Genomic DNA, 56,888 nt, shown 5'->3' with positions numbered 1-56,888 from the left:
GCTCGGCGACGTTCTGGATGGCGTAGTCGTCGGTGACGAGGACGCCGTCGAGCTCGAACGCCGCCGCCAGCAGTCGGAGATCGGTCTCGGAGAGTTCCTCGGCGTCGCCCGTTTCGCGGGCGGCCCGCTTGATCTTCTCGACGGTGTCGCCCGCGGGGATGTGGACGTGCATCCCGGAGCCCTCGTCGGCGTCGTAGCGGTACGACGCCTCCCCCTCAAGTTCCTCGCGGACCATCGGGATCGACGCGATGTCGTCTGTGGTGTGGTACTCGTTGATGAACGCCGAGGAGTCGAGAACTTGCATCGGCTCGTCAGGGGGGGTTATTTGAGCACGACCGCGTCGTCGACGTCGCGGACGTCCGAGACGGGGATCGAGAAGGCGGTTTCCCCCTCGTCGGTGGTGGTTTCGAACCGGTGTTGCTCCGGGACGACGTCGTCGAACGGAGAGACCAACAGGTCGTTGATCGTCCCCGTTTTGGTGTTCATCTGGATGTTGCGAAGGACGCCGATGTACGTCCCGCTCGACGTCATTACCTCCTTCCCGGAGAGGTTCTCCGCGAGTTCGTCTGCCATACCCCGCACTACTGCGTACTGTTACATAAACGCCACGGGCAACGCGGTCGACGCGCGTCTGACGGGCGGTGTGGCGGGGATGTAGGGGTCGGCACGTCGGGTCGGGGATCGACACGCGGGTTCCGAGCAAAGCGAGGATCCGAGCAGCCGATCCTGCGGGGGATGCGGCCGGTCGGTGGCGGAGTCACGCCCCCTGCACCGACACGACGGGTGATTCGCCCGTGGACGCCCCGGAACCGTCGTCTCGGAATGACGATGGACTTAACTACAGCCCAGAACTGTAATACACCCAAGGAACTTCTCCGGGGTGATTCTCTATGTCTGATACCGACGCCGACGCCGGCCCGACGGTCGAACCGGACTCGCTGCGGACGCCGATCGTGGCGGTGTTAGGCCACGTCGATCACGGGAAGACCACGTTACTCGATACGATCCGCGGGTCGGCCGTCAGCGAGGGCGAGGCCGGCGCGATCACCCAGCACATCGGGGCGACCGCGGTCCCGCTTGAGACCGTCTCGGAGATGGCGGGCGACCTCGTCGACCCCACGGACTTCGACCTCCCCGGACTGCTGTTCATCGACACGCCGGGGCACCACTCGTTTACGACGCTGCGCTCCCGCGGGGGCGCCCTCGCGGACATCGCGGTCGTGGTAGTCGACGTCAACGACGGCTTCCAGCCGCAGACGATCGAGGCGCTCGAAATCCTGGAACGCACCGGCACCCCGTTCGTCGTCGCCGCCAACAAGGTCGACACCACGCCGGGGTGGAACCCCAAGCAAGGGTCGCCGATCCAGGCGTCCTACGAGTCCCAATCGGAGGCTGCCCGCGGGCGACTCGACGAGAACCTCTACGAGATCATCGGCGACCTCTCCGACGAGGGCTTCTCGGCGGACCTCTACTGGCGGGTCCAGAACTTCGCGAAGAACGTCGGGGTCGTGCCGATCTCCGCGATCACCAGCGAGGGCGTCCCGGACCTGCTCGCCGTCCTGATGGGGCTCTCCCAGCGGTATATGAAAGAGCAGATGGCGGTCGACACGACCGGGCCCGGCGCGGGGACGGTGCTCGAAGTGAAGGACGAGCGCGGGTTCGGCGCCACCGTCGACATCGTGCTCTACGACGGCAGCGTCCGCGCCGGCGACGAGATCGTCGTCGGGGGGACCGACGGCCCGATCGTGACCGAGGTCCGGGCGCTGCTCCAGCCGCGCCCCAACGCCGAGATCCGTGTGGAAAAGCGGTTCGACAAGGTCGAGGAGGTCCGCGCCGCCGCGGGGATCAAGGTCGCCGCCCCCGACCTCGACGACGCGATGGCGGGCGCACCCATCCGAGTCGTCCGCGACCGGGATCAAGAGAGCGTGATCGAGGAGGTCGAGTCCGAGCTCGCGGAGATCCAGGTCTCCACCGAGGAGGAGGGGGTCGTGGTCAAGGCCGACACCCTCGGGAGCCTGGAGGCGATGGCCAACGCCCTCCGCGAAGCGGAGGTCCCGATCCTCCGGGCGGAGGTCGGCGACATCGCGCCGCGGGACATCGCAGTCGCCTCGACGGCGAACGAGGAGAAACACCGCGTCGTGCTCGGCTTCAACGTCGAGGTCCTGTCGAACGCCGAGGCCGAACTCGACGAGAGCGAGGTCCGGCTGTTCGACGACGACGTGATCTACCAACTCGTCGACGAATACGAGGAGTACGTCGGCGAACTCGAACGCGCCCAACAGGAGACGGTGCTCGACAAGATCGTGCGGCCGTGTCGGTTCCGGATCCTAGAGGACCACGTCTTCCGGCAGTCCGATCCCGCCGTCGTCGGCGTCGAGGTCCTCTCGGGCACGCTGAAGAACAACCAGCGGGTCGTGAAGTGGGAGGGGTCGGCCCCGACCCGGATCGGGCAACTGTCGGGGATCCAAGAGCAGGGCGAGGACGTCTCGGAGGCGCGGTCCGGAACCAGGGTGTCGGTCGCGATCGACGGCCCCACCGTGGGCCGGCAGATCGAGGAGGGCGACGAACTGTGGGTCGAACTCCCCGAGAAACACGCGAAGATCCTCGAACAGGAGCTCGCAGACGACATCCCCACCGACGAACTGGAGGCGCTGACGGGGTATCTCGACAAACACCGGAGTCGGGACCCCTTCTGGGGGGAGTAGACCCAGACGACAACGCGATCAGGTTGGTCGACGACGACCTCCCGTTCCGAACGTGTGGGAACTCCAGCCGATATTTATTACCGATCCGCCCGGATACGAGGTATGGATTCGGAACTTCGACCACTGCTGGGGATGGAACTCGACGACTCGGAGATCGACGAGATGTTGCGGGAGACCGGCGCCGGCGTCCTCTCGATGAGCGCCGACGGGGTACCGTACGGCGTCCCGCTGTCGTTCGGCTACGACGGCGACCGCCTCTACTTCCTCTTTGTGGGCGCGACCGCCGACTTCCGGAAGGAGACGTACGCCGAGCAGTCCGACGAGGTGAGTTTCACCGCCGTCGACGTCGGCCCCGACGGCGCGTGGCGGAGCGTGATCGTGTCGGGGCCGCTCGACCGGATCAGCCCCGAGGAATGGGACGCAGCCAGGGAGGCGATGCTCGACAACGCCTACCGGTCGGACCTGCTCGCCGACCACGAACTCCGGGAGAACCCCAACGTGTGGGCGCTCGACGTCGAGGAGCGGTCCGGCCGCGCGGTCGGCCAGTAACGGGTGCGGACCGATCGGTGCCGACGCCGCCAGGTGTTTTGGCCCATATCCCCGTAGTCGGCGGTATGGTCTCCCGCGAGAACGCGGTCGTGCTGGCGTCCGGCACCCTCGCGCTCCTCCTCGGGTACGGCGGACTGTGGCTGACCGACCTCGGTACCGAGGTGCTGATCGGTACAATCCTGTTCGTCGGCGTCGTAACGCCACAGCTGGTCAACGGGTATATCGACCGGAAACAGGAGGACTGAGGCTTACCGCGCGGTCGGCGTCAGCCCGTCGCCGACGGTGTTCATCACCTGCAGGGCGGCGGAGGCGGCCAGCCCGCGGGCCACCTCGTCGCGGTCCTCGTCGGTCAGCCCGGATTCGAGGTCCTCCTCGTCCGGCGCGAAGCCCGCGCTGACCGGGCGGCCTGCGGGGGGTCGGACCGCGACCGTGGCCTGCGGGCCGTTGCTGCCGTAGGAGAGTTCCGACCCGACGGCGTACCCCTCGGGGAGGTACGTCTGGGTCCGGGAGACGATGCCGGCGACGGCGGTCCGGAGCGCCCGTACCTGCGCCGCCGAGAGGTCGACGTCCTCCGGGCGGCCCGCGTCGACGACGCCCGGAGCACCCGCGTATGGGTTGTTTCCGTTCATTGAATAAAGACACGTGTTCTACGTGGACAGCCCAAATAAAGCCGTCGGCGGGGGCAAGGGAGTTTCGGGACCGCGGGGCGGTCGACGCGACCGTCAGTACTGGTACGGCGTGTGCCCCGGGATCGTGGTCTGTTCCTCGGCGTCCTCGATCTTCTCGTAGGCGTCGTCGAAGTCCCGGCGGCGAACCTCGGCGCGGCCGTCGCGGATCGCGAACATCCCGGCCTCGGTGGCGAGGGCCGCGATGTCGGCGCCGGAGTACTCCTCGAGTTCCGCCGCCAGATCGGCGAAGTCGACGTCGTCGGAGACGTTCATATCGCGGGTGTGGATCTCCAGGATCCGCTCGCGGCCCTCGATGCTCGGTTTCGGGACCTTGATGAGCCGGTCGAAGCGGCCGGGGCGGAGGATCGCCTCGTCGAGCATATCGAAGCGGTTCGTCGCGGCCATGATCCGGACCTCGCCGCGGTCGTCGAAGCCGTCCATCTCCGAGAGGAGTTGCATCATCGTCCGCTGGACCTCGGCGTCGCCGGAGGTCTTCGAGTCCGTCCGCTTGGAGGCGACGGCGTCGATCTCGTCGATGAAGATGACCGCAGGCTCGCGCTCGGCGGCGAGCTCGAAGAGGTCACGCACGAGCCGGGAGCCCTCGCCGATGAACTTTCGGACGAGTTCCGAGCCCGCCATCTTGATGAACGTCGCGTCGGTCTCGTTTGCGACCGCCTTCGCCAGCATCGTTTTCCCCGTCCCCGGCGGGCCGTAGAGCAACACACCCGAGGGGGGGTCGACCCCGACCGTCTCGAAGAGTTCGGGGTTGGTGAGCGGCTCCTCGACGGCCTCCCGGACCTCCCGGACCTGGTCGTCGATCCCGCCGATGTCACCGTAGGAGACCGTCGGCGACGCGTCGATCTCCATCGCCTGCGCCCGGGAGTCGGTCTCGTCGTCGAGCAGCTGCTGAATGGCGAAGGAGTCGTTGATCGCGACCCGGTCGCCCGCCTCGAGCTCGTCGTCGAGATGCGGCGAGATGTCGGTCAGCACCTCCTGGTTGTTGCCGTGCTGTTTGATTACGACACCGTCGTCGGTCAGCTCCTCGACGGTCGCGAGGTACAGCGAGGAGGTCTTCAGCGTCTCGTTGCGCCGCTTCAACCGTTCGAGTTCCTCCTGGAGCTCGTTGCGGCGGTCGGTGGCCTCCGAGAGGCGTTCGTCGAGTTCGTCGTTGACGGCGACGAGCCGCTCGTAGTGCTGGCGGATCGCCGACAGGCGTTCGGCGTCGGACATCTCCGGATCGAGGTCTAAACGCGGACGATCCGGGATCGACGGGCTCCGGGACATCAGTTGATTCGGGTAAGAGTCGGGTGTAAATGTGCCTTTGGGTAACCCCAGTCGCTTGTGAGGATCGACCCGCCGGTTCGGGGCCTGTCGCGCGCGACGATGGTTACCCGGTCCGCTCGCCCTGGTAGGAGCCGTCGTAGACGTCGTCGTGGGAGGCGGCCGCGAGGACGAACTGCGCCACCCGCGCCCCGCGCTCGATCCGGACCGGGTGGTGGACCTGAAGCAGTCCCTCGCCGCGACCCTCGTAGCCGGCGTCCCAGACGGCGGTGTTCAGCATACACGAGTTCCGCAGCAGGGTCGACCGGGGGTAGAGGAAGCCGACGTGGTCTTCGGGGACCGCGATCGTCTCGGCGTACTGGAGGATGTAGCCGCCCGGTTCCAGGTGGAAGACGTCGTCGTCGGGCGCGACCGGCTCCCGGTCGCCGACGGTCTTGCCGTCGGTGTCGATCCGTCCGGGCGTCACCTGTCGGCGCACGTCCGCGACGGTGAGATCGACGCCGTTGGGCTGTACCTGCTCGTCGGTGACCTCGGAGAGACACGATGCGACGTACGCGCCCGACCGGAACATACACCCACGGCGTGAGCGGCCGTCCAAAGCCGTTCCGGACTGCGATGACGTGGGCGGGCGTCGGAAACCCCTCCGGACTGCGATGACGTGGGCGGGCGTGCAAAGCCGTTCCGAACCGCGACGGCGGGGCCGCGAGTGGGTTCGGCTCGGCGGCGGCCGACGAAACAGCCGCTGAGACGGCTCTCACGGCCGGATAGCTTAGGAATTGGTACGTATATAATGCACATACCATCGGCCTCCAACACGCGGGATTTATAGTTGTCGGCCGTCGATCTTTCGGCGCTATGGGACAAACGCTCACCGAAAAGATTCTGGACGATCACCTGGTGGAGGGTGACCTCGAACCCGGCGAGGAGATCGGGATCGAGATCGACCAGGTCCTCACGCAGGACACCACCGGAACGATGGTCTGGCTCCAGTTCGAGGCGCTTGACCTCGACGAGGTCCAGACCGAACTCGCGGCGCAGTACTGCGACCACCAGACCTACCAGTTCGACTTCAAGAACACCGACGACCACCGCTTCCTCCGCTCGGCGGCGGGGACGTACGGCGCGTACTTCTCCCGTCCGGGTAACGGCATCTGCCACAACGTCCACAAGGAGAACTTCGCGGCGCCCGGCAAGACGCTGCTCGGGTCGGACTCCCACACCCCGACGCCCGGCGGCCTCGGCCAGTTCGCGATCGGCGCGGGCGGACTCGACATCTCCGTCGCGATGGGCGGCGGCGCCTACTACGTCGAGATGCCGGAGGTCGTCAACGTCCGTCTCGAGGGCGAACTCCCCGAGTGGAGTACGGCGAAGGACGTCATCCTCGAGATGCTGCGACGGCTCTCCGTGAAGGGCGGCGTCGGCAAGGTCTTCGAGTACACCGGCCCCGGCGTCGAGACCCTCTCGGTGCCCGAGCGGACCACGATCACGAACATGGGCACGGAACTCGGCGCGACCTCCTCGATCTTCCCGACCGACGAGCGGACCCGCGAGTACCTCGCCCGCCAGGGCCGTCAAGAGGAGTACGTCGAGCTCTCGCCCGACGAGGACGCCGAGTACGCCGACGAGATCGTTCTCGACCTCTCGGAGATCGAGCCGCTCGTGGCCGCGCCGTCGATGCCGGACAACGTCGTCCCGGTTCGGGAGGTCGCCGGCGAGTCCGTCGACCAGGTCATCGTCGGGTCGTGTACCAACGGCGGCTACGAGGACATCCTCCCGGCCGCGAAGATGCTGGAGGGCCGCGAGATCGATCTCAAGACCGAGATGATCGTCGCGCCCGGCTCGAAGCAGGCCTCTGAGCTCCTGGCCCGCGACGGTTGGACCGCCGAGCTGATGGCGGCCGGCGTCAACTTCTCGGAGGCGACCTGCGGCGCGTGCATCGGGATCGGCCACGTCCCCGCCTCGGACTCCGTCTCGGTGCGGACGTTCAACCGCAACTTCGAGGGTCGCTCCGGGATCGAGGACGACTCCGTGTTCCTCTCCTCGCCGGAGGTCGCCGCGGCCGCGGCGCTCAAGGGCGAACTCGTCGATCCGCGCGACCTCGCCGACGAACTCGACGACCTGGAGGCGCCGGGCGTCGAACTGCCCGACCAGTACGACGGCTCGAAGACCGACATCATCGAGCCCGAGGAGTCCGTCGACGACGGGCTCGTGAAGGGGCCGAACATCGGCGAGGCGCCGATCGGCGAGCCGCTCGACGCCGAGATCGAGGGTGAGGTGCTCCTGAAGATGGCGGACAACATCACCACGGACCACATCATCCCCGCCACCTCCGACATCCTGATGTACCGCTCGAACATCGAGAAGCTCTCGGAGTTCACCCTCTCCCGCGTCGACGACACGTTCGCCCAGCGCGCGCTCGACGCCGACGGCGGCGTCCTCGTCGCCGGCGAGAACTACGGCCAGGGCTCCTCCCGGGAGCACGCCGCGATGTGCCCGCAGTTCCTCGGCATCGAGGCGGTGCTGGCGCAATCGTTCGCCCGCATCCACAAGGCGAACCTGTTCAACTTCGGGATCCTCCCGCTCGCGATCGACGACGACACCTACGAGCGGATCGAGCAGGGCGACGACGTGGAGGTCGTGACCGACGTCGCGCCAGCGATCGCGTCCGGCGAGACCGAGTTCACGATCCGCGTCAACGACGACTGGGAGGCCACCGCCGAACTCGACGCCTCCGAGCGCGAACGCCGGATCCTCGAGGCCGGCGGCAAGCTCCGGCTCACCAAGGAGCAGTACAGCCAGGGCGGCAGCGGCGCCGCCCCCGCCGACGACTGATCGGCGGCCCACCGCGCGGCAGTTGAGTTTTTTTACGCCACGCCGGAGCGACGGCGCCGCCGTCCGAGCGGCTGTGGACACCCCCCCACGCCGGCCGGCGGGTTTTTTGTCGCACACCGCCGAACTCGGGGGTGAGATGGATCCGTCCGGCGGCGAGCGGCGCGGAGCGGACGGCGGGGGACCCGCCGGGCCGGCGGTTACCGTCCGGCCGGCGGGGCGGGCGGACCTGCTGGACGTCCTCCGGATCGAGCGGGAGTCCTTCGCGGAGCCGTGGCCCTACGCCGCCTTCGAGTCGCTGCTGGACGCCCCGGCGTTCCTCGTCGCGGTCGACGACGGGGCCGACGGGCGGTCGCTTCTCGGCTACGTCGTCGGCGACGTGACCCCGAACCACGGCCGCGACATCGGCCACATCAAGGACCTCGCGGTCCGTCCCGACGCCCGCGGCGCGGGCATCGGCCGCCGGCTCCTCCGGGAGGCGCTCGCGGAACTCTCCCTGTCGGGGGCGGTGGTCGCGAAGCTCGAAGTCCGGGAGGGCAACGACGCCGCGCGATCGCTGTACCGCGACGAGGGGTTCGAGCCGACCCGACAGGTGCCGCGGTACTACGGCGACGGCGAGGACGCGCTGTTGCTCGTGACAGAGCTGTGACCGTCGCCGCCGGGATCCACACGCCCTTGTGTCGGGGCACCGTAGTCAAGGTATGGGCTTTGCGTGTCCCGTCTGTGAGATTCCCCACCAGGACGCGACCCACCTCGCGAACCACCTGGCGTTCACCGCGATGACCCACGGCGACGACCACGAGGCGTGGCTCGACGACCACGTCCCGGAGTGGGCCGGGTACGGGGAGGCCGAACTCGCCGCGGCGGTCGAGGACCTCGCCCCCGAAGCCGAGTACGAGCAGGTGTTCGAGGACACCGTCCGCGCTCGCGGCGGCGTCGGCGGGGACCACGGTCACGCGCACAGCCACGACGGATCACCCGCAGGCATCGACCCCGGGGCGGCGGCCGCGACGGGGCGGGGCGACCTGGACGAGGCGGCCCGCGCGGTGCTCGAGGAGGCCCGCGAGTTGACTGCGGAGATGCTGACGGAAGACGACGACAGGGACGCGTCCGGGACCGACGCGGACGAGGGACGCACCGACCCGGAGGGGGATGGTCGCGACGGCGCGCCCGATACCGACGCGGACGACGGCGACGGCTGACCCCCGGTCGGACGGTGCGATCGGGAGACCGCGTCAGCCACTTTGTGCCCGAAGCCGTCAGTGATAGTATGCCTAGTTGCCCGGACTGCGGCGACGACACCACGAAACGGATGGCCGTGATCGACCCCTCGGAGCTCAGGGAGGAACGCGACTACTGTCTCACCTGCGAGAAGTACGTCGACGACGACGCCCGGCCGCCGGCGGCGGAGTGACCTCGCGACCCCGCTGTGGGGCACGGAAGCCGAAGGCGTTTGTGCGTGACCCGCCGAGACGTGCGTATGGACACCGAAGGGAGCCTCTCGCCCGAGTCGGTCGACGACGCACGGGCGGCGTTCGACGCCGCCGGCCCGACCGCGAAACAGGTGATTCGCGAGGCCGCAAAGGCGATGGAGTTCGACCGCGAGGAGTACCGCGAGCGGGTGACGGGGCCGGTGATCGAGCGCGCCAGGAACGTACTGTTCGCCGACCGGCTGGCCGTCACCGTCGGCACTCGCGAGGAGTTCGACGCGTGGGTCGACGATCGCCCCGAGTACGAGGTCACGCTGTTCGGAAGCGACGACGTCGACCGCGTGGTCTGGCACGCCGCGCCGTTTGCCGGTGAAGTCGTCGCCGCGACCTTCCAGAACGAACGCGACGCGGCCGTCGGAACGCTCAGACGACAGGCGTTCAGCCGGCTCTACCGGCCACGGTTCGAGGCGGACGGCGGGGCGGCCGACGCGGCGGGGTCGGTCGACGCTCCGGGTGAGGACGACGCGACCGAAAGCGAGCAGTGACCACGGTTAAGCCCTGCCGACCCGGAGTCCGACCCGATGAGCGACGACGGACACAGACACGACGCCCTGGCGGAGCCGGAGTGGCCCGTCATCGAGTCGGAGACCGAGTACGAGACCGGGTGGTTCACCGGCGGGTACGACCTAGTCGAACAGCCCAACGGGACGACAAAGCGCTACTACTGGGCGGAGTTGGCGACGGCGGTGGTCGTCGTCGCGGTCCAGGACGACTCGGTCGTGTTCGTCGAACAGTACCGGCCCACGGTCCGGGAGACGCAGTTCGAGCTCCCGGCCGGGATCGTCGAACGCGGGGAGTCGTTCACCGCGGCCGGGGAACGAGAACTCCGGGAGGAAACCGGGTTCGCGGCGGGCAGCACCGCGCTCCTGCAGGACTTCTGGGTCGCAACCGGGCTGCTTCGACACCGTCGCGGGTTCGTCTTTGCCACCGACTTGGAGCCGGTCGACCCCGACCTCGACGACAACGAGTTCCTGTCGGTCCGGTCGGTGCCGGTGAGCGAGGTGCTCGACGTGGCGCGCTCGCAACCCACCAACGACGCGACGCTCGAAGGGATCCTGCTCGCACGCGAGGAGGATCTGCTCTGAGGGCCGACCCGCCCGAACGCCAACGTTAACCGACGCGATAGCCTCCGGCCGGATATGTTCGAAGGGCGTCCGGACCGCGAGGAGGTGGTGCTCGTCGGCCGGTCGAACGTCGGGAAATCCACGATAATGCGGGAGCTGACGGGCCACTCGAAGATCACCACCGGCCGAAAACCGGGCGTCACGCGGTCGCCGAACCACTTCGATTGGGCCGCTGAGAACTTTATGTTCACCGACCTCCCCGGGTTCGGGTTTATGTCCGGCGTCGAGGAGGACCGACGCGAGCGGATTAAAACCGACGTGGTCCGGTACATCGAAGCGAACGCCGAGGACATCCTCGCGGGCGTGCTCGTGGTCGACGGCAAAGCCGCAGTTGACATCATCGACCGCCACTCCGGCCCCGACGAGATCCCCCACGACGTGGAACTGTTCGGGTTCCTGTGGGACCTCGACATCCCGACGGTCGTCGCGGTCAACAAGATGGACAAGGTCGACGACCGCGACGAGCGGCTGGACGCGCTCTGCGACCGTCTCGGGCTCTACCCGCCGTGGCAACAGTGGCGCGAGACCATCGCCCCCGTCAGCGCGAAGCGCGGCGACATCGAGGCGTTAAACGAGGCGCTCGGGGCCGCGTTCACCGACCAGAAGCGCGATGACCTCCTGAAGTTCGTGAGTTGAGCCGTCGGACCCGGACGGCGTCGAAACGGTGGCTCGGTGAGAAGGTGTCATCACACGGGGCTGAGTGGGGGTAACCCTCGTCATCGCCACCGGGTACGGGTGGTCGCCCGGGCGTCAAGAATCCCCCGTTCGGTCGTCGTCGGGGAGCGTCACTCCGACACCTGTTCGGTCCACGCCGCGTTGTCGGCGTGAGCCTCCGCCGCCGCTCGGATCCCGTCGGCATCGAGTACCCCTTCCTCGGTTGCGACGCCGTCGACGAGCGCTCCGGGGACGGTCTCGAACGTCGGCGCGTGGACCGACACGTCGGCGTCGCCGTCGTAGACCGCCTCGGGAGGCGACGGTTGCTCCGGTACCGACTCCCCGCCGTCGGCCGGCCGGATCTTGAGCGTCGACGCGACGACGTACGTCGGGACCCCGGCGTCGCGTGCGGCGAGCGCGAGGATCCGGGTGCCGGTTTTGTTCACGACGTCGCCCGCTGGCGTGACCGCGTCCGCGCCGACGAGAGCGGCATCGACGTCTACCTCGGTAAGGGCGGTCGGGAGCCCCGCCTCCGTGGTCAGGGTGACGGCGGCGTCGGTGTCGGTTGCGGCCCGCTCCGCGACGCCGACACCCTCCCGCTCCGGCCGGGATTCGGCCACGACGAGCCGGTCCGGCGACAGCGACGCCAGCGCCGTCCGGACTGTCCCCGACCGCGAGAGGGTCGCCACCGCGGTCGCGTCGGCGTCGCCGAGCCGACCGACGGCCGCCTGCGCTGCCCCGTCTCCGGCCGCGAGGACCGCATCGAGGACGGTGACCGCGCAGTCGACGACGGCGTCCGGCTCCGCGGGGACCGGCTCGGCGGCTGCGACCGCCCGGTCGACCGCGTTCGCGACCGCGGCCATCTCCGGGCGGGCGGTCCGGAGGTCGCGGGCGACCGCGGCGACAGTCTCCCACGTTTCGGCCTCAGTGGCGGCGTCGCGGAGGACTTCCAGCGCCCGAGCGGCGATCCACGCCGAGCCGTGCGTCCGGTCCTGGCGGACCGTCTCGACGGTCGGAGCGACCCGGCGCCACGCCGTCCACAGCCCCGGGGCGGTCTCCCGGGTCCGGATCGCGGTCGGATCGACCCACTCGACGTCGTCGAACGCGCCCTCGGCAGTTCCCGGCCGCGTGTCGGTCTCGAAAAGCACCGGCAGGACGGCGTCCGCCGCCCCGTCGCCCTCGGGGAGCGGTCGCCCCGCACGGACGAACTCGAAGTCCCCGGTCTCCGAGCCGAACGCCTCGCGGAGCAACCGCCGGCCGGCGGTCCCGACGGACGGATCCGTGCCGTCGACGCGGCCGGAGGGTACGTCCCGGTATCCGGAATCGGGGGACGCCGCGTCGCTCCGGCGGCCGAGCAGTACCCGCCGGCGGTTCCTGAGGAAACACCGGACCACGCGCGTCATCGCCACGGGCTTGGCCGGCCGTCCGAAACGGTCTTTCGGTGCGGTGGGGCGCGTGGCGACCGGCCACCCGCCGGACGCGCCGACTTCGATACCGGACACGATGGCCAACACCTGTCCGCTTTTTTGTCGGCGTCGCAACCCGTAGGTATGGAACTGTTCGCTGTCCCGAATCTGCCCGAGGTGCGACCGGGCGACGACGTCGGCGCGCTACTGCGCGACCGCGCCGATCTCCGCAACGACGACGTGGTGTGTGTCGCCTCGACCGTCGTCTCGAAGGCCGAGGGGCGAAGCGTCGATCTGGCGTCGTTCCCGGCCGGCCCGCGGGCGCGGGAGTTGGCCGACACGCTCGCCGAGCACGCCGCCGGCGATCCCGACCCACGGTTCGTGCAGGCGGTACTGGAGGAGAGCGTAGAGGTGCTGATGGAGACGCCGTTCCTGCTGACGGAGACCCGGTTCGGGCACGTCGGCGTCAACGCCGGCATCGACCGGTCGAACGTGCCCGAGGGCGACGTTCTACTCCTGCCGGAGCGACCCGGAGACAGCGCCGCGCGGATCCGCGAGTCCCTGCCCGCCGACCGCGTCGTGGTCACCGACACCTGCGGGCGGCCGTTCCGGCACGGCCAGCGGGGCGTCGCGATCGGGTGGGACGGCCTCCAGCCGAGCCGGGACTGGCGCGGCGAGACCGACCGCGACGGCCGCGAACTCGGCGTCACCGTCGAGAACGTCGTCGACGAACTCGCCGCCGCGGCCAACCTCGTCGCCGGGGAGGGTGACGGCGGCACCCCCGCGGTCGTGGTTCGGGGCTTCGAGTGGGGCGACCACGCCGGCAGCGACGAGCACTTCCGGGAGATCGGGACCGACTACGTCCGACAGGCCATCAGGGGGTGGTCGTATGCGTGAGGACGCGTCGGCGACTCTGGGTGTCGAACTGACGCCGGAGGAGCCGATTCCGACGGTCGTCGACCGCGGGGTCGCCGCCGAGGCGGCGGGCTACGACGTCGCGTTCGTGTCGTGTCACTACAACAACCGCGACCCGTTCGCGACCCTCGCGCGGCTGGCGGGCGAGACCGACGGGATCCGGCTGGGGCCGGGCGTGGCGAACCCCTACGAACTGCATCCCGTGACGCTCGCGAGCAAGACCGCGACGGTCGCGGAGCTGTCCGGGGGTCGAGCCGCCTTCGGGATCGGCCCGGGCGACCCCTCGACGCTCCGGAACCTCGGACTCGACGACGAGCGGGGGCTCCGGTCGGTGCTCGAGGCGTTCAAAGTCGCGGAGGACCTCTGGGCCGGCGAGCGGGTGACCCACGACGGGACGTTCGAGGCCGACGACGCCGGGCTGAACTTCGAGGTTCCCGGGGAGATCCCGGTGTACGTCGGCGGCGAGGGGCCGCACATGTGCCGGATGGCCGGGAAGCACGCCGACGGCCTGCTGTTCAACGGCTCCCACCCCGAGGACCTGTCGTGGGCGCGTGACCGCGTCGAGGAGGGGACTGAGGACCGGCCGGACGAGCGGGACCCGTTCGACCTGCTGGCGTACGCGAGCGTCAGCGTCGGCCGCGACGCCGAGGCCGCCCGCGAGGCCGCCCGGCCACCCGTGGCGTTCATCGTCGCCGGCGCGGCCCCGCCGGTGCTCGATCGACACGGGATCGACGCCGACGACGCGGCGGCGATCGGCGACCACATCGCCGCGGGGGAGTTCACCGAGGCGTTCGGCCTGGTCACCGGGGGGATGATCGATGCGTTCTCCGTGGCCGGGACGCCCGAATCCGTGACCGAGCGGATGGCCGCGCTCCGCGAGCACACCGAGGGGATCGTGATCGGGTCGCCGCTGGGGCCGGACCCCGAGGCGGCGGTCGAACTCGCGGCCGAGGCGTGGCGGGCAAGCGCGCCGGAGTAGCCGGCTGTCGGGACGGCAGGGGGCCTGGCGCTCGGGGAGTTCCTACCGTGCCGTCTCCCCGGAGTCGGCGTCGGGGGCGCTCGCGCCCGACCCGGTGAGCGCGTTCCGGAGCGCCCCGACGACGAGGTAGCCGAAGACCCCGATCGCGGCGGTCGTGAGTCCGCCGCCGATCAGAAAGGAGACCGCGGTGAGCGGGTCGACCCCGAGGAAGACGTCGAGCAGGAAGATCCGAACGAGATCGAAGACGCTGACGACCAGTTGGACGATGAAGTCAACGACGGTGACCATACCCGTTCTTTGTCGCCATCGTATTAGTGTGTACGGAACGGACGGTCGAGCCGCTACGCATTTGTCCCGCCCGCCGCTCCGTTCCGGTATGGGCCGGGATCGGTCGCTCGACGAGTTCCTCGGCGGCGAGTCTCCGGATCCTGGGTCGTCAGCGACGGATCCGGCCGCCGACGAGGATGAAAAGGCTGAGCCAGGGACGGACGTCGACGGGGAGGACGCGGCGGCCGACGACGGAGGGGCGGATGTCGACGACGAAGGGGCGGACGTGGGTAGCGCGGGAACGGACGCCGAGAGCGCGGATGTCGGCGGCGAGGGGGCGGAGGCCGACACTGCGGTGGGAGAGCCTGACGGCGGGGGAGTGGACGCGGAGCCGGCACCCGGCGGGGCGGGCGACCACGGCGACGAGCGCGACGGGGAGACGGATCACGCCGCGACGGGTCCAGCGGACGCCGAACCCGCGTCCGTCACCTACCGCTGGGAGCCCGACGGCGTCCCGTGTGCGGAGTGCGGGGCGACCGTCGACCTGCTCTGGGCCGGGGGATCGGGGCAGGTGTGTGCCGACTGCAAGGAGTGGTAGCCGACGGCGGGGCCACAGCGGTCGCGGCCGGTCACTCCAGCCGCGTATTCCGCCGGTCGAACCCGCGGACGAGCGTCTCCTCCGCGACGGTCAGGACTGTCGGTCGACCGTGCGGGCAGTTGTAGGGGTTCTCACACGCCCCAAGCCGGTCGAGGAGCGCGTCGGCTTCCGCGTCGGTCAGGTCGTCGCCGGCCTTCAGTGACGGGTGACACGCGAGGTCCTTCAGGGAGTCGTCGCGGCCGTCGTCCGGCGTCTCACCCCGTTGAAGGGCGTCGATCGCGTCCCGGACGCTCTCGGGGTCGGCGGGTCGGGACAGCGGCGCCGGTACCGACCGGACCCGCACCGCCGACCCGTCGAACGGGTCGACGTCGTACCCCAGATCCGCGAGCGCGTCGCGGTGGGAGTCCGCCGCGGCGTACTGTGCAGGCGTCACCGACACGGTCGCCGGCGGGTCGATCGGTGCCGTCGGTGGGTCGTCGCCGACCGCCTCGCGCAGTCGCTCGTAGTTGATCCGCTCGTGGGCGGCGTGTTGGTCGACCACCAGCAGGTCGCCCTCGAACGCACACAGCAGGTAGAGCCCGCGGAACTGCCCGACGAAATCGGCCTCGGCGAAGGCCGTGTCGCCGGGATCGAACGGTTCGACCGCCCCATCGAGGTCCATCGAGAGGTCCTCGCTCCGCCGGCGGTCCGCGGTCGACAGCGCGTCGGCGACGGCGGATTCGACCGCGTCGGCGACGGCGTCGGGCGCGCGGAGTCGGACCTCCCGCTTCCGCGGGTGGACGTTGTGGTCGGCCCAGCCGTCGGGAACGGACACCGACGCGGCGGCGACCGGCGCGCGGCCGTCGGGTAGGCGGTCGCCGTAGCCGTCGACGACGGCCCGCCGGAGCCGGCCGTTGCGGACCGGGCGGCCGCCGACGTCGACGTAGATGTGGTCCCGCCGGGCCCGGGTGATCGACGGCTGGACGAGCGTCCCGCGGAGCCGGACGTCCGCCGGTCCGTCGCCGTTCCCGGGTGCGTCGGTCCCGAGCCCGGCGGTCGCGTCGAACGCCGTCGTCCGCGACGCCACCTTGCGATCGTAGACGCCGAGCAGAGCGTCGGCGTACTCGCCCGTTCCCGGCGTGGAGAACACCCCACTTCCGTCGTGTGCCAGCGAGAACCCCACGTCGGGGCGGGCCACGGCGTACCGCGAGACCGCGTCGCTGACCCGTGCGAACTCGGTCCGGGCGGTCGACAGCGACGCCCGACGGGCGGGGGTGTCGGCGAAGAGATCGCGGACGGTGACGGTCGTCCCCCGGCCCCGACCCGCGGCCTCGACGCGGTCGGCGCCCGGGCCGCCGGTCGCGACGACCCGGGTGCCGCGCGGCCCGCCGTCGTTGGTCACGAGTTCGAGGTCGGCGACGGTGGCGACGCTGGCGAGCGCCTCCCCGCGGAACCCCAGCGTCTCGGCCGTTTCGACCGACCCGCCGGGGTCGAGTTTGCTGGTCGTGTGTCGCTCGACTGCGAGTTCCGCGTCCGAGCGGTCCATCCCGCGGCCGTCGTCGCGCACGCTGATCCGCTCGGTACCGTCGCCCGCGATGTCGATGTCGATCCGGGAGGCCCCGGCGTCGAGGGCGTTCTCGACGAGTTCGACGACCACGTCCGCGGGGCGGGTGACGACCTCGCCGGCGGCGACGCTCGCGACGGTGGCCTCGTCTAACCGTCGCACGGGGCGGTCGGCCGCGGGGGCGGGATGCTCGTCACTCATCCAGTCGTCGCTGTAGGTCCTCCAGCGTGTTGAGGGCTTCGAGCGGCGTCGTCCGGGCGATCTCGACGTCGCGGAGCGCCTCGATGACGTCGCCGTCGGCGCCCGTCGGGGCGGCCGCCTCGTCGCCGCCGCGGTCGCCGTTCTCCAGCCCCTCGACGTACGCGGCGAGGGTGTCGCCGCGGTCCGATTGCGGGGTTGCGGGCGTGCCGGGGTCGGATCCCGTCGACTCCTGTCGGTCGGGTCCGGACTCTGCCGTCTCCCCGGGATCGGAGCCGGCATCCTCGCCTTCCACGCCGTCGCCGGACGCGTCCTCGGCCGCGGTCGACGCCGCCGAGCCCGCGGCCCCGCGGACGTACTCGCGGGCGCGCTCGACGACCCGATCCGGGACCCCTGCGAGCTTCGCGACCTCGACGCCGTACGACGACGAGGCGGGGCCCTCGGCGACGCGGTGGAGGAAGGTGACCTCCGTTTCGTCGGCGTCCGGCGCATCGGGGTCGCCGCCCTGCTTGCTCACGGTGAAGTGGCGGTTGAACGCGTTCGGGAGGTCGGCCGCCAGGTCCGTGAGGTCGTGGTAGTGGGTCGCAAACAGCGTGGTGGCGCCGACCTCGTCGTGGACGAACTCCGTGGTGGCGCGGGCGATCGCCAGCCCGTCGGCCGTGGAGGTGCCGCGGCCGACCTCGTCGAGCAGCACCAACGAGTCGGCGGTTGCGTCGTGGAGGATGTCGGTGAGTTCCGACATCTCGCGCATGAACGTCGACTGGCCGCCCGCGATGTCGTCGGAGGCGCCCACCCGCGTGAAGATGCGGTCCAGGATCGGCAACTCGGCCGCGTCGGCGGGCACGAAACTCCCGGCCTGCGCCAGCAGACAGATCAGCGCGACCTGGCGCATGTACGTCGACTTCCCGCTCATGTTCGGCCCGGTGATGACCGCGACGTGGCCCTCTGTGAAGTCGATCCCGTTGGGGACGAACTCGTCTTGCGTCCGCTCGACCACCGGGTGCCGGCCGGCGTCGATCCGGAGGGGCTCTACGCCCATTTCGGGGCGGACGTAGCCAGCGTCGGCGGCGACGGTCGCGAAGGTTGCGAGAGCGTCGAGGCGGGCCAGCGCGTCCGCGAGCGTTTGGAGCCGCTCGGTCTCGGCGGCGACCCGCGAGCGGACCTCACAGAACAGTTCGTATTCCATCGAATCGGCGCGCTCCGAGGCCGAGAGGATCTCCTCCTCGCGGCGTTTCAGTTCCGGGGTGTAGAACCGTTCGGCGTTCTTCAACGTCTGTCTGCGGGTGTAGTCGTCGGGCACCCGGTCGAGGTTGGGGTTCGTGACCTCGATGTAGTAGCCGTGGACCTGCGTGTAGCCGACTTCGAGGGAGTCGATCCCGGTGCGCTCCCGCTCGCGCTCCTCCAGCGACGACACCCACTCGCGGCCCTCGCGTTCGGCGGCCCGGACCTCGTCGAGGTCGTCGTCGAACCCGTCGCGGATAACCCCGCCCTCCGTGATCTCCTGCGGCGGGTCGGGGACGATCGCGCGGTCGATCAGGTCGCGGACGTCGGCGAGTTCGTCGAGGGCGTCACGGAGGTCCGCGAGCGCGGCCGAGTCCACGTCGTCGAGGGCGGTCTTCAACTCCGGGACCACCGCGAGGGTCGTCCGCAGCGACCGGAGGTCGCGGGCGTCGGCGCGCTCCTGTGAGATCCGCGCCGCCAGGCGTTCGAGGTCGTACACCTTCGAGAGGTGCTCCCTGACGGCCTCGCGGGCGATCGGTCGGTCGAGCAGCTCCGCGACCGCGTCGTGGCGGCGCCGGATCCGTTCTGCGTCGACCAGCGGGCGGCGGAGCCACGCCTCCAGCCGGCGACGCCCGAGCGCCGAGACCGTCCGGTCGACGGTCCCGACGAGCGTCCCGCCGCCGCCCGGCTGCCGCGACTCGAACAGTTCGAGGCTCCGCATCGCGGTCGCGTCCAGGCGGAGCGACCGCCGGAGGTCGTAGCGCTGCACCCGCGAGACGTACGGGAGCGCCCCGTCGTCGCCCTGGGTGTACTCGGCGTACGACAGCAGCCCGCCGACCGCCCGGCGCTCGACCGGTGCGTCGAGGACGGCCGCCGGCTCCGCGACGTAGCCCGACAGCGTCGCGTCGGCGGCGTCGAGGCCGAAGACCGCCGGGTCGCGCTCGGTCACCATCGTCTCGAACCCCAGCGCCGACGCGTCGAGGTCGGTGTCGGGACCGACGACCACCTCCGCGGGCGCGAGGCGTTCGAGCTCCGTCCGGATCCGATCGGTCGGCCCCGCCGTGACCCGGCACTCGCCGGTGGAGACGTCGAGCGTCGCCAGCGCCGCGGGCGGGTCGTCGGGGTCGTCTGTACCCCCCTCGGCACTACCCGAATCACGCGCCACCAGCGCGGCCAGATACGTCGCGCTCGCCCGATCCAGCAGGTCGTCGTCGACCACCGTCCCGGGGCTGACGACGTTCGTCACCGCGCGGTCGACCAGTCCGGTGGCCTCCTCGGCGTCCTCGACCTGGTCGGCGATCGCGACCCGGAAATCCGCGTCGAGCAGCGCCTCCAGGTACGACGCGGCGTTGTCGATCGGGATCCCCGCCATCGGGTAGGTGCCGGTCGAGTCCTCCCGCTGGGTGAGCGTCACCTCACACACCCGAGCGACAGTTTCGGCGGCCTCACAGAACGCCTCGTAGAAGTCGCCGACCTGGAAGAGCACGATCGCGTCGGGGTGGGCCCGACAGAGGTCGAGATACTGCGAGAGCATCGGCGTGAGCTCCTCGGCGCGATCGAGCATCTTCTCGGGCGGGCCCTCCGGCCGCGTGTCGTCGGCGCCCGTCGTTGCCGGTTCGCCGCCGGGTGGCGCCGGTCCGCTCCCGTCGCCGTCGTCGGCGCGGTCGCCGTCTCTCCCGACTGCGTCAGCGTCCGCCCCGTCCATACCTACGGGACCGCGGCCGAGGCGTAAAAACCCAACTGGAGCCAGCAGCGGGGGAGTCGGGGCGAGCGCGGGGGGGGGGCGGTCGACGCGCTGGGCCGGGGTGGGCGGGGCTCAGGGTCGGGCCCTCGGGAACGGCCGGCCGGCTCCAGCGCCCGGCACACGTCCCCAGCAGAGTTACGTACACGCGGGGGTTATAGTGGTACGATACCACGGACCGATGACAGCCACACTATCCCCGCCGGTCCAACCGACGCCGTTCAACACATGACCGACGCAGACGCCGTTCCGGACACCGAACCGAGGGAAGAGGAGCCAACCCCGCTCGACCTCGACGAGGCGGCGGAACTGACATCCCGGATCATCGACAACGTCGAACGCGTCATCGTCGGCCAGCCCGACGCGATCGAACACATCCTCGTGACGTTATTCGCGCGCGGGAACCTCCTCCTCGAGGACGTTCCCGGCGTCGGCAAGACGATGCTCGCGCGGGCGGTGGCGACCTCGTTGGACTGCTCGTTCAACCGGGTGCAGTTCACGCCCGATCTCCTGCCCTCTGACGTGACCGGGGTGAGCGTGTTCAACGAGAAGACCCGGGAGTTCGAGTTCCAGCCCGGGCCGGTGTTCGGGAACGTCGTTCTCGGCGACGAGATCAACCGCGCGCCGCCGAAGACGCAGGCCGCCCTCCTGGAGGTGATGTCCGAACAGCAGGTCACCGTCGACGGCGAGACCTACCCGGTCCCGGATCCCTTCATCGTGATCGCGACGCAGAACGACGTCGAGCCGGGCCGCACGTACGAACTGCCGGTTGCTGAGGTCGACCGCTTCACCAAGAAGATCCGGCTGGGCTATCCCGACGAGGCCGAGGAGACCGAACTGCTCGGCCGTCTCACCGGCAAACACCCGATCGAGTCGCTCGATCCCGTCGCCTCCGTCGAGGACGTCCGCCGGGCCAGGGAGACCGTCGCCGGCGTGACCGTCAGGGAACCGGTGCGGTCGTACATCACCCGGCTGGCGGGGTACACGCGCGATCACGCACGGCTCGGGGTCAGCCCGCGGGGCGCGATCGCGCTGGTCCGGACCTCGCAGGTCCGGGCGGTGTTCGAGGGTCGGGATTACGTCATCCCCGACGACGTCCAGACGGAGGCGCCGACGGTGTGGGGCCACCGGGTGCGGACCGACACGGACGTCGACGGGACGGCGATCGTCGAACGCGCCCTCGAGGAGGTCGCCGTCGAGTGAGATGCGGCCCACACGACGCGGATACGCGGTCGTCGGCGTGATCGTCGCCGCCGTCGCCGCCGGCGCGGTGTTCGGTGCACGCGCCCTCGACGCGGTCGTCCTGCCCGGCTTGGTCGCGCTCGTCGCCGCCGCGATACAGCTCCGAGGAGCCCCGCAGGTCGATGTGGATCGGACGCTCCCCCCGGCGGACGTCGCCGGGTCGAGCGGGACCGTCACCCTCGAACTCGACGGCGACCGGACGTACCCGGTCACGGTCCGGGACCGGCTACCGGAGGGGGTCGACCCCGAGACCCCCCCACGAGGGCGCGGCGCAGGCGGCGACGAGACGGTCGTCGACGCCGCGGTCGACGGCGACCCGGTGACGTACGGGATCGTCCCGCAGCGACGCGGGGAACACGTCGTCGGCCCCGCGACCGTCGTCGCGACCGACGTGCTCGGCCTGCTCGAACGGTCCACGGTGATCGACCGCCGCGACACGCTCGTGACCTTCCCCCGCGTGGGAACCCTCCCGGGGACGCTCGGCGCGGAACTGCAGGCGGCCTACCAGTCCCGGGCGACGACGCAGCGCGACGAGTTCGACGACCTCCGGGAGTACGTCCGGGGGGATTCGCTCCGCGACATCCACTGGAAGTCGTCGGCGCGTCACGACGAGCTGATGGTCCAGGAGTTCACCGACAGGGCCGACCCCGAGCGGGTGACGGTCGCAATCGGCGTCGACGAGGGGGCGGGACAGGTCGGTGACGACGGCACCGGCGACACCCCGGCCGACAGGATGGCGGCGGCGGCCGCGACGGTGTCGGTCGCCCTCGTCCGCGGCGGGGCGTCGGTGACGCTCACCACGCCCTCGGGCACCGTCGACGCGTCGCCGGGGCGGATCCGGCCGGCGCTGCGTCACCTCGCGGTCGCGGCGGGCGGACGGGTGCCGGCCGCCGAGGCCGACGTCCGCGTTGTCGCGGACGGCGAGGCCGTGTCGATCAGGTTCGACGGCCGCGAGCACCGCTTCGAGGGGCGGGTCGGCGACGCCGTCTCGCTCCGGGAAGTCACCGAGTACGTCGACGCCCCGCCGGAGCAAGCGGGAAGCGGGCCCGATGACCCCGCCGACGCGGTCGCGGGGAGCGCGGCGACGGACCGCGGTGTCGCTTCCGACGGATCGGGGGGAAGCGCGAGCGGACCCGAACGGAGGGGTGTCGAGTGAGTTCGCGAGGGCGTCAGCGTGCGGGACCGTCGGGGGACACACGGTCGCTTGGAACGGTCGGTCGGATTGACGGGAGCCGCGCGCTCGCAGTCGTCGGGCTCGCGGCGTTGACTTGGGCGTACGTGAGCGTGCTGTGGCGCGTGACCGACGTGGTCGGCGGGAGCGTCCGGTTCGCCGCCGCGGTCGCGGTGGCGCTCGGGCTCGCCGTCGTCGTCGGCCGGGTCGTCGGCGTGCGAGTCGCGGTCGGGGTGACCGCCCTGCTCGTGGCGGCGGGCTTTGCGGGCTACCTCCTGACGCTGCCTGCGAGCCAGCTCCAGCTTCTGACCCCCGACCGGATCATCAACGACACCATCGCGCTCCTGACGGGGCTGTCGATCCTCCGGCTGGTCGGCGCGGGGACGTGGGCGACCGCCATCGTGCCCGCCCCGGTGTTCCTCTCGTGGTACCTCGCGGTCCGGCGGCGCTACGGCCTCGCGGCGGCGGCCGGCGGCGCCGCCCTGGCGCTCGTCGTGCTCACGGGCGACGCCGACGGGGCCGTGACGCTCGTGGGCGTGGTCGGCGCGGCCCTCTCCGGCGCGGCATCGACCGCCGAACGGCACGGGACCGGACTGCGGCAGGTCGACGTCGTGACCGTGGTGGTAGCGGCGATGATCGTCGCTGCGGCGACGCTGTCGGTGGTTCCGGGCGCAGCGACGTCGCCGGTGCTGCCCGACCGCGACTCCCCGACCGCCGAGGCCAGCCTGGTCGAGGCCGACGACAGCGTCGAGGTCGTCGGGAGCATCCGGCTGTCGCCGTCGGTCCGGTTCAGGGTCGAAAGCGAGCGGGCGTCCTACTGGCAGACCGCGTCGTACGACAGATACACCGGCGACGGATGGGTCCGGACCGGCGAAGCCAGCGCGTACGAGGGGCAGCTCGCGGGACCGCCGGGCGAGACGCGGGCGCTCCGGCAGCTCGTCACCGCCGAGGACACCATCTCCGTTCTCCCGGCGGCGTGGAAGCCCGTCGAGGTCAGCGGGGACGTGGCGACCGACGCGTCGGTGACCCCGCAGGGTAACCTCCGTCCCGGCCGCTCGCTCCGGCCGGGCGAGACCTACGGGGTTCGGAGCCGCGTCCCGACAGCCGACCCCGGGGACCTCCGCCGGGCGGGCACCGACTACCCCGAGCGGGTGACCGACGCCTACCTCCAGCTCCCGGGGAGCACGACCGATCGGGTGCGCGAACTTTCCGCGGAGGTCGCCGGCGACGCCGAGACGCCGTACGACAAGGCAGTCGCGATCGAGCGGTACCTGGAGAGCGAAAAGCAGTACTCCCTGAGCGTGCCGGCGCCCTCCGGCGACGTCGCGGACACCTTCCTCTTCGAGCGGGAGGCGGGCTACTGCACCTACTACGCCACGACGATGGTGGTGATGCTCCGCTCGCAAGGGGTGCCCGCGCGGTTCGCCACCGGCTACACGCCGGGGGAGGCAGTCGGCGACGACGAGCGGGTGGTCCGCGGGCTCGACTCCCACGCGTGGGTGGAGGTGTACTTCCCCGACGTGGGGTGGATCCGGTTCGATCCGACGCCGTCGGGGCCGCGTGAGACCGCCGAGACCGCCCGGCTGACGGAAGCGCGACAGGGTGGCGCCACGGACGTCGACGTCGCGGGCACCAACGGATCGGAAACGACGCCGTCGATCCAGGGGGGCAACCCCGGCGAGATCGACGTCAGCGAGGGCGTGACGCCGGTCGGCGTGAACGTCTCCAGCAACGAAAACCCGAACACCACGGGGACCGAGGAGTCCAGACAGGGCGGCGGCCCCGGCCCCGGCAGCGGGAGTGACGGCGGCCCGTCGCTGCCGTCGCTGCCGTCGACGCGGACGCTACTCGTCGGCGTCGCCGCCCTGCTGGGCGTTACAGCGGGCGCGTACCGGACCGGCACCGTCGAGCGGACCGCGGGGCTGCTCGCCGCGCAGTTCCAGCGACGGCGCGACCCCGACACCGACGCGGTCCGCGCGTACCGACGGCTTGCGGTCCTGCTCGAACGCCGGTACCGACCCCGTCGCTCCGGGGAGACGCCGCGGGGCTACGTCGAGTCGGTCGCAACCGGGATGTTCGGCGGGGACGACGTGGAGCAGGTGGTGGAGCTGTACGAACGGGCGGAGTACGGCCACGGCGTCAGTGCCGCGGAGGCCGACGAGGCGGTGGCGACGGTCGACCGGCTGGTGCGGTCCGCGACGCCGATCCGCCGCCGGTTCCGGTAGCGAACCCGGAGCTGGACGATCACCCCGGGCGACCGTTCGGGCTCCCGATACTGTTTAATATCCCCATCCTGTACTTTCGGGCTGTAATGTCGGAAGTCTGCTCGACGTGCGGACTCCCTGAGGAGCTCTGCGTCTGCGAGGACGTCGCCAAAGAGTCCCAGGAGATCACCATCCGCATCGACGAGCGCCGCTACGGAAAGGAGGTAACGGTCATCGAAGGGTTCGATCCCAAGGACGTGGATATGGACAGCCTCTCCTCGGACCTCAAATCGAAGTTCGCCTGCGGCGGCACCGTCGAGGACGGCGCCATCGAGCTCCAGGGGAACCACACCGGTCGCGTCGAGGACTTCCTCCGCGACAAGGGTTTCAACGTCGCGTGACCGTCACCTGACCGCCCTGCGCCGGGCAACCCCCCGCCGTCGCTCGCGGGGGTAGCCGCCCAGTTCCCGCCCAAACACTTCTTGCCGAGTAGCCCCTGCAATCGGCTATGGACCGGCGCCCGGCGGCCCTCCTCGGACGCGTCCGCGACGCCGTCGAGCCGCCGCCGCGACTCGTCGACTGGTCGCTGTTTGCAATCGTCGGCTTCGAGGTCGTCACCGGGCTGGTCTCGTTCACCGTCGGGTCGGCGTCGTGGTGGCCGCTGTTTTGGGCCCACCGGATCGCGGGGCTGACCTTCGTCGCGCTTCTGGGCTTCAAACTCGCCCGGGTGCGACACCGGGTGACCGACCGGCGGCTGTGGCGGCGGTCGACCGGGCTGTCGGTGCTGACCGCGGTCGCGGCAATCGGCGCGCTCGCAACGGCCGTTGTGTGGGTGTTCGGGCTCGACATCAGGCTCTCGTACTGGACGCTCCTGAGCGTCCACGTCGGGTTCGGACTCGTCCTGCTTCCGCTCGTGGTGGCGCACCTCTCGACCCGGTTCCGGCTGCCCCGCCGCGAGGACTTCGACCGGCGGCGGACCACCCTGAAGTACGCGGGGTTGTTGCTCTCCGGGGCGGTGGTCTACCGGACGCAGGAACTCACAAACCGGGTGCTCGACACTCCGGGCGCCGACCGGCGGTTCACCGGCTCGCAGCCACGTGAGGGCGAGGGCAACGGCGCGTTCCCGGTGACCTCGTGGGTCGCCGACGACCCCGAGCCGGTCGACCGCGGGGCGTGGACCCTGGAAGTGGCCGGCGCGGTCGACACGGACCTGGAGTTCGGCTACGACGAGGTCGATCCCGACGCCGAACGCGAGGCGCTTTTGGACTGTACCAGCGGGTGGTACACCGTCCAGCGGTGGGGGGGGCTCCGGGTCGGCGACCTGCTGGAATCGGCCGGCGCCGACGCGGACGCCCGATACGTCCGGTTCGTGTCGGTTACGGGCTACCGGTGGTCGCTGCCGATCGCGGAGGCACGCGACGCGCTGCTCGCGACCCACGTCGGCGACGCGCGGCTGAGTCACGGCCACGGCGCGCCGGCGCGGCTCGTCGCGCCCGGGCGGCGGGGGTTCCAGTGGGTGAAGTGGGTCACCCGGATCGAGGTCCGGCGGCGGGGCGATCCGGCACAGTGGGTGGTCACCCTGATCAGCGGGTTCGATTAGGGGCCGGCGAGGGTGGCGTTCGGGCGAGCCCGGCGCCGGCCGTGTGAGACCGGGGCATACTCCGTCAGAACCCGCCGTATCCGTCGATTTCGCCGTCGGCAAAGCACTACCCTTTTGACCCTCCTGCCGGTACAGGTGGGTATAATGGGCCGACGAAAGAAGATCGTACAAGAGTGCGAGCAGCTGATGGAGGATCCGGAGCAGATCCGGAACATCGCCATCGCGGCTCACGTCGACCACGGGAAGACCACGCTGACCGACAACCTTCTCGCCGGGGCGGGGATGATCGCCGACGAGGGCGAGGCGACCCGGCTGATGATGGACACAGAGGAGGACGAACAGGAGCGTGGGATCACCATCGACGCGGCGAACGTGTCGATGACCCACGAGTACCAAGACGAGAATCACCTGATCAACCTGATCGACACGCCCGGCCACGTCGACTTCGGCGGCGACGTGACGCGGGCGATGCGCGCGGTCGACGGCGCACTCGTCGTCGTCGACGCCGTCGAGGGCGCGATGCCGCAGACCGAGACGGTCGTCCGGCAGGCGCTGCGGGAGGGCGTCAAGCCCGCGCTGTTCATCAACAAGGTCGACCGTCTCATCTCGGAGCTCCAGGAGGGGCCCCAGGAGATGCAGGAGCGGCTCCAGAGCGTCATCGCCGACGTCAACGAGCTGATCCGCGGGATGACCGAGAACCGCGACGACATCGACGACTGGACCGTCTCCGTCCAGGACGGCACCGTGGCGTTCGGGTCGGCGCTGTACAAGTGGGGCGTCTCCGCGCCGTCGATGCAGCGCACCGGGATCGGGTTCCCGGAGATCATCGAGATGGAGCGCAACGACCAGCGGCTGGAGCTCCACGAGCAGACGCCGCTGTCGGACGTCGTGCTCGATATGGTCGCCGAGCACTTCCCGAACCCGCTGGACGCCCAGCCGCGGCGGATCCCGCGGGTCTGGCGTGGCGACGCCGACTCCGACCTCGCCCGCCAGATGGAGGAGGTCGACGACGACGGCGAGGTGGTCTTCATGGTGACCGACATCTCGATGGACCCCCACGCCGGCGAGATCGCCACCGGCCGGCTGTTCAGCGGGACCATCAAGCAGGGCCAGGAGCTGTACGTCTCCGGGACAGTAGGGAAAAACCGCGTCCAGTCGGTCGGAATCTTCATGGGCGGCGAGCGGGAGGAGCTCGACCGCGGGGTCCCCGCCGGCAACATCGCGGCGGTGACAGGCTTGCGTGACGCGATCGCGGGCTCGACGGTCTCCTCCGTGGAGATGACGCCGTTCGAGTCGATCGAGCACATCTCCGAGCCGGTCATCACGAAATCCGTGGAGGCCGAGAGCATGGACGACCTGCCGAAGCTCATCGAGACGCTCCAGCAGGTCGCAAAGGAGGACCCGACCATCCGGGTGGAGATCAACGAGGACACCGGCGAGCACCTGATCAGCGGACAAGGCGAGCTCCACCTCGAGGTCATCACCCAGCGCATCGAGAAGAACCAGGGGATCCCGGTCCAGACGGGTGAACCGATCGTGGTGTTCCGCGAGGCGCCGCAGTCCTCGTCCCGCGAGGTCGAGGGCGTTTCGCCGAACCGCCACAACAAGTTCTACATCACCGTCGAGCCGCTCGCCGACGACATCGTCGACGCGATCAAGCGCGGCGAGGTCTCGATGGACATGCCCGAGTTGGAACGCCGCGAGGCGCTGCAGGAGGCCGGGATGGACAAGGACACCTCCCAGGAGGTCGAACACATCCACGGCACCAACGTCCTCATCGACGACACGAAGGGGATCCAGCACCTCAACGAGACGATGGAACTCGTCATCGAGGGCCTGGAGGAGGCGCTCGACGACGGCCCGCTCGCCAACGAGCCGGTCCAGGGCTCGCTGCTGCGGCTCCACGACGCGAAGCTCCACGAGGACACCATCCACCGCGGCCCCGCACAGGTCATCCCCGCGGTTCGGGATGCGGTCCACCGCGCGCTGATCGACGCCGACATCAAACTGTTGGAGCCGATCCAGGACGTCCGCATCGACGTCCCCTCGGCACACATGGGGTCGGCCTCCGGCGAGATCCAGGGGCGTCGTGGCCGCGTCGACGACATGTTCCAGGAGGGCGATCTGATGGTCATCGAGGGGATCGCCCCCGTCGAGGAGATGATCGGGTTCTCCTCGGACATCCGGTCGGCCACCGAGGGTCGCGCGTCGTGGAACACCGAGAACGCCGGGTTCCGCGTGCTCGCCGACAACCTCCAGCGCGAGAAGATCATGGAGATCCGCGAGCGGAAGGGAATGAAGCTCGAACTCCCGGCGTCGGTCGACCAGTTCTGAGGCGGTCGACCACGTCGGCCCGCAGTCGGCCCACCTACGTCGGGTTTCGTTTTCGGGTTTTGATCGGGTAGTCGCCCGGCCGGCTTCCGTCCGCACACACCAGTCCGTGTGTCGTTGAGCGACTCCCGACGGGAAAGCCGCCGTCGGCCGGGACTGGAAGGGGCCGCGCTCTCGCCAACCGAGACGACGCAAGCACCGAAGGAGCGAACCGGGCGAGACCGGAGGTCTCGCCGGAAACCGGCGGCGAGCCGCCGGTGACGAGGTGAGCGACGAGGAGCACGGCGAGCCCATCGAGTCGAGAGCGCGGGGGCTTCCGGGGTCTTTGTCCCGCTCCTGGCGATCGTATTCTTGATTAAATAGTCCCGTTCCGACGCCGGCAACGTGTGTCGCCGACGAAGGCTTATATCGGTCGGGGAGTTGAGGTAGGGGTATGCGTACGGGTACGACCCCACGACCGCGAGCCGTCGACGCGAGACCGGACCGCAGCCCCCCCGTGTCGCGGCCGACACCGGTCCGTGGGACGCCGTCGGGAGGGGTCCGACGGTGACCTCCACGCTCGGCTCCGACGCCGACCGGGAGGGATCGCGGGCGGCCGAGGAGGGCACGGGCCACGACGGCGCCCCACAGCCCCACACGATCCGGCTCGAACTCGCGGACGAGCCGGGGGAGCTGCTGGCTGCGCTCGAACCCATCTCCGAGAACGGCGGCAATTTACTGTCGATCTTCCACGAGCGGGGGAACGTCACCCCCCGGGGGCGGATCCCCGTGGAGGTCGACATCGAGGCCACCCCGGACCGCTTCGAGACGATCGTCGCCGCGCTGCGGGACGCCGGCGTCAACGTAGTACAGGCGGGGGCCGAACAGTACGCCGAAGAACTCGTGGTGGTGCTCGTCGGCGACATCGTCGACTCGGACCTCTCGGACACCCTCCAGCGGGTGGAGGCGTGTCCGTCGGCGTCGGTCGCGGACGTCTCGGTGAACGCCCCCGCGGGCCGCGGCGAGTCCGCGAGCGCCCGGCTCCGGCTCGCGACCCGGGCCGGAGGCGGAACGGAGGCCCTGACGACCGTGCGGGAGCTGGCCGCCGAGAAGGAGTTGCACGTGATCGAACCGCTCGCCGGAGGTGGGGTATGACCGCCGGGAAGCGGCTCGCGGTCCTCGGTGCGGGCGCGGTCGGCGGGGCAGTAGTCGACCTCGCCGCGGCGTACGGCCACACGGTCGTCGCCTTCGCCGACTCGGCCTCGGCGGTCGTCGACGCCGGCGGGATCGACGCCGACGCCGCCGTCGACCGGAAGGCCGCGGAGGGCCACGTCGGCGACGACGACCCCGAGGACGTCCTGCACGCCGACTACGACGTCCTGGTGGAGGCGACGCCGACGACGCTCGGCGACGCCGAGCCGGGGTTTTCGCACCTCCGGACTGCACTCGAGCGGGACCGCCACGTCGTGCTCGCGAACAAGGGGCCGGTGGCCGAGCGGTACGCCGACGTGCGGGAACTGGAACACGACAGCGAGGGCGAGGTCCGGTTCGAGGCCGCCGTCGGCGGGGCGATCCCGATCGTCTCGACGGTGGAGGACCTCGGCCCCTCGCGTGTCACCGCCGCGCGGGGCGTGCTCAACGGCACGGCCAACTTCATTCTCTCGCGGATGGCCGCCGAGGGGATCGACTACGAACACGTCCTCGCGGAGGCCCAGGACCTCGGTGTCGCGGAGGCGGACCCCACCTTCGACGTCGAGGGGACCGACGCCGCGCTGAAATGCGTCATCCTCGCGAACGTGCTGGCGGCGGGCGACCGGGAGTTCACGCTTTCGGACGCCGACGTCGAGGGGATCACCAACGTCCCCGGGAGCGCCTTGGAGCTCGCCGCCGAGGACGGCCGGACCGTCCGGCTGGTCGGGGAGGCGACCCGCGAGGGGATCCGGGTCGGACCGCGGCTGGTCCCGGGAAACGCCGCGCTGGCGGTGACCGGCACCCGGAACATCGTACAGTTAGAGACCGACTACGCGGGCCAGTTGAACCTCAGCGGCCGCGGTGCCGGCGGGGAGCCGACCGCGTCGGCGGTACTGGGCGACGTCGGACGGCTGGGGTAGCCGGCGGGTAGCGGCCGTGATCGAGGGGCAAGGGCAAAACGGGGCGGGTCGACGCGCGTCACCTACCTGTGACACGTGCTCCCACAAACCGCGATACTCCGGCGTTTCAGCCGTCTACGTATCGAAATGGTTTTAGGTCTTTCTGGCAAAATATAGCGGTACACAGCGCCTTAGCGCGTGACACACCTATGAGTGACAAACCGCACCAGAACCTGGCCATCATCGGCCACGTCGACCACGGGAAGAGCACGCTGGTCGGGCGGCTCCTGTACGAGACAGGCTCCGTACCCGAGCACGTAATCGAGCAGCACAAAGAGGAGGCCGAGGAGAAGGGCAAGGGCGGCTTCGAGTTCGCCTACGTTATGGACAACCTCGCCGAGGAGCGCGAGCGGGGCGTCACCATCGACATCGCCCACCAGGAGTTCGACACCGACGAGTACTACTTCACCATCGTCGACTGTCCGGGCCACCGCGACTTCGTGAAGAACATGATCACGGGCGCCTCGCAGGCCGACAACGCGGTGCTCGTCGTCGCCGCCGACGACGGCGTCGCCCCGCAGACCCGCGAGCACGTCTTCCTGGCCCGCACGCTGGGCATCAACGAACTCATCATCGGCATCAACAAGATGGACCTCGTCGACTACAGCGAGGACTCCTACAAGCAGGTCAAAGACGAGGTCAACAAGCTGCTGAAGCAGGTCCAGTTCAACTCCGACGACGCGACGTACGTCCCCATCTCCGCGTTCGAGGGCGACAACGTCTCCGAGAGTTCGGACAACACTCCCTGGTACGACGGCGACACCCTGCTGGAGTCGCTCAACAACCTGCCGGAGCCGGAGCCGCCGACGGACGCGCCGCTCCGGCTTCCGATCCAGGACGTCTACACCATCTCCGGCATCGGGACGGTCCCGGTCGGCCGCATCGAGACGGGGACGATGAGCCCCGGCGACGACGTCTCCTTCCAGCCGTCGGACGTCGGCGGCGAGGTCAAGACCGTCGAGATGCACCACGAGGAGGTCCCGCAGGCCGGCCCCGGCGACAACGTCGGGTTCAACGTCCGCGGCATCGGCAAGGACGACATCCGCCGCGGCGACGTCTGTGGCCCCGCCGACGACCCGCCGTCCGTCGCCGAGACGTTCACGGCGCAGGTCGTCGTGATGCAGCACCCCTCGGTCATCACCGCGGGGTACACGCCGGTCTTCCACGCCCACACGGCCCAGGTCGCGTGTACGATCGAGTCCATTGACCAGAAACTCGATCCCGCCTCCGGCGAGGTCGCCGAGGAGGATCCGGACTTCATCCAGTCCGGCGACGCCGCGGTCGTCACCGTGCGACCACAGAAGCCGCTCAGCATCGAGCCGTCCGGCGAGATTCCCGAGCTCGGCTCCTTCGCCGTCCGGGATATGGGCCAGACCATCGCGGCCGGGAAGGTCCTCGAGGTCGACGAGCGATAGATGCAGCAGGCACGTGTCCGTCTCGCCGGGACCAGCCCCGAGGACCTCGACGACATCTGCGACGACGTCCGCGAGATCGCATCGAAGACGGGGGTCAGCCTCAGCGGCCCGATCCCGCTTCCGACGAAGACGCTGGAAGTGCCCGCGCGGAAGTCCCCCGACGGCGAGGGCACCGCCACGTGGGAGCACTGGGAGATGCGCGTCCACAAGCGGCTCATCGACATCGACGCCGACGAACGCGCGCTCCGGCAGCTGATGCGGATCCAGGTGCCCAACGACGTCAGCATCGAAATCGTCCTCGAGGATTAGGCCGAGGCGGACCGACGCACGGCGCTAAGGCGTCCCGCCTTCCACGGCGGGTTCGTTCTGCGGCCGAGCGGAAAACAGAAGCTACAAACCGATCACGGTCGTCGAACCCTACGAGGGCTCGTAGATCAGCGGTAGATCGCTTCCTTCGCAAGGAAGAGGCCCTGGGTTCAAATCCCAGCGAGTCCACTTCTCTCACTACGTTCGAGTCGTTCTCTCGCTGACTTCTCGTTCGCTGCGCTCACGAGAATCCCAGCGAGTCCATATCGATTTTCGCCGTCGACTCAGGAGCATAGAACGGCTGCTCCGTCGCTCTCGTTCCCGTCTCGCTTCGAGCTTTATTATCTCACCCGCAGTCGCTCAGGGGATTTGGAAAGCTCTCGCGGTGCGGGTCGACGCAGTCGCTCGGTCGGGTCGAAGGAAAGGGGTGGTCGGCGTGAGTTCAGCCACGGACTCGGTCTACACTCCTGATACTGTCGGCTATCGTCCCGTGACGGATTTCGACACCCCGGGGTGTCAAAAATCTTCACGTAGTTATAGCCAACAGTATGACAAGCTGCGGGACGATATCGCCGCGCTGCTTCTCGATCGACTTGGGGACGGTTCGGTCATCTATTTACATAACAGCGACCTGAGCGAGCCACCTCAATACGAACGCGTGTCGAGTCGGTCGAGCCCTCGAGGCCGCCGCCGAACGCGCCGGCCTTCGCCCTGAAAAATGGGCTCGTGATGGGAATTCGACTACGTGTCGCGTCGAGCCCGTCGACGACCGGGAGGGAGACCGATGAGTCATACCGATCCCGGTCAGCGCGGCGAGTTGCCGATCGACGAGGCGACTACCGAAAACCGGTGTCGCCTCACGCGTGCGGCGATCGACGTCGCCGACCTAGCCTCAAGACCGTCGAGTGCTGCTCGAACCGGAGCTCAAATGCTGCGTTTCGAGGGCTCAGACGCGAACGCGGCTCGAATCGGGTTGCGGAATCCGCTTACGATAATGCCTCTAACGAGGAAAAATAACGCCGCGCACGGAACATCGACCGCTACCGCCGAAACCTCCGGTCACGGACGACGAATCCCTTGAGCCCGGTGAAATGCGAGAAGGAAGCAGTACAGCATGTACCGGAAGATCGGAAACTGGCTTGCGGAATACACAGCGCGTATGTAGCACGTCGCACCCCGAGAACCGGAGAGCCTGATTCGATCAGACGGAGCGTGTGGTGCCCTCTGCATCCCGCCGGCCTCCCCTCCAACGAACCCATCACTCGCGGAAGTTTTACCGCGAAGCATAGTCGGTCCAGATTTCAGTTACCCGACCCGCTCGTCCTCGCCGGTAAAGGGCAGCCACAGATATAAGCGTGCGGACAGTAGCCTTAGTGTATGCCTCTGAGCGGTGGCTCGACGATTCTCGTGCCGGTCGACGTCTCGAACGACGAGCGCCCGGCGACGGACCTACTAACCATCTCCGATGCAGTAACCCTCGTTTTGCTCGGGTACTATCCGGTCCCGGATCAGGCACCGCCGGCACAACTCAAAGCGGACCACGAGGACGATGCCCAACGGCGACTGGCGGAACTCGCCGCGACGATCGACCGCGACGCGACCCAACGCGTCGTGTTCACACACGACCGTGACGAGACAGTTGACCGCGCCGCCGAAGAGTACGACTGTGATGCGATCCTGCTGCCCGGGAGCCACACCGCCACCGAACGCGTGTTCGTCCCGCTTCGGGGCGACGACAACCTCGACCGTATCCTCTCACTCGTGGCGGATCTCCTCCGGCGTGATGAGGCGACCGCGACGCTGTTTCACGCCACGACCGCGGCCGAGCAAGCGTACGGGCAGTCGCTGCTGGACGATGCGGCCGATCGGCTTGTCGAAGCCGGTATCGACCGTGACCGGATCGACACGCGACTCGCGACGACCGACGACCCGGGGACTGCGATCGTCGAGTCGGCTCACGAGTTCGACCTCCTCGTCGTCGGGGAGACGGAGCCGTCGCTGACCGACCGCATCCTCGGTCGGGTCTCGACCCGCATCGCCGACGAGGTCGACCGCCCGGCGTTCGTCGTCCGCAAGACGTAGCGCCACGCGACTTATATGCCTCCCACCCGACGGTTGGACTACCAACTGTGGCCAAAACTTCCGTCCCGGGCGAGCACCCTGTGAACCGACGCGTCCCGCCGTCCGCGAAGGGCATGAACCTGTGACTGACGGGAGTTCCCTCGAGCGGAATCTCGGGTTCACCGAAGCGATGACGCTCGGCGGCGGGACGATGATCGGGGCCGGCATCTTCATTCTTCCTGGGCTGGCCGCAGAGGGGGCTGGGCCGGCCAGCTCGATTTCCTTCGGGATCGCCGGCTTCGTCGCGTTGTTGGCGGCGCTGTCGCTGGCGGAACTGGCGACCGGGATGCCGATCGCCGGCGGCAGCTACCACTACGTCAACCGCGCGCTTGGCGGCCTGTTCGGCAGCATCGTCGGGTGGGGGATGTGGACCGGGCTGATGTTCGCCAGCGCGTTCTACATGATCGGCTTCGGCCAGTACATCGTCGTCCCGCTGCCGTTTCTGGACGGGCGGGCACTCATCGTCCTGATCGGGCTGGTCGGGCTCGCGGCGATTACGGGGCTCAACTACTACGGGACCGACGAATCCAGCGGCGCGCAGAACCTGATGATCGGTGCCGAACTCGTCGTCGTCCTCGCGTACGTCGCAGTCGGCGTGTTCTTCGTCGAACCGGGGAACCTCGCGGAGTTCGCTCCGACCGGGCCGACCGGCATCGTCGCCACGACCGGGACGGTGTTCGTCACGTACCTCGGGTTCGAGATCATCGCCACGGTGGCCGGCGAGATCGAGGATCCAGGGCGGTTGATCCCGCTGACGATGGTGGTGTCGGTGGTGTCTGTCACACTCCTGTACGTCGTGATCATGCTCGTCTCGACGGGCGTGGTTCCCTACCAGCAACTGGGAGGGTCGCTCGTCCCGGTGTCGGATGTCGCCGCCATCACGATGGGGGGTGCGATCGGCGTTGCCGCGGTCACCGTCGCGGCCGCGGTCGCCGCCATCTCCAGTTCGAACTCCTCGATCCTCGCGGCGTCGCGGGTGATCTACGCGATGGGTCGGGACGGCCTGATGAGCGACCGGCTGAACGTCACTCACGACCGGTTTGCGACGCCCCACCGCGCGATCATCGCGACCGGTGGCGTGACCGGGCTCCTCGTCCTCGCCGGATTGCAGGTCGCCGAGATCGTCGCGCTGCTGGCACAGGTTGCGAGCTTCAGCTTCCTCGTCACGTACGCGCTCGTTCACGTCGCACTCGTCGTGTTCCGGCGGGTCGATCCGGAACCGTACGACCCGGAGTTCGAGATGCCGGGGGTACTGTATCCGGTAGTCCCCGTCCTCGGTGTCGTGATGGCTGGCGTGGTCATCTCCCAGATGCAGCCCGCGGTGATCGTGGTCGGGACCGGGATCGTCGGGCTCGGCGGCGTCTGGTACGGCGGGTACGCCCGCAGTCGGACCGTCGATGAGGGGTTGCTGGGCGAGGCGGTGGCCACCGCGTTCGAACCGGGGGGGATCGCGTTCGAGACGGTGGGGGGGCTGTTCGGTCAGCCGGGGCCGTCCGACGCGACGGCCGGCGCACAGTCGTATCGCGTGGTCGTTCCGGTCGCGAACCCGACGACACAGCGGCGATTACTCCGCCTGGCCGCGGCGACAGCCCGGGCCCACGCCGACGATGGCGAGCCGGAGCTGGTGGCGGTCCACGTCACCGAAGCGCGTCGCTCGCCTGACCGGAACGTCGAGTCGGATCGACTGGACGAACGGCGGGACCTCCTGACGGTCGCCCGCGGCGTCGCGACCGACATCGGGATCGACCTCGACACCCGCTCTGCCATCGCCGACGACCCCGGCGAGGTGATTCTCGACGTGATCAGAGAGACGGACGCCGAGCAGGTAGTTCTCGGATGGCAGGGCGTGACGGACGGCGACAGCGAGGTGTTCGGGTCGACGCTCGATCCCGTGATCGAGCGGGCGCCGTGTGACGTGGCGCTCGTCGAGTTCGAGCAGGAGACGATCGGGGAGTCGGTAGCGCTGGTCGACGCCGGGCCGCACGCCGCGACGGTCGCTCAGCGGGCGGTCGACTTCGCGACGGTCGACGGGGAGACTGCGACCCTCCTCACCGTCCAGCGCCCGACCGACGATGCCGACCCGGTCAAGGAAGGACGACGGATGATCGAGTGGGTTGCGAATCGGGCGAATCTCGATCCCGACGAGTACGAGCCGGAGGTCGTCGTCAGTGAGAATCTCTCCACGGCGATCATCGAGACGGTCACGGGGTACGACACGGTGTGTGTCGGCCTCTCCGAACGGAGCGACGCAGAACGGATCGAGTTCGGATCGACCGCCCGGCGGGTCAGCCGGGACGCCCCCGGCAACGTCGCGGTCGTTCGCGGGCGAGAACTGCTCGAACCGGATGCCCGTGATCGGGCACCCATCGAGCAGTGACGAGTGGGCTCCGAGTTCGTCCCTCAGGTGTAAAGCTCGGTGAACCGTTGGACCCCGTCGTCGGTCCCGGCGATAATGAGCTCGTCTTCGTCTTCGATTCGGATCTCCGGACCGATGTCGGAGACGACCGTTCCGTCACGCTCGATCCCGACGACGGTACAGCCGGATTCCGACCGCACGCGTGCCTCTCCGAGCGTCTTTCCGACGAGCTCGGATGCGTGTGTGCGGACGACCTCCACGTGCTGGTCCAGCGAGAGCACGTCTTCCTCTTCCAGTATCTGCGACGCCAGCATTCGACCGGTAACGGTCGCGAGTGCCAGTACGTAGTCCGCACCAGCCTGATACATCTTCGGGATGCTCCGTGACTCCTCGACCCGGGCGATGATCTCCACGTCCGCACTCGAGTCCCGCGCCACGAGGGCCGTGAACTCGGCTGTCGTGTCGTCGGGAAGTGCCAGAATAACGGCACTGGCCTCGTCGATACCGGCCTCTCGAAGCGTCTCGGGCTCGCTCGCGTCCCCGACCACGTCGACGCCCTCCAGATCGGTCCGGTCGACGACCGTGTACTGCGCTCCGGCATCGGCGAGCGCGTCAGTGACGGTCCGACCAACCTCCCCGTATCCGACGACAATCGTGTTCCCGTGATCCAGTCGTCGCATCCCCGACCGTGTGAGGTCCTTGAGCTGTTCGAGCTGGGCTTTGCGACCGGTTGCTAACAGTACCGTGCCGTTGGTCAGCGTCGCGTCGGGATCGGGTGGCGTCTTGAACTCGCCACGGAACCAGGCCCCGATAACGTTCACCCCGGCCTGTTCGCGGATCCCACTCTCCGCGAGCGTCTTCCCGACGAGCTGACTCCCGCGGTGGATCGGAAACTCGGCGATCTCGAAGTCGTCGTCGATCTCCACCACCTCCTCCAGTTCGCTCGTGACCGACGTTGTCACCTTCGAGGCGAGACTCTGGCCGAGTAGTGGACGCGGGGAGAGCACCTTATCGGCGCCGGCGAGGCGGTGGTACGGTGCCCGGTCGGGCTTTTCGACGACGCTGAGCGTCAGAACGTCCTCGGCGATCTCCTGGGCGGTGAGCACGATGCTGGCGTCGACCTGATCCGACACGTCGGCGACGAGCGCCCTCGCGGCGGCGAGATTCGCCCTTTCGAGCCCCGACGTCGACTCCGGGTCCGCCCGGATGACACGGTAGTCGTCCTCGTACAGTTCGGTCGCCCGTTCGTGATCCGGTTCCACGATGACGTAGTCGACGTCCCAGGAGTCCAGTTCGTCGATGAGCACGTCAGCACGGGGCGTGTACGTACAGATCACCACGTGGTCTTCGAGATCACTGTCGACTGTTTTGGGGACAGTCGTCGAGAGAATGTCCTCGAGCAGGGGGAACGCGATGACGGGAAAGGCCATGAAGATGAGCAGCGTCCCGAAGAGGTCCATGACGATCACGAGCACGTTCATCTGGGGGCTGATCCACGGGGAGTCCGAGCCGAACCCGGTCGTGGTGAACGTCTCGACGACGACTTGTAGCGAGTGGAGGAACGTCCTGGGATCCCCCTCGTAGATCCGCATCCCGTTCTGATACAGCACCGCAAACACGAGCATCGAGCCGATCAACAGGACCGAATAGTAGATACTGCGCCGCTGCCACTTGTCCATACGTACGAAAGTGACCCTCGGATTGTTAAACCATCCCGATATGGTCGTCGCCGCACGGTGTCGGCACCGGGCTGTGCTCGGATCTTAGCCGGTCGTGTCGGAGCGATGGTACAGGCATCGGTTCAGTCGGAGGTCACCGACTCCTCCTCACGTCGTCGGTCGATGATGGCTCCCAACGCGCCCTCGCGATCCGTCCGGCTCCGACCGTAGACGAGGTACCACGCGACCCCGCCGACGATGATGCCGGCCGCGCCGAGAATCGGGAGCGTCCCCATCTGTGTGAGTAGCGCCAGCCCGCCAAGTAATCCGACGACCTGGACGTACGGGTACCCGGGAGTCCGGAACGACGGTTGATAGGACTCCACGCCGCTGGCGCGGAACGCGACGAGCGCGACGTTCTCGAAGGAGAACACCAAGATCTGGAACGCGCTGGCTAACTTCGCCAACTCGACGACCGGGACGAACGCGATTAATGCAATCAAGAGGCCGCCAGTTAGCAGAATCGCGTTCCGAGGGGTCTGGAACCGCTCGCTGACCCGCGCGAGCCGACGGGGCGCCAGCGAGTCCCGGCTCATCGCAAGCGGGAACCGCGAGGACGCGAGCACGCCGGCGTTGGCCATACTAGTGAGCGCTAGAATCGCGACCAGCGCGATGGCGACGACACCGAAACCGCCGATGAGTTGGCCGGCGCCGTCGGCCATCGGGGTCAGCGATGGACCCCCACCCGGCCCGCTCGTCGACAGCACCTTCGGATCGTTCAGTCCGACGACGGCCCCGACCACCAGGGTGTAGATGAGCATCATAATGCCCATCGACCCGAGCATTCCAAGCGGCAGGTTTCGGTCGGGGTTCTCAACTTCCTCGGCGACACTGGCGATTTTGGTCACGCCCGCATACGAGACGAACACGAACGCGGCCGCGGTGACGATGCCGCCGGCACCTTTCGCCGCGAATCCGTCGAATCTGGCGGGTTCGATCGCGACCCCGGAGTTGAGCACGTACGCCGCCAGCGCCACCACGACCGCGGTGACGATGATCGACTGTGCCTTGCCGCTCTGTTCGGTGCCGACGATGTTGAGCACGACGATCAGGGTGGCCAGCCCCAGCGCGACGGCCTTCACTAACCCGCCCGACAGCGGAACCAGAAGGAGCAGGTACGCGCCGAGCCCGACCAGCGCGAACGAGCTCTTGAACACCAGCGAGAACCACGCACCGATTCCCGCGACCGTGCCGGCCAGCGGGCCCATCGCCCGGTCGATGTAGAGGTACGTGCCGCCGGACTCGGGCATCGCCGTCGCCATCTCGGCTTTCGACAGCGCCGCCGGCAGCACGACCAGCCCCGCCAGAACGTACGCGAGGATCACTGCCGGCCCGGCCTTCTTCAACCCGAGCGCCGGCAGTACGAAGATGCCGCTGCCGATCATCGCGCCCATACTGATTGTGATCGTCGCGTACAGGCCGAGGTCGCGTTCGAGATCGTTCGTCATCCGGTGGCTACCTCCGCATCACCCGAGTGGGGTGGCTGCTTCCGAATCCCGGAGTGAGACTGGTTCCACGGCATCCATTGACGGATTACGGTTGTTCGACGTTTCGAACGACGAAGGCCGGATCGTCCGTGCCGGCGGTCACCTGTGCCGGGCGACTCCCGAAGATCCGGTCGCGGAGCGACGGCTCCGTCTCGCCCAGTACGAGTAGGTCGAACGTGTCTCCGAGGTCGACGATACTCCGTTCGATGTCGTCCTCGGCCGACAGTTGCCGGCTGATGCGGTCGGGGTCGACACCCGCCTCGACGAGCCGGTCGGTCGCGTCCGCGAGGATCTCCTCGCCCGGGAGCCTGTCGGACTCCTCACCCGTGTGAAACAGCGTGACGGATGCTCCAGTCGCGGTCAGTAACTCCCCGACGAACGAGAGGATACGGTCGAAGTTCGCCTCACCACGGAGTGGCACGAGCACCCGTGTGACTGCGTCGGCGTCGCCGGGCGTCAGGATCACGTCGCAGTCCTCTTCGAGTGCGACGCGATTGATCGTCTTCTCGCGGGCTTTCCCGAACACGAGCCGAGTGGTCAGCGAGACTCCGGTCTCCTCGAATCGTCGGGCGATGTCGTCGAGTTCCGCTCGTGCATCGTCCTCGAACTGGTCGCGGGCGGCAGAGGGCGGGGTCTGCTCCGGCAGTCCGTAGTGGCCGAGCAAGACCACCTCCATCGTCGCAAGCGTGTCGACCAACACCGGGGGGACCTCGTTAGCATCCGGTAGTTCGAACGGAACGAGGATCCTGTGCGTTACGTTCATACGTCCCAATTTGTCAGGGAACACTAAAACAGAGGGGACACCGGAAAGCGCTGTAGTTGTCGTCCAACCGGGGTCCAATTCCGACTCCGGAATATCAACCCGGCTACTGGTCCCTTCAGGCGCTTCCCACGACTGGAGCGGTGATAGCCGTATCGAGTTCCGACCTTTTGTTGCGGTCGCTCGCTTCGTCGCCGGGGAGCACCCGACTGCCAGCGGGACCTTCGGTCCCGCCTGCTCGCTTCCTGATACTGTCGGCTATAATCGCGTGACGGAGTTCGACACCCAGGGGTGTGGAACATCTTCACGTAGTTATAGCCGACAGTATGACAAACGCTCGCCCGAAAGCGCGGCGTCGGCCCCTTCGGAGCCTCCGTGGCCCGTTCGCTCGCGGTATAGCAGTGCCTGTGCTGAACGACTTCGTGTCCGAAATCTACAGTAGCGTTTGCAAGTCTTCGCTCACTCGATCGCACGACGGCGTGTGATCGGATGTGCAATCAGTTGCAAACGCTACTGTAAAACAGCCTGTCAGCGAATTACTGTTCGTGCTCCACCGGGTAGTCAACGGCACAGTCTCTATGAGTCCCCAACAGTTCATACGGATTATCGTAACTACTTACCGGTCGTCGCCAGAGACGGGGTCGGCGATGACCGGCAGTTGACTACAATAATCCGTATCAGTCCGCAGTCTGTTCTGCCTGCCGTGGCTTTTCGACTTGTAACGGATCAGCCGTCGAGGTCGCAGTGACCAGCCGTAAGAACTGCCCTGCGTTCGTGAGGAGTTTGTTTTCCGCCTTCCGAAGATGCTCTTCGTAGGTCGAACGAGCGACGGCCGTCCGGTCGGCCAGTTCCCGCAACGAGGTCTTCCGTGGCTGTTCGTAATAGCCGCGCTCCAGCGCTAACTGGAGTGCTGCCAACTGCCGGTCGGTGAGGTTCTCGAACAGTTGATTCGCCGGAGCCAGTATGCTGTGCGGGATCTGCGTCCCCGAAATCGAGGTTTTCGAGAGGAGTTCGATCTCCCTGTCGGCTCGCAGATCACCGAGCAACTCCCGAACGTCCTCACCGTCGAACGCGACCACCGTGTAATGCTCCCAGCCCTGCCGGTATATCGTCGGTGACTGATACAGGCAATTGTGTTTCTCGAACCGGTCGATGATCGACTCTTCCAGTGAACAGAGACACGACTGCGTGACGACGTGATACCCGTCGTCGTCCGCTGATTCGTGCAGAACGGTTCCGATCTGAGCGATCTCCTCGAGCAACTCCTCGGTCGGCGTCGCCTCCGAAGTGATTTCGAGAACCTGACAGTCGGTCAGCGGCCACTCGCGGATGGTCAGGTCCGGGAATCGTTCGGAGATCTCTCGGTATGGACACTCGTGTTCGACCCGAATCGAGGCCTCATACAGACCCATACGGACGCCCTCGTGATTGGCGTCATTAACGGTGCCGGTCATGTCCGGCACCACCGATATCCGAACCCGCCCTCTATTCGGGCATACCGATGCGGGAGATCACGCCGAACGAACTCAGCGAACGGTTGCGAGATGGCGATAGTAGCCCGCTCGTTCTCGATATTCGTCATCAGGAGGACTTCGAGGAGTGGCACATCCCGGAGAGTCGCAACGTCGATGTCTACGATGAACTAACTGACAACCCCGAACAGGCCAAAGTGGCCCTTTCGGACCTTCCTGATGGGAACCGGATAGTCACCGTCTGTGCCGCAGGAGTCGTCTCGGAGACGGCGACCGAAGTGCTGCGAGAACTGGACTACGACGCGGCAACGCTCACAGACGGGATGAACGGTTGGAGTCGCGTCCACCGGCACGCGGTAGTACCGGCCGACATCGACGGCACGCTCGTCCAAGTCGCGCGTCCCGGGAAAGGCTGTCTCTCACACGTACTCGTCTCGGACGGTGACGCCGCCGTCTTCGATCCGTCGCAGTACTTCGGCGAGTACGAGGCGATTCTCGACGAGTACGACGCCGACCTCGTCGGCGTTTTCGACACGCACGCCCACGCCGACCACGTCTCCGGGGCCGCGGAGCTCGCGGACCGACACGGTATTCCCTACTATCTTCACCCGAAGGACGCGTTCGATCTCGACGTAACGCCGCTTGAGGACGGCCAGAGCGTGACGATCGGGAACCTCGGTATCGAGGTCGTTCACACCCCGGGCCACAGCGAGGGCAGCGTCTCGTTCGACATCGGTGGCGCGGCGCTGATTACGGGTGACACGCTCTTCCACGAGAGCGTGGGACGCGTCGAACTCGGCGTCGAAGCGGGTATCGAGGACTCGAACGTCGAACGGAACGCTGCGACGCTCTACGAGAGTCTTCAGCGGTTGCTCGACCGGCCGGACGACGCGCTGGTCCTGCCGGCACACGACCCCGGCTCGCCCGAACCACCGGTGATGGCGACGCTCGCCGAGGTGAGAGAACGGAACGAGGATCTCGGTCGCAGCCGCGAGGCGTTCGTCGAGGAACTCGCCTCGGACATCCCGGATCATCCGCCGAACTTCCAGCGCGTCAAGCGGACGAACGTGGGACGGGAATCGGTTCCACCCGACGAGCTGGCCGAACTGGAACTGGGTCCCAACAACTGTGCGGCTGAGTGATCCATGAGTGCGGCAACCGGGTTCAAGCAAGGAATCCGCGAACACCTCGGACAGTTCTCACTGCACGTCCTGCTGGTGTTCGCTACCGGGTTGACTATCGGGTCCGAACGCACGGTCGTCCCCGTTCTGGGAGAGGACGTCCTCGGCGTCGAGTCGTTCCTCGTGATCGGCTCGTTCGTCGTCTCCTTTGGCTTCGTCAAGGCGCTTCTCAACCTCTATGCGGGTAAATGGGGTGAGGAATACGGTCGGAAGCCGGTGCTCGTCCTCGGCTGGGTGACGGCTCTCCCACTGCCCATCATCCTGATTTTCGCTCCCAGTTGGGGATGGATCACGGTCGGAAACGTCCTGCTGGGAGTCAACCAGGCGTTGACCTGGAGTATGGCGATCAACGCGAAGATCGATCTCGCAGGCGCCGACCAGCGGGGGTTGGCCGTCGGCATCGACGAGGCGTTCGGCTACACTGGCGTCGCTGTCGGCGCGTGGATCACCGGAGTTATCGCTGGCCAGTCGAGTCTACGGCCCGAGCCGTTCTACTTTCTCGCGGTCGTCGTCGTGCTGGCGTTCCTTATCTCGATCTTCCTGATCAGGGAGACCGTCCAGTACGCCCGAGCCGAAGCTGACGACGATCACCACGACGCGAACTTGCCGTTTAACGAGGTGCTGAAGCGAGCGACCTACGGCGACAAGACGCTGTTCGCGGCAGCCCAGGCGGGTCACATCGAAAACTTCGTCGACACGCTGTTCTGGATCGCCGTTCCGCTGTATCTGGTGAGTCAAGGCCTCGGTATCGCTGCCGTCGGGGTCGTGGTCGGCGTCCACAGCGCGATGTACTTCCTTCAGATCGCAACCGGCGGGCTGGCGGATCGTATCGGTCGTCGGCCGCCCGTCGTCTCGGGAATGTTCCTCGCAGGGGGCGGCGTCCTCGGAATGGGTCTCGTCGAGGGATACCTTCCGTGGGCCGTACTGGCCGCAGTCTCCGGAGTTGGAATGGCGTTGTTGTATCCGAACCTGATGACCGTTCCCGGCGACGCTGCTCACCCGACGTGGCGGTCGGCAGGTATGGGTGTCTACCGAATGTGGCGCGATTCCGGCTACGGCGTCGGGGCGATCCTGATCGGCCTCTCGATGGAGTTCGTCAACGTCGAAGCCGCCTTCTATGTGACGGCACTCCTGATGTTTCTGTCAGGTGCGATCGTGTACGTCTGGATGGAAGAGACCCACCCCGAGTTCGGGACGCACGAGCCGCCCGCACCTGCGACAGAGCAGCCGGCCGAAACGGTTGCTCAAGACTAGATCCGATTCTGTGGTAGCGACCGTCTCGGATATTTTCGTCCCGAGCGAATCACAAGACAGAGTGGGGGTTTAACCGATTATTTCACGTGGTGTGACGAAACCCCAGCGGGTCGATGTCGATTTCGCCGTCGACTCAGGAGCCTAAAACGTCCGTTCCCTCGCTTTTGTGCCGGTCTCTCTTCGAGGTTTGTGTATCTACTACGCAGTTACTTAGGGGATCTGGAAATCTCTCGCGGTGCGGGTCGACGCAGTCAATCGGTCAGGTCGAAAAAGGTGGTTGGCGTGAGTTCAGCCACGAACTCAGTCTACACTCCTGACGAGCTGCGGGACTCACAAAGTCGTCGAATTTCATCGAAGCATTTATTGAAAATACAGAGGCCGCCCGTGTCGATGCACTCGATGGTGAGAAACACGTTCACCGAAACGGTGACAGGTACTCTTGATGCGGCAGTAAATATATATATATTGTTGATATTTTTTAATCCACGACGTATGGAACAGAACCCTTGGAAGAATCCCTGTTACGAGTCCGTCCCGTGGCCAGAGGTCGATGATGACTCTACTCGCCTCTATCGAACACAACGTGGTTCGTGGAGTATGGTCGTCTCGATACTAGAGGCGACGATGGTGGGTGTAGCGGGGAACCTCCTGTTCGCGGTTTTCGAGCCCTATATCAAACAGCGCCTAAACAGGTGGAGAGGCGTCTCCGAAGATGAACAGCAGCGGTATCAACAGAACGTCAAGGACGTCATTCCGTTTTTCCGAGAGGCAGATATCTTCGTGGGACAACGACAGCCGTGGGTTCAAAAGAAACTTGACCAACTCGGGCGTAAACTCGGGGATTCGTTGGAACAGAATACATCCCTTGATGAAGCCGGATTGCGGCAACTACGGACTTCACTATCCCTTGAGGGGGACCAACACCGCCTCGCGGATATCGGGATCCCCACCATCGGCGACGTGACGGCTGATGACCAGTCTGTCTACAAGTCTCTGGAAAACGTCGGGTCGCTCTCAGCCAACGAGTACTTTCAGACGCTCGAACTCGTTGTCAGCGCGAATCTCGCAATGACGGAAGAACAGCCGACGAACGTGATACTTGCTAACGAAACAGATGTCGATTTCTCTTCGGACGTGATTTCGATCGGCGGGCCGATTTCGAATCTCTTCACGCGTAATGTCATATACGGAACAGACATCTCGCTCCCGTATCGGTTCGATCTGAACCCCGCCGGCGTCGATGACGACCTGTCGACGTATTCCCCCCAGCAATTACGGGAGATCGGCCTCTCGGACGACCGCGAGTTCGGACACCGTCCGAACTGGTCCATCGTCGATAAAAACGGTGAGGCGCCCAAGATACAGGAGAAAGAAACGATTCCGAAGTGGGGCGACGGTGCGTGGGATCTTGATTACTTTATGGTCGCGAAGGTCCCGAACACCCACCCGGCGGCGCCCCCTCTCAGACAGGCGGAGACCAAGCGGGCGCTCATTTTAGCTGGATGCCACGGTTACGGAACCCGCGCAGCCCTCGAAGCACTCAAATCCGGTGATATCCTCGAGACCATTAACTCCAAAGTCGAAGACGGCTACTTCCAGTTGATCGGACGAGTGAAACGGAACAACGGGGCGGAGATCAGATCGGAGGATATCGTCATACCGGACGAACACCTGCAGGGCATCAACATCAGTTAACGATCGATCCGGCGATAATCGACCGTCGATCGCTGTTCTCGGAGCTTTGAGCGGCTTTTCGAGGTCTATCGCCTGAGTATTCGGATCCGTTCAAACTTGTCGATTAGGAGGGAATTGCTGCCCCGTTCGAACAACTCCGTAATATTGAGTTCGAAGACCGTTCCTATGACCGCTATCCCAGGATCGCTACCAGCCAAGGTGCGACACTTGGGGTCGTCGATGTGTATTCCCCCAGTGCCCTCCGAAGTGGAATTCGAACCCAGTCGTTTGGTTCTTTTGGATTTCAGGGGTCGCCGCTCAGTCACCGCCGTAGCCGGCACTCACTAGCGTCAGTCCAGAACGAGCGAACCGAGCTCCCGCACGAGCGCTCGCTGGGCGCGAGCATATCCCTCCGGAAGGTGCTCTTCCCGTCGTGTGACCATCCGGCTGCAGTGTGTTTCGGCCCGGTCGACGTCGTACCGTTCCGCACTGGCTCCCGATGGGTCTTGCCAAGTAAACGGCGGCACATCCTCGCTCACTCGCCCGATAAGGCTACAACAAGGACCGACTTGCTTTCCGGTGTGAATTGATGTTTGGATTCCGGCTTTCGTGTGATCACCGATGGTGGCTCCGACCTTTGTTCCCGCTGTCTGTCTTCCCTCGGTTGGGTGACTTACGACGACTTCACCGTAGGTATTCTTCAGGTCCGAGTTCGTCGTCCCAGCACCGACATTGACCCAACTCCCGACGACAGAATGGCCTAAGAACCCGTAGTGATACTTGTTGGTAAATGAGTGTACGATCAGGTTCTCTACCTCTCCCCCTACCCGACAGACGTTCCCGACGTGCGTATTCCCGTGGATCACCGCGCTCTGTCCGGCTCCGATCTTGGTGTGTTTACCAATGTAAAGCGGGCCTTCGAGACGACTATTAGCACTGATTTTCGACCCGTCGCTGATCAAGATTGGGCCGTTTCGGGTGTCGAACGTTACCCCGGGGTCGACGTTTACGTCGCTTCCAACTGAGAGCTTCGACCGATCACCGAGGACCTCAACCTCAGCATCGATAGTTGGCACCTCGCTCGACTGACGTCCGAATTCCGTTCTCAATAATCGGCCATTGATACGGTCAAGATCCCACGGGAACCGAACCGTGACGGCATCAATTTCGAGCGTTCTTCGGGTATATGACTCGGCGAGTGTGAGCAGTTCGCCGTGGGTATCGACGGTCGTATCAGGCACCATCGCGACAATCGTGTTCCCATCGAAGAGAGTCTCGCCCGGGGAGAGCGATGCCAACTCCGGTTTGACCGGTCCCTCCGGGAGGACAGCCGGATTCCAGACCACGGTTCCCTCCGGGACGCTTGACACCACTCGACGCTCCAACCCGTAGATGTCCTCGTTGAGGGTCGTAATCTTATGAAGATACTCCGGAACGAACACCTCAACGGGAGTAGCCAGAGGCAAGCGGGAGGCTGCGTGTTCGGCAAGCGTCGCTCCGCCTACTTCTACATCGATTACGCTCCGTGTCCACGTGAGTGGCTTTAGTGTATCGTGAGCGAAATCGGCAAACATGATCTCCATATCCGGGCTATACGTTCAGCTTGAATTTAATTTCCCGGGTCACCCGTATCAAGTGCGATCTGCCCTATCACTAGGATTATAATTGAGGGTTTCAAGAGCCACAAGTATGGAAGATTTCACGGACCAGACTACGGTCGTAACCGGGGGAGGGGGCTCAAATATCGGGAGGGAGGTTTCCCGCCTGCTCGCGAGCAAGGGCGCCGAAGTGGTCATCGTCGACAAGGATCAGGAGACGTCTCAAGAGACAGTTGACATAATTGAGAGCGATGGCGGCAATGCGACGTTTGTTGAGGCAAATCTGAGGGATGTCAGGGAGATCTCGGCGGTCGTGGATGAAGTCGCGGACGAGTTCGGACCGATCGACGTCTTAGTGAACAACGCGGGAGGGGCGTCGGGACTCCGACTGGACCAAATCGATGAGGCGGAGTTCGACTACAACGTTGAGACCAATCTCAAATCCGCGTTCTTCGTCACCAAGGCTGCACTGCCGCAACTCGTTGCTAATGGGGGCGGGAGCGTCGTGTATGTCTCAAGCATCAACGCGTTGCTTGGCGGGTTCAGCGAAGTGGCATATTCGATCTCCAATGTAGGCCTCCACGCACTCGCTCGGTGTCTTACTGCAGACTACGCTGATGACGGCGTTCGATTCAACGTCGTCTGCCCAGGTTCCGTTATCGGCGATTCCGGCACTTGGAACGAGCGGGAGCGTGAGGACCCAGGAACGAAACAGCGGATACACGAATTGTATCCGATGGGACGATACGGCGACCCTGAGGATATTGCGGAAGTCATCTCATTCCTGTCTTCGGATCGGGCGTCGTGGATTTCAGGTGTCGTTCTTCCGGTTGATGGTGGACTGACCGCAACAGGAAGCCTCCCGGGTGGTCGCTGGTGGGAGAACATCTGAATCACGGTACAGACACCGCCGTGTGGACATTCCGGTCGGCCGCGCATCAGCAAATGCCTATCAGTAATTATGATCTGTTCTATAACTCCGCATTCGGCGACGAACTCGGCGTCGTCCAGCGCTGCCGTGTAGGAGTCGCGATCGCCGACGATCCGGAACAACATCACGTCGGCGTCGGCAGCGGTCGTGTTCCAGTTCCACAACTGTGCGAGAGTCGTCTCGTCGTCCTCGGTCACGAAACTGTCCACCGGGTTCCGCAGTGCAGGTGGCTCGCGGATCGTGCCTTCGAGATATCTCATACGGGCCTGACTCCGACTGATTTAAACCAGGCTAATGTAACCGAATAGATCCCCTTCTCGGTCGCTACCGAATCCGGATACAGAGGTGAACTCGGAGGCTTCCAGTCGTCGGACCTACACGGAGCGAAGAGGTCGGGACAGGTGATCGGAATGCGGCTGAGCGACCCGGCGCAGTCGTCGGCATCGACTCCCGGGGGCGCCGCGGATAGCGTTTATGACGATGCTATCGGGGCGTTACTCGACGGGTGCGTCGTCCGCGTGAGACGCACCGGAACGCCGAAACCTTCGTGATCCGACCGGATACGATACACGCGGTCCGCTCGCTGTTGCGGACCGGAGCGGGCTTCGACCACCTCGCGTGTCTCACGGCACAGGAGTACGAGGACCGCTACGAGTGCATCTACCACCTGCGGAGGTACGAGGATCCGACGCAGAAACTGTCGGTGGTCGTCCCGACCCCCTCGGGACGTCCCGTGTGTGAGAGTGTTGCGCCGGTGTACCGCACGGCGATGTGGCACGAACGGTAGGCGTACGACCTGGTCGGAATCGAGGTCGAGGGCCACCGGATCTCCGACGGATTCTGCTCCCGGAGACGCGGCAGGGCCACCCGCTTTCGAGAGACGACGATGATGATCGTCCCCGGATCGTCCCGCTCACGGAGCACGTCAATCCCTTGGACGACGATCGCCGGACGGCCGGGACCGACTCCGATACGATGATCTGAACATCGGCCCCATCATCTCTCGACCCACGGTGTGCTGCACGTCAAGGTCGTACTCGGCGGGGAGGTAGTCGTGGACGTGGATCCGGATATCGGGTACACCCGCCGGTGTGAAGAACAGTTGTGTCAGCAGGGTCAGCGGAGCTGTCGCGGATGTGCTCGCATTTCCTGGCGATCGGAACCGACGCCTTGGACGTGATCGGCGAGCTTCCCGCAGCGGTTATGTACGCGATCCGTGATCGGGAGCGGGTACAGAGCCCCGTTGAGGATCTGACCGGCCAGCGTTTAGTGTTCAACTACTTCCGGCTGGGCGGCGTGGGGTCTTCCGACCCCGTGGCGCGAGTTCATCGAGGGCGCCCGGTCGGTCCTCTATGGGATGCCGCGGCACATCGCGGCGTATCACGACCTCCTCACGAGCAACGAGCTCTTCCAACTGCGGACGGTCGACACCGGCGTCCTCGACCCGGCTGCGGCGAAAGCCTACGGCTGTACGGGACCGTCGCGGGTCCGGTATAGAGTACGATCCCCACCGTGACGACTTCTACGGGTACTACGACGAGTTGGACTGGTCGGTGATAACCGACGACGGGTGTGACAACTTCGCTTGGGTGCTCGTTCGGCTCAAGGAGGTCGAGGAGTCGGCAAAGGTCGTCGAACGGTGTCTGGATCGCCTCGCGGAGTGGCCGGAGGACGGTCGAGCGGTCCAAGCCAACGTCCCGCGAACGATCAAACCCGAGCCGGACACGGAGGTGTACAGAGCCGTCGAAGGGGGTGAGAGGCGAACTCGGGATCCACGTTCGCACGGATGGAACGGACACGCCCGCCCAGTTCAAGCTCCGGGGCCCGTCGTTTTCGAATCTCGCGGCCCTGCCGCGGATGGCCGGGGGCGAGTACATCGCGGATCCGGTCGCGACGATCGGGAGTCCGGACACGAATATGGGGGAGGTCGACCGGTGACGATGGCAGACTCACGCACGCGCAGTCGGAGGTCGTCGAACGTGGGATGTATCGCCTGCGGCAAGACGCTACCACGGGACGACGCTCGCGAATACGACAAGTACGGCGATCGGTGGGATCGGGAGGGGAAGGACCTCGAAGATCTCTGCAAGCCGTGTCACCGGGCGTGTTGCCACCAACCGCGGGGCGGATCGAAGGAACTGCTCACCCGGGCCGAGACCGAACACTCCCCGGAGTTCGTCACGGCGTATTACGCGCCGGTTTCGGAGGACGCGTCGACGGAGCCCCGATCGGACGGGTAGCCTGCCGCGGGGGGTCCCGGAACTCGTATCGACACCCGTTCCGGGGGAAACGCGGCAGCAACGCTATGGGGACGGTCCCCCGGATTCCGCTGCCCACCCGGCGTTCGGGCTGGACTGACCGCGAAGCGTCAGAAGGCCTCCGATACCGCGCGGCCGCCGGAACGGATGCGCACTACCGATCACTGCCGACGAACGCGACCGAGGAGTTGGTTACTGGTTCTGGCTCTGCGTGACGGAGCCCTCCTCGTTGGGTTGGACGACGACGAACCCCTCGGACCCGGTGAACTCCATCTGGATCGATTCGCCGGACGTCTGCCCGATCTCGAGCGCCTTGTTCACCTCGATCGACGGGGAGAGGTTCGCGCTCCAGGCGACGGTCGCATCGGGATCGGTGAAGACCGGCGGCGTCAGGACGACCGGGTCGCCGTGGGTCGTGAGCGCGATCTCACCGGGGCCCGAGAGGTAGACGTTCGTCAACCCGCCGGCGGCCATCCCGGACAGGCTCCCGACCGTGTTGATCTCGTAGTCGATGCTGTCCGCGAAGGCGAGGACGTCGTCGCCGTTGATCGAAATCGACTCCTCCTTTTGAAGGTCGAGGACCTGGACTTTCTTGCCCTGCTCGGCCACGTACAGGTGGCCGTGTCCCGCGGCTTCCATCACCGGCGTTCCCTCGCCGCTGACGGCCTCCTTCACGAACCCGGTGAGGCCGCCCTCCGCCGACGACTTCCCGGTGAAGGTCATCTCGCCGGTGTATGCGACCATCGACCCGGCTTTGACCATCACCGATCCGTCGACCGGGATGTCGAGGAGTCTGTTGTTCGCCTTCCGGAAGCCGTCTCCACCCTCAGTCGGGGTGTTCGATTGCGCGAACTCCTGTAGGTCCATACCGACAGCATAGTCCGCCTGGACTTTAGAACCCCTGAAGACTGAAATCGCGTTTGAAGCACTACCCCCCGTCGGGTTCGTCTACTGTCCACCGGGAAACAGACGGGTCCCGCAGCAGTGATTCCGTCTCCCGCCGGTTCGACGCCGTCACGGTCCGGACGCGGGTCGGGGGCGACCCCCCGAGACGCTACTGGGTCGCCCACGTCGGCGACTCGACGGGCGTCGCGCCGACGCGGGTGATCCGGACGGTTCGGGTGACGACACGCCGACCGGAGCGGTACTCAACCGTTCGCGTCGTCTCGATGCGTTGGACGTACCCGGCAGGGGTGACGAACAGCGTCATCGAGGCGTTCGAGGAGACGCGCGTGTCGTTCAGTTCGGCTCGAACCCGGTAGAGTCGCGTGCCGTTTCGCGTCACCTTCCCGACGGTGGCGTTCCGTCGGTCGCTGAACCGCAGGAGGAGTTGGCGGTGAAGGGCACGGTTGAGCCGGACCGACGTGTTGAGCAGATCCGGCTCTCGGATCCGGGTGTCGTCACCCGACTGGACGCGGACGGTTGTGGCGTTGCCCTGCCGCCACGCGGAAACGCGCTCGGGCCCCCGTTCGTACCGCTCCGGCGCGTTACCGGTGACCGTCGACCGACTGGTGGTCCACGCCCGAACCGGCGGCCCCGGGTCGACACGCCAGGTGCGCGCCGTCCGCACGCGGAACGTCCCGTTTTCGTCCCGCATCGTCGTGGTCGCGCGGACGGTGAAGGAGTTCGCCCGCAACGTCTCCGTGTGCGCCTGGATGAGTGCGGAGGTATCGGTCACGTCCTCGTCAGTGAGCCGGGGCGAACCCCGGTCCGGGTCGGACGGAAGAACTCCCACACAGCCGGCGGTGACCAACAGCACCGCGATAGCAAACGTGAGAGACAGACGACGATCGATCACTGCGGGATCACCTCGGGGAACCCGTAGAAGAAGTAGTAGATCTCAGCGATACCCGATGCCGCGAGCAGTCCGCCGGCGACCCGGTAGATCCGCCCCGTGTACGCGCTCAGGGCGGTAGTGATCGAGACACCGCCGAGCGCAGTCGCGGCCGTGACCGCGGCCAGGACCGTTCCCATCCCGAGCGCGTACGACACCACGGCGCCGACGCCGAGCACCGGGCCGGCCGAGATCCCCTGCAGGACGACCGCGATGAAAAGCGGCGCGGTACAGCCGGCCGCAGCCGCCGCGTACAGCACGCCGAACAGGAAAAAGCCCGCGAGCGACCGCTCCCGTGCGGGCAGCCGGACAGTCGGCCGGGACGGCTTCCACCCGGCTGCCGTCGCCCCGCCGGCGACCAGGAACACGCTGCCGACGACGACTTCGAGGACGGCGACGTCCGCGAGGACCTGCGCGCCGAGGAACGCGGCCGTCCCCGCCAGCCCGACGTACACGACGGTCATCCCGAGGCCCGCGAGCGCACTCAGCAACGCGGCACGGGCAAGCGGCCGACGGACCCGTGCGACGAGCCCACCGGAGTCCGCCGTCGAAGCCGGGGTGTCGACCGTCGCCCGGCCGCCGTCGGATTGCGACACCGTATCGCTCACGAAATACGAGAGATACCCCGGGAGCAGCGGGAACGCACACGGGGCGAAGAACGTGGCGACGCCGGCGGAGAAGGACAGTCCGAGCAGCGCGGGACCGGTCATCGCTACGATTCCCGGAGAAGCGGATCGATGATCGCCGCGAACTCGTCGAACGTGCGGGCTCGCACCGCCGGAGTGTCCCCGCGTGCGGGCGTCCCGTCGGTATCGAACACGAGGTTCGTGGGATAGCTGTTCGCGTTCCACCGCTCGGTCGCGACCAGGGCCGGGTCGGTGACGACCGGCCACGTGCCGTCGTACTCGCGCCAGAACTCCCGGACGAGCGTCTCGTCCACTTCCGGCGTGATCGAAACCATATGCAGCCGTTCCGGGTCGTACGCCGCACGCAGCCGCCGGAACGCGGGCATCTCCTCCTGACACGGCCGACACCACGTCGTGAAGAAGTTCAACAGCACGACCGTCCCCTCCGGTTTGAGAACCACGTCCCCGTCGGGGAATCCCTCACGCGTAACCACCGACGGTAACGCGAGCGGGTCGGACTCGTCGGGGGTTCCGCCCGGGGCGTCCGTGGGTTCGCGGGATGGATCGGCGTCGGGCGAGGACACGCTACTACACCCGGCGAGGCCGAGTGCGAGCGCGGTGCTCACGGTTCCGATGAACGATCGGCGCTTGCTGGAGGGCATACGCACCTGGAGAGTAGCGAGTGAGTCGTAATCAGTCGGGTGTAGGCTGTAATTCGTATTTCACTCTCGGGAGTGTCGACCCCGAGTCGCCGTAGCGTGTCGTCGGAGCGGACGCACGGGAGGCGCCAGCGGCGTCGTTCGCTGGAGGACGAGGGTCCGGACAAAGCGGGGACGGCCCTCAGTCCGGCGGACGGACGAGCAGGTACTCCTGTCCGGGTTCGACTCTGTCGACGGGGACGACGATCTGGTCGTTCTCCATCCGCGGGAACACGCCGGGTTCCCGACCGCTGGGGTCGATACAGAGGTATTCGAGGTCGCCGGTTGCGGGGTTCAGCGTGATGTTGTCGAGCGTCCCGAGCAGGGCGCCGTCAGCCAGCATCACCTCGGAGTCGCTGAGCGACGAGAGGGGGACCGAATCCATAGGTACCCGGTCGTAGAACGTACTATTAACGGTCGGACAAGCTGAAACGTCGAATTGAGTCACCCAGCAGCGGCGACGCCACCGATCGATCCTACCCGATCGCCGGCGGGGTCGTTCGGTTCCCGAGGCGGTAGCTGTACCACGCCGTTGATAAACCACAGGATGGATCCGGCAGCAGCGGTTGGTGGGTGGAGGTATACGACAGTAGATATGACGCCGCCCCTGAATGCGACACGGCGACCCGTATCGAGGGGTGAAGGACCCAGCACAGTCGCGGTGGACGGTCGGCAACTCGCGTACGCGACGTACGGGGATCCCGAAGGGATCCCGGTCCTCGTCCTCCACGGAACGCCCGGATCCCGCCGGTTGGGATCGGTGTTCGATCGCAAAGCAAACCGGGCCGGGATCCGGATCCTTGCCCCGGATCGACCCGGATACGGACGCTCCGCGGCGTGGCCGGAGTACAGCGTCGACGACGCCGGGAGAGTTATCACGGCTGTCCTCGACGATGCCGGCGTTCGAACTGCCGGACTCGTCGCGTTTTCGGGTGGAGCACCGTACGCACTCGCAGCCGCACGGACACGCCCCGAGCGTATCACCCGCGTCGACGTCGTCTCGGGTGCGACACCGCCGGGAATCAGCGAGCACACGCCGCCGATGCAGCGGGTGCTGCGAACGCTGGCAACGGGCACGCCGCTCGTGCTTCGGGGGCTGTTCCGGGGGCAGGCGTGGCTCGCGGCGCGGCTGGATCCGACGTTCGTGGCGGCGCAGTACACCACGAAAGAGCGCGCCGATGCGCTGCCGGACGACGTGAAGGAGGTCATCAAGGCGGATTTCGTCGAGGCAGTCGCCCGGTCCCGCCGCGGCGTCGTGACCGAACTTCGACACACGGCCACGCAGTGGGGCAACGACCTCGACGGGGTCGACGCGGAGGTGACCTTCTGGCACGGTGCGGACGACGCGAACGTCCCGGTCGCCGACGCCCGGCGGCTCAGCGCGGCACTCCCGACCGCCCGGCTTCACACGCTTTCGGCCGCGGATCACCTGCAGGCGTTGCTCCGGAGTCGGGCCGAGATCCTCGACGCACACCGGTCGTAGGGCGCGCGTCGTGGGAACCGGGGTCGGTCGGGTGACCGCGTCCGGGAGAACCACGCGTATTGATATGCGAGCTGTCCGAACCCCTCCCGAAGAGGGAATGAAACGCATCCAGTTTTCGATCGCCTACCCGGAGCGGTTGCGGCATCCGCTCCATCAACGGTTGGCGGAGACGGACTCGGTCACGCGGGCCGAGATACTGATGTGGAGCCCGACCGGCGACGCGACCGCGCTGCTCTGGTGTGACGGCGGGCGGGCGGCGATCGAACGGCTGATCGGCGCCGTCGACTCGCGTCTTGTGATACTGTTGGCTATAACTACGTGACGCTCTTCCGAAGCAGATTGTTGATCGGGTAGAGCTGTCGCTGTGAAAGCGTAGCGGGCAAGGGTGACGCGGCGCGACGGTGGCTCTCGCCGCATCGAGGCGTCTCAAAAGACAAACTGACAGCGTATCTCAGACCGTTCCAACTTCGGCGACGAATCCTCCGCAAACCAGGCCGAGAGGCACTCAAAGAGATTGTCCGAGCAGTTCTCTGACTCACCAACAATGTGCTTCACAAGAGCGCTACGTGAAGATTTTCGGCACCCCGGGGTGCCGAAATCCGTCACGCGACTATAGCCGACAGTATGAGTCGCCTCGTTGCCGATCCCGGCGGCACGTACGCGTTCCTCCGGCAGGAGGAGTACGAGTTCCCGGCCGAGCTACTGGATGCGATCACGGAGGCGCGGGTGATCTTCCTCCCGCCGGTCGTCCTCCGGGAGTCGGGCCCGGTCGAGTTCGAGGCGGTCGGCGACCCGCCCGCGCTCAGTGCGTTCCACGAGCGGCTCTCGGAGGTGGGCGACCCCACGATCGAACAGGTACGGGAGTTCGACC

General features: G+C 67.2%; 52 protein-coding genes, 1 tRNA gene and 2 pseudogenes (2 of these 55 only partly in view). 36 read left to right on the top strand and 19 right to left on the bottom strand.

Translation table 11 applies throughout. The annotated features are described in order from the left end of the window. Both H5V44_RS12610 and H5V44_RS12605 read right to left on the bottom strand, forming a co-directional pair. Positions 1-304, bottom strand: partial view of an NOB1 family endonuclease gene (locus H5V44_RS12610; protein ID WP_185193485.1) — the 5' portion only. Its footprint begins 155 nt before the window's first position; 304 of the gene's 459 nt are visible here — the first part of the coding sequence; it begins with the start codon at positions 302-304; its stop codon lies off the left edge, out of view. 17 nt (positions 305-321) lie between these two features. Continuing rightward, on the bottom strand, positions 322-573 hold the full coding sequence (locus H5V44_RS12605) for a PRC-barrel domain-containing protein (protein WP_185193484.1): 252 nt from the start codon (positions 571-573) through the stop codon (positions 322-324). Between the two features lie 317 nt (positions 574-890). Between H5V44_RS12605 and infB the strand changes: the two genes are divergently transcribed. The 3 genes from infB to H5V44_RS12590 all read left to right on the top strand — a co-directional run bounded on the left by infB (position 891) and on the right by H5V44_RS12590 (position 3,499). Continuing rightward, entirely contained in the window at positions 891-2,705 is a 1,815-nt protein-coding gene (infB, locus tag H5V44_RS12600) for a translation initiation factor IF-2 (protein WP_185193483.1), read from the top strand. A 102-nt stretch (positions 2,706-2,807) separates the two neighbouring features. Next, positions 2,808-3,254, top strand: a complete 447-nt coding sequence (locus H5V44_RS12595) for a pyridoxamine 5'-phosphate oxidase family protein (protein ID WP_185193482.1) — start codon at positions 2,808-2,810, stop codon at positions 3,252-3,254. A gap of 65 nt (positions 3,255-3,319) precedes the next feature. Further along, positions 3,320-3,499: a hypothetical protein gene (locus H5V44_RS12590; RefSeq protein ID WP_185193481.1), complete on the top strand. Its 180-nt coding sequence runs from the start codon at positions 3,320-3,322 to the stop codon at positions 3,497-3,499. A gap of 3 nt (positions 3,500-3,502) precedes the next feature. On the opposite strand, the gene H5V44_RS12585 is transcribed toward H5V44_RS12590, so the two are convergent. From H5V44_RS12585 to H5V44_RS12575, 3 genes are all read right to left on the bottom strand, one after another. Beyond that, entirely contained in the window at positions 3,503-3,883 is a 381-nt protein-coding gene (locus H5V44_RS12585) for a DUF5811 family protein (protein WP_185193480.1), read from the bottom strand. Between the two features lie 93 nt (positions 3,884-3,976). Beyond that, positions 3,977-5,206: a proteasome-activating nucleotidase Pan2 gene (gene pan2, locus H5V44_RS12580; protein ID WP_185193479.1), complete on the bottom strand. Its 1,230-nt coding sequence runs from the start codon at positions 5,204-5,206 to the stop codon at positions 3,977-3,979. Positions 5,207-5,309: 103 nt separating this feature from the next. Next, positions 5,310-5,774 carry a deoxyuridine 5'-triphosphate nucleotidohydrolase gene (locus H5V44_RS12575; RefSeq protein ID WP_185193478.1) on the bottom strand — a complete coding sequence of 155 codons (465 nt, stop codon included), beginning with the start codon at positions 5,772-5,774 and terminating at the stop codon, positions 5,310-5,312. A 284-nt stretch (positions 5,775-6,058) separates the two neighbouring features. Here H5V44_RS12575 and H5V44_RS12570 point away from each other — a divergent pair, with 284 nt between their 5' ends. From H5V44_RS12570 to engB, 7 genes are all read left to right on the top strand, one after another. Continuing rightward, positions 6,059-8,035, top strand: coding sequence for an aconitate hydratase (locus H5V44_RS12570; RefSeq protein WP_185193477.1), 1,977 nt, complete (start codon positions 6,059-6,061; stop codon positions 8,033-8,035). A 136-nt stretch (positions 8,036-8,171) separates the two neighbouring features. Then, positions 8,172-8,681, top strand: a complete 510-nt coding sequence (rimI, locus tag H5V44_RS12565) for a ribosomal protein S18-alanine N-acetyltransferase (RefSeq protein ID WP_185193476.1) — start codon at positions 8,172-8,174, stop codon at positions 8,679-8,681. Between the two features lie 52 nt (positions 8,682-8,733). After that, positions 8,734-9,234, top strand: a complete 501-nt coding sequence (locus H5V44_RS12560) for a DUF5810 domain-containing protein (RefSeq protein WP_185193475.1) — start codon at positions 8,734-8,736, stop codon at positions 9,232-9,234. A gap of 68 nt (positions 9,235-9,302) precedes the next feature. Further along, entirely contained in the window at positions 9,303-9,446 is a 144-nt protein-coding gene (locus H5V44_RS12555) for a hypothetical protein (RefSeq protein ID WP_185193474.1), read from the top strand. A 66-nt stretch (positions 9,447-9,512) separates the two neighbouring features. Next, the gene (locus H5V44_RS12550) at positions 9,513-10,007 is read left to right on the top strand and encodes a DUF5809 family protein (protein ID WP_185193473.1); all 495 of its coding nucleotides are present in this window, start codon (positions 9,513-9,515) and stop codon (positions 10,005-10,007) included. Positions 10,008-10,043: 36 nt separating this feature from the next. Then, positions 10,044-10,607: an NUDIX hydrolase gene (locus H5V44_RS12545; protein ID WP_185193472.1), complete on the top strand. Its 564-nt coding sequence runs from the start codon at positions 10,044-10,046 to the stop codon at positions 10,605-10,607. Positions 10,608-10,661: 54 nt separating this feature from the next. Beyond that, positions 10,662-11,282, top strand: a complete 621-nt coding sequence (engB, locus tag H5V44_RS12540) for a GTP-binding protein EngB (protein ID WP_185193471.1) — start codon at positions 10,662-10,664, stop codon at positions 11,280-11,282. A gap of 149 nt (positions 11,283-11,431) precedes the next feature. Here the strand turns inward: engB and H5V44_RS12535 are convergent, their stop codons facing one another. After that, the gene (locus H5V44_RS12535; RefSeq protein ID WP_185193470.1) at positions 11,432-12,703 is read right to left on the bottom strand and encodes a translation initiation factor 2; all 1,272 of its coding nucleotides are present in this window, start codon (positions 12,701-12,703) and stop codon (positions 11,432-11,434) included. A 147-nt stretch (positions 12,704-12,850) separates the two neighbouring features. Here H5V44_RS12535 and H5V44_RS12530 point away from each other — a divergent pair, with 147 nt between their 5' ends. Next, on the top strand, positions 12,851-13,603 hold the full coding sequence (locus H5V44_RS12530) for a coenzyme F420-0:L-glutamate ligase (protein ID WP_185193469.1): 753 nt from the start codon (positions 12,851-12,853) through the stop codon (positions 13,601-13,603). Further along, positions 13,596-14,600, top strand: coding sequence for a 5,10-methylenetetrahydromethanopterin reductase (locus tag H5V44_RS12525; protein WP_185193468.1), 1,005 nt, complete (start codon positions 13,596-13,598; stop codon positions 14,598-14,600). Before H5V44_RS12530 ends, H5V44_RS12525 begins: the two co-directional genes overlap by 8 nt. Positions 14,601-14,642: 42 nt before the next feature. On the opposite strand, the gene H5V44_RS12520 is transcribed toward H5V44_RS12525, so the two are convergent. Then, positions 14,643-14,888 carry a hypothetical protein gene (locus H5V44_RS12520; protein WP_185193467.1) on the bottom strand — a complete coding sequence of 82 codons (246 nt, stop codon included), beginning with the start codon at positions 14,886-14,888 and terminating at the stop codon, positions 14,643-14,645. Positions 14,889-14,976: 88 nt separating this feature from the next. Here H5V44_RS12520 and H5V44_RS12515 point away from each other — a divergent pair, with 88 nt between their 5' ends. Continuing rightward, the gene (locus H5V44_RS12515) at positions 14,977-15,465 is read left to right on the top strand and encodes a DUF7573 domain-containing protein (RefSeq protein ID WP_185193466.1); all 489 of its coding nucleotides are present in this window, start codon (positions 14,977-14,979) and stop codon (positions 15,463-15,465) included. A gap of 31 nt (positions 15,466-15,496) precedes the next feature. Here the strand turns inward: H5V44_RS12515 and mutL are convergent, their stop codons facing one another. Further along, positions 15,497-17,209 (bottom strand): DNA mismatch repair endonuclease MutL, encoded by a 1,713-nt coding sequence (gene mutL, locus H5V44_RS12510; RefSeq protein ID WP_185193465.1) that lies wholly within the window; start codon positions 17,207-17,209, stop codon positions 15,497-15,499. After that, positions 17,202-19,991: a DNA mismatch repair protein MutS gene (mutS, locus tag H5V44_RS12505; RefSeq protein ID WP_246403985.1), complete on the bottom strand. Its 2,790-nt coding sequence runs from the start codon at positions 19,989-19,991 to the stop codon at positions 17,202-17,204. The genes mutL and mutS overlap by 8 nt, the downstream gene beginning before the upstream one ends. Before the next feature lie 405 nt (positions 19,992-20,396). On the opposite strand from mutS, the gene H5V44_RS12500 reads away from it, so the two are divergent. The 13 genes from H5V44_RS12500 (at position 20,397) to H5V44_RS18010 (ending at position 37,064) form a co-directional block, all read left to right on the top strand. After that, positions 20,397-21,371 carry an AAA family ATPase gene (locus H5V44_RS12500; protein WP_185193463.1) on the top strand — a complete coding sequence of 325 codons (975 nt, stop codon included), beginning with the start codon at positions 20,397-20,399 and terminating at the stop codon, positions 21,369-21,371. Between the two features lies 1 nt (position 21,372). After that, complete coding sequence (locus H5V44_RS12495; RefSeq protein WP_185193462.1) at positions 21,373-22,566, top strand: DUF58 domain-containing protein; 1,194 nt, start codon at positions 21,373-21,375, stop codon at positions 22,564-22,566. After that, on the top strand, positions 22,563-24,806 hold the full coding sequence (locus H5V44_RS12490) for a transglutaminase TgpA family protein (protein ID WP_343067743.1): 2,244 nt from the start codon (positions 22,563-22,565) through the stop codon (positions 24,804-24,806). The genes H5V44_RS12495 and H5V44_RS12490 overlap by 4 nt, the downstream gene beginning before the upstream one ends. A gap of 86 nt (positions 24,807-24,892) precedes the next feature. Further along, positions 24,893-25,186, top strand: coding sequence for a stress response translation initiation inhibitor YciH (gene yciH, locus H5V44_RS12485; protein WP_089768705.1), 294 nt, complete (start codon positions 24,893-24,895; stop codon positions 25,184-25,186). Positions 25,187-25,293: 107 nt separating this feature from the next. Next, on the top strand, positions 25,294-26,385 hold the full coding sequence (locus tag H5V44_RS12480) for a molybdopterin-dependent oxidoreductase (RefSeq protein WP_185193461.1): 1,092 nt from the start codon (positions 25,294-25,296) through the stop codon (positions 26,383-26,385). 144 nt (positions 26,386-26,529) lie between these two features. After that, positions 26,530-28,719 carry an elongation factor EF-2 gene (locus tag H5V44_RS12475; protein ID WP_185193460.1) on the top strand — a complete coding sequence of 730 codons (2,190 nt, stop codon included), beginning with the start codon at positions 26,530-26,532 and terminating at the stop codon, positions 28,717-28,719. 543 nt (positions 28,720-29,262) lie between these two features. Continuing rightward, entirely contained in the window at positions 29,263-29,850 is a 588-nt protein-coding gene (locus tag H5V44_RS12470) for an amino acid-binding protein (RefSeq protein WP_185193459.1), read from the top strand. Then, positions 29,847-30,806 carry a homoserine dehydrogenase gene (locus tag H5V44_RS12465; protein ID WP_185193458.1) on the top strand — a complete coding sequence of 320 codons (960 nt, stop codon included), beginning with the start codon at positions 29,847-29,849 and terminating at the stop codon, positions 30,804-30,806. Before H5V44_RS12470 ends, H5V44_RS12465 begins: the two co-directional genes overlap by 4 nt. Before the next feature lie 188 nt (positions 30,807-30,994). Further along, positions 30,995-32,260: a translation elongation factor EF-1 subunit alpha gene (gene tuf / locus H5V44_RS12460; protein ID WP_185193457.1), complete on the top strand. Its 1,266-nt coding sequence runs from the start codon at positions 30,995-30,997 to the stop codon at positions 32,258-32,260. Then, positions 32,261-32,569 (top strand): 30S ribosomal protein S10, encoded by a 309-nt coding sequence (gene rpsJ, locus H5V44_RS12455; RefSeq protein ID WP_185193456.1) that lies wholly within the window; start codon positions 32,261-32,263, stop codon positions 32,567-32,569. It begins immediately after the preceding gene. Between the two features lie 114 nt (positions 32,570-32,683). Then, positions 32,684-32,755: transfer RNA gene (locus tag H5V44_RS12450), tRNA-Ala, on the top strand. Positions 32,756-33,943: 1,188 nt separating this feature from the next. Continuing rightward, on the top strand, positions 33,944-34,648 hold the full coding sequence (locus H5V44_RS12445) for a universal stress protein (RefSeq protein WP_185193455.1): 705 nt from the start codon (positions 33,944-33,946) through the stop codon (positions 34,646-34,648). 169 nt (positions 34,649-34,817) lie between these two features. Further along, a complete protein-coding gene (locus H5V44_RS18010; RefSeq protein ID WP_185193599.1) occupies positions 34,818-37,064 on the top strand; it encodes an amino acid permease in 2,247 nt (748 codons plus the stop codon). A gap of 23 nt (positions 37,065-37,087) precedes the next feature. Here H5V44_RS18010 and H5V44_RS12435 read toward each other — a convergent pair whose 3' ends face one another. From H5V44_RS12435 to H5V44_RS12420, 4 genes are all read right to left on the bottom strand, one after another. Next, positions 37,088-38,722 carry a potassium channel family protein gene (locus tag H5V44_RS12435; protein ID WP_185193454.1) on the bottom strand — a complete coding sequence of 545 codons (1,635 nt, stop codon included), beginning with the start codon at positions 38,720-38,722 and terminating at the stop codon, positions 37,088-37,090. Positions 38,723-38,844: 122 nt separating this feature from the next. Further along, positions 38,845-40,209, bottom strand: a complete 1,365-nt coding sequence (locus H5V44_RS12430; protein WP_185193453.1) for an APC family permease — start codon at positions 40,207-40,209, stop codon at positions 38,845-38,847. 85 nt (positions 40,210-40,294) lie between these two features. Further along, positions 40,295-41,011 carry a universal stress protein gene (locus H5V44_RS12425; RefSeq protein WP_185193452.1) on the bottom strand — a complete coding sequence of 239 codons (717 nt, stop codon included), beginning with the start codon at positions 41,009-41,011 and terminating at the stop codon, positions 40,295-40,297. A 674-nt stretch (positions 41,012-41,685) separates the two neighbouring features. Continuing rightward, complete coding sequence (locus tag H5V44_RS12420) at positions 41,686-42,420, bottom strand: helix-turn-helix domain-containing protein (RefSeq protein ID WP_185193451.1); 735 nt, start codon at positions 42,418-42,420, stop codon at positions 41,686-41,688. 89 nt (positions 42,421-42,509) lie between these two features. On the opposite strand from H5V44_RS12420, the gene H5V44_RS12415 reads away from it, so the two are divergent. From H5V44_RS12415 to H5V44_RS12405, 3 genes are all read left to right on the top strand, one after another. After that, on the top strand, positions 42,510-43,622 hold the full coding sequence (locus tag H5V44_RS12415) for an MBL fold metallo-hydrolase (RefSeq protein WP_185193450.1): 1,113 nt from the start codon (positions 42,510-42,512) through the stop codon (positions 43,620-43,622). 3 nt (positions 43,623-43,625) lie between these two features. Then, positions 43,626-44,915 (top strand): MFS transporter, encoded by a 1,290-nt coding sequence (locus H5V44_RS12410; RefSeq protein WP_185193449.1) that lies wholly within the window; start codon positions 43,626-43,628, stop codon positions 44,913-44,915. 597 nt (positions 44,916-45,512) lie between these two features. Continuing rightward, on the top strand, positions 45,513-46,610 hold the full coding sequence (locus H5V44_RS12405) for a hypothetical protein (protein ID WP_185193448.1): 1,098 nt from the start codon (positions 45,513-45,515) through the stop codon (positions 46,608-46,610). Between the two features lie 329 nt (positions 46,611-46,939). Here H5V44_RS12405 and H5V44_RS12400 read toward each other — a convergent pair whose 3' ends face one another. Beyond that, positions 46,940-48,172, bottom strand: coding sequence for a putative sugar nucleotidyl transferase (locus H5V44_RS12400; protein ID WP_185193447.1), 1,233 nt, complete (start codon positions 48,170-48,172; stop codon positions 46,940-46,942). Positions 48,173-48,278: 106 nt separating this feature from the next. Here H5V44_RS12400 and H5V44_RS12395 point away from each other — a divergent pair, with 106 nt between their 5' ends. The 3 genes and pseudogenes from H5V44_RS12395 (at position 48,279) to H5V44_RS12385 (ending at position 51,358) form a co-directional block, all read left to right on the top strand. After that, positions 48,279-49,079: an SDR family NAD(P)-dependent oxidoreductase gene (locus H5V44_RS12395; RefSeq protein ID WP_185193446.1), complete on the top strand. Its 801-nt coding sequence runs from the start codon at positions 48,279-48,281 to the stop codon at positions 49,077-49,079. Between the two features lie 449 nt (positions 49,080-49,528). Continuing rightward, a pseudogene (locus H5V44_RS17865) lies at positions 49,529-51,056 on the top strand (NADH-quinone oxidoreductase subunit D-related protein). 2 nt (positions 51,057-51,058) lie between these two features. Then, a complete protein-coding gene (locus tag H5V44_RS12385; protein ID WP_185193445.1) occupies positions 51,059-51,358 on the top strand; it encodes a DUF7562 family protein in 300 nt (99 codons plus the stop codon). Positions 51,359-51,568: 210 nt separating this feature from the next. Here H5V44_RS12385 and H5V44_RS12380 read toward each other — a convergent pair whose 3' ends face one another. The 5 genes from H5V44_RS12380 to H5V44_RS12360 form a co-directional block, all read right to left on the bottom strand. Continuing rightward, positions 51,569-52,243: an AIM24 family protein gene (locus H5V44_RS12380; protein WP_185193444.1), complete on the bottom strand. Its 675-nt coding sequence runs from the start codon at positions 52,241-52,243 to the stop codon at positions 51,569-51,571. Between the two features lie 187 nt (positions 52,244-52,430). Then, positions 52,431-53,054, bottom strand: a complete 624-nt coding sequence (locus H5V44_RS12375; protein WP_185193443.1) for a hypothetical protein — start codon at positions 53,052-53,054, stop codon at positions 52,431-52,433. Between the two features lie 116 nt (positions 53,055-53,170). Then, positions 53,171-53,920 carry a cytochrome c biogenesis CcdA family protein gene (locus H5V44_RS12370; protein WP_185193442.1) on the bottom strand — a complete coding sequence of 250 codons (750 nt, stop codon included), beginning with the start codon at positions 53,918-53,920 and terminating at the stop codon, positions 53,171-53,173. Between the two features lie 2 nt (positions 53,921-53,922). Next, positions 53,923-54,498 carry a TlpA family protein disulfide reductase gene (locus tag H5V44_RS12365; RefSeq protein WP_185193441.1) on the bottom strand — a complete coding sequence of 192 codons (576 nt, stop codon included), beginning with the start codon at positions 54,496-54,498 and terminating at the stop codon, positions 53,923-53,925. Positions 54,499-54,676: 178 nt separating this feature from the next. Next, positions 54,677-54,919, bottom strand: coding sequence for a PRC-barrel domain-containing protein (locus H5V44_RS12360; RefSeq protein WP_185193440.1), 243 nt, complete (start codon positions 54,917-54,919; stop codon positions 54,677-54,679). Between the two features lie 276 nt (positions 54,920-55,195). Here H5V44_RS12360 and H5V44_RS12355 point away from each other — a divergent pair, with 276 nt between their 5' ends. From H5V44_RS12355 to H5V44_RS12340, 4 genes and pseudogenes are all read left to right on the top strand, one after another. Continuing rightward, the gene (locus H5V44_RS12355) at positions 55,196-56,017 is read left to right on the top strand and encodes an alpha/beta fold hydrolase (RefSeq protein WP_343067741.1); all 822 of its coding nucleotides are present in this window, start codon (positions 55,196-55,198) and stop codon (positions 56,015-56,017) included. 97 nt (positions 56,018-56,114) lie between these two features. Then, on the top strand, positions 56,115-56,339 hold the full coding sequence (locus H5V44_RS12350; RefSeq protein ID WP_185193438.1) for a hypothetical protein: 225 nt from the start codon (positions 56,115-56,117) through the stop codon (positions 56,337-56,339). A gap of 41 nt (positions 56,340-56,380) precedes the next feature. Next, positions 56,381-56,551 (top strand): annotated as a pseudogene (locus H5V44_RS12345) (IS1595 family transposase); the annotation flags it as partial. A gap of 90 nt (positions 56,552-56,641) precedes the next feature. Beyond that, a protein-coding gene (locus tag H5V44_RS12340) for a helix-turn-helix domain-containing protein (protein ID WP_185193437.1) crosses the window boundary here: on the top strand, positions 56,642-56,888 show its 5' portion. The gene runs 197 nt beyond the window's last position; only the first 247 of its 444 coding nucleotides appear in the window; the start codon lies at positions 56,642-56,644; its stop codon lies beyond the right edge, outside the window.

Source organism: Halobellus ruber, assembly GCF_014212355.1.
Lineage (GTDB): Archaea > Halobacteriota > Halobacteria > Halobacteriales > Haloferacaceae > Haloquadratum > Haloquadratum rubrum.
Note: the sequence above shows the minus strand (reverse complement) of the source record. Positions and strands in the feature narration are given on the sequence as shown.

Coding starts and splice junctions, on each gene's coding strand:
- H5V44_RS12445 (WP_185193455.1), top strand. CDS start 33,944: ATGCCTCTGAGCGGTGGCTCGACGATTCTCGTGCCGGTCGACGTCTCG.
- H5V44_RS18010 (WP_185193599.1), top strand. CDS start 34,818: ATGACGCTCGGCGGCGGGACGATGATCGGGGCCGGCATCTTCATTCTT.
- mutS (WP_246403985.1), bottom strand. CDS start 19,991: ATGCTCGATCGCGCCGAGGAGCTCACGCCGATGCTCTCGCAGTATCTC.
- H5V44_RS12585 (WP_185193480.1), bottom strand. CDS start 3,883: ATGAACGGAAACAACCCATACGCGGGTGCTCCGGGCGTCGTCGACGCG.
- H5V44_RS12365 (WP_185193441.1), bottom strand. CDS start 54,498: ATGCCCTCCAGCAAGCGCCGATCGTTCATCGGAACCGTGAGCACCGCG.
- rimI (WP_185193476.1), top strand. CDS start 8,172: ATGGATCCGTCCGGCGGCGAGCGGCGCGGAGCGGACGGCGGGGGACCC.
- H5V44_RS12495 (WP_185193462.1), top strand. CDS start 21,373: ATGCGGCCCACACGACGCGGATACGCGGTCGTCGGCGTGATCGTCGCC.
- H5V44_RS12415 (WP_185193450.1), top strand. CDS start 42,510: ATGCGGGAGATCACGCCGAACGAACTCAGCGAACGGTTGCGAGATGGC.
- H5V44_RS12435 (WP_185193454.1), bottom strand. CDS start 38,722: ATGGACAAGTGGCAGCGGCGCAGTATCTACTATTCGGTCCTGTTGATC.
- H5V44_RS12350 (WP_185193438.1), top strand. CDS start 56,115: ATGAAACGCATCCAGTTTTCGATCGCCTACCCGGAGCGGTTGCGGCAT.
- H5V44_RS12545 (WP_185193472.1), top strand. CDS start 10,044: ATGAGCGACGACGGACACAGACACGACGCCCTGGCGGAGCCGGAGTGG.
- H5V44_RS12410 (WP_185193449.1), top strand. CDS start 43,626: ATGAGTGCGGCAACCGGGTTCAAGCAAGGAATCCGCGAACACCTCGGA.
- H5V44_RS12560 (WP_185193475.1), top strand. CDS start 8,734: ATGGGCTTTGCGTGTCCCGTCTGTGAGATTCCCCACCAGGACGCGACC.
- H5V44_RS12475 (WP_185193460.1), top strand. CDS start 26,530: ATGGGCCGACGAAAGAAGATCGTACAAGAGTGCGAGCAGCTGATGGAG.
- H5V44_RS12400 (WP_185193447.1), bottom strand. CDS start 48,172: ATGGAGATCATGTTTGCCGATTTCGCTCACGATACACTAAAGCCACTC.
- H5V44_RS12525 (WP_185193468.1), top strand. CDS start 13,596: ATGCGTGAGGACGCGTCGGCGACTCTGGGTGTCGAACTGACGCCGGAG.
- H5V44_RS12420 (WP_185193451.1), bottom strand. CDS start 42,420: ATGGGTCTGTATGAGGCCTCGATTCGGGTCGAACACGAGTGTCCATAC.
- mutL (WP_185193465.1), bottom strand. CDS start 17,209: ATGAGTGACGAGCATCCCGCCCCCGCGGCCGACCGCCCCGTGCGACGG.
- H5V44_RS12535 (WP_185193470.1), bottom strand. CDS start 12,703: ATGACGCGCGTGGTCCGGTGTTTCCTCAGGAACCGCCGGCGGGTACTG.
- infB (WP_185193483.1), top strand. CDS start 891: ATGTCTGATACCGACGCCGACGCCGGCCCGACGGTCGAACCGGACTCG.
- H5V44_RS12605 (WP_185193484.1), bottom strand. CDS start 573: ATGGCAGACGAACTCGCGGAGAACCTCTCCGGGAAGGAGGTAATGACG.
- H5V44_RS12360 (WP_185193440.1), bottom strand. CDS start 54,919: ATGGATTCGGTCCCCCTCTCGTCGCTCAGCGACTCCGAGGTGATGCTG.
- H5V44_RS12395 (WP_185193446.1), top strand. CDS start 48,279: ATGGAAGATTTCACGGACCAGACTACGGTCGTAACCGGGGGAGGGGGC.
- H5V44_RS12370 (WP_185193442.1), bottom strand. CDS start 53,920: ATGACCGGTCCCGCGCTGCTCGGACTGTCCTTCTCCGCCGGCGTCGCC.
- H5V44_RS12480 (WP_185193461.1), top strand. CDS start 25,294: ATGGACCGGCGCCCGGCGGCCCTCCTCGGACGCGTCCGCGACGCCGTC.
- H5V44_RS12405 (WP_185193448.1), top strand. CDS start 45,513: ATGGTCGTCTCGATACTAGAGGCGACGATGGTGGGTGTAGCGGGGAAC.
- H5V44_RS12500 (WP_185193463.1), top strand. CDS start 20,397: ATGACCGACGCAGACGCCGTTCCGGACACCGAACCGAGGGAAGAGGAG.
- H5V44_RS12380 (WP_185193444.1), bottom strand. CDS start 52,243: ATGGACCTACAGGAGTTCGCGCAATCGAACACCCCGACTGAGGGTGGA.
- H5V44_RS12515 (WP_185193466.1), top strand. CDS start 14,977: ATGGGCCGGGATCGGTCGCTCGACGAGTTCCTCGGCGGCGAGTCTCCG.
- yciH (WP_089768705.1), top strand. CDS start 24,893: ATGTCGGAAGTCTGCTCGACGTGCGGACTCCCTGAGGAGCTCTGCGTC.
- rpsJ (WP_185193456.1), top strand. CDS start 32,261: ATGCAGCAGGCACGTGTCCGTCTCGCCGGGACCAGCCCCGAGGACCTC.
- H5V44_RS12555 (WP_185193474.1), top strand. CDS start 9,303: ATGCCTAGTTGCCCGGACTGCGGCGACGACACCACGAAACGGATGGCC.
- tuf (WP_185193457.1), top strand. CDS start 30,995: ATGAGTGACAAACCGCACCAGAACCTGGCCATCATCGGCCACGTCGAC.
- H5V44_RS12385 (WP_185193445.1), top strand. CDS start 51,059: ATGGCAGACTCACGCACGCGCAGTCGGAGGTCGTCGAACGTGGGATGT.
- H5V44_RS12550 (WP_185193473.1), top strand. CDS start 9,513: ATGGACACCGAAGGGAGCCTCTCGCCCGAGTCGGTCGACGACGCACGG.
- H5V44_RS12430 (WP_185193453.1), bottom strand. CDS start 40,209: ATGACGAACGATCTCGAACGCGACCTCGGCCTGTACGCGACGATCACA.
- H5V44_RS12590 (WP_185193481.1), top strand. CDS start 3,320: ATGGTCTCCCGCGAGAACGCGGTCGTGCTGGCGTCCGGCACCCTCGCG.
- H5V44_RS12465 (WP_185193458.1), top strand. CDS start 29,847: ATGACCGCCGGGAAGCGGCTCGCGGTCCTCGGTGCGGGCGCGGTCGGC.
- H5V44_RS12520 (WP_185193467.1), bottom strand. CDS start 14,888: ATGGTCACCGTCGTTGACTTCATCGTCCAACTGGTCGTCAGCGTCTTC.
- engB (WP_185193471.1), top strand. CDS start 10,662: ATGTTCGAAGGGCGTCCGGACCGCGAGGAGGTGGTGCTCGTCGGCCGG.
- H5V44_RS12530 (WP_185193469.1), top strand. CDS start 12,851: ATGGAACTGTTCGCTGTCCCGAATCTGCCCGAGGTGCGACCGGGCGAC.
- pan2 (WP_185193479.1), bottom strand. CDS start 5,206: ATGTCCCGGAGCCCGTCGATCCCGGATCGTCCGCGTTTAGACCTCGAT.
- H5V44_RS12570 (WP_185193477.1), top strand. CDS start 6,059: ATGGGACAAACGCTCACCGAAAAGATTCTGGACGATCACCTGGTGGAG.
- H5V44_RS12425 (WP_185193452.1), bottom strand. CDS start 41,011: ATGAACGTAACGCACAGGATCCTCGTTCCGTTCGAACTACCGGATGCT.
- H5V44_RS12595 (WP_185193482.1), top strand. CDS start 2,808: ATGGATTCGGAACTTCGACCACTGCTGGGGATGGAACTCGACGACTCG.
- H5V44_RS12575 (WP_185193478.1), bottom strand. CDS start 5,774: ATGTTCCGGTCGGGCGCGTACGTCGCATCGTGTCTCTCCGAGGTCACC.